The sequence below is a fragment of the Rhizobium sp. WYCCWR10014 genome (assembly GCF_001657485.1).
GTDB lineage: Bacteria > Pseudomonadota > Alphaproteobacteria > Rhizobiales > Rhizobiaceae > Rhizobium.
Genome location: NZ_LXFU01000034.1, coordinates 57,672 through 114,792, shown reverse-complemented (window position 1 = coordinate 114,792; position 57,121 = coordinate 57,672). Strand labels below are relative to the sequence as shown.

Annotated in this window: 53 protein-coding genes and 1 pseudogene (2 of these 54 only partly in view); 39 read left to right on the top strand and 15 right to left on the bottom strand. The window is 59.5% G+C overall.

Features of this window, described 5'->3' with window-relative positions:
* The 4 genes from A6U98_RS14330 to A6U98_RS14315 form a co-directional block, all read right to left on the bottom strand.
* Positions 1–440, bottom strand: partial view of an ABC transporter substrate-binding protein gene (locus tag A6U98_RS14330; protein ID WP_064650783.1) — the start only. The gene continues 835 nt to the left of window position 1, outside the view; 440 of the gene's 1,275 nt are visible here — the first part of the coding sequence; the start codon lies at positions 438–440; the stop codon falls past the left edge of the window.
* Positions 441–482: 42 nt separating this feature from the next.
* Positions 483–1,493 carry a substrate-binding domain-containing protein gene (locus A6U98_RS14325; RefSeq protein WP_064650781.1) on the bottom strand — a complete coding sequence of 337 codons (1,011 nt, stop codon included), beginning with the start codon at positions 1,491–1,493 and terminating at the stop codon, positions 483–485.
* Positions 1,494–1,637: 144 nt separating this feature from the next.
* Complete coding sequence (locus A6U98_RS14320; RefSeq protein ID WP_064650779.1) at positions 1,638–1,961, bottom strand: hypothetical protein; 324 nt, start codon at positions 1,959–1,961, stop codon at positions 1,638–1,640.
* A gap of 173 nt (positions 1,962–2,134) precedes the next feature.
* The gene (locus A6U98_RS14315; protein WP_064650776.1) at positions 2,135–3,670 is read right to left on the bottom strand and encodes a histidine kinase dimerization/phosphoacceptor domain -containing protein; all 1,536 of its coding nucleotides are present in this window, start codon (positions 3,668–3,670) and stop codon (positions 2,135–2,137) included.
* Positions 3,671–4,036: 366 nt separating this feature from the next.
* On the opposite strand from A6U98_RS14315, the gene A6U98_RS14310 reads away from it, so the two are divergent.
* The 3 genes from A6U98_RS14310 to A6U98_RS37435 all read left to right on the top strand — a co-directional run bounded on the left by A6U98_RS14310 (position 4,037) and on the right by A6U98_RS37435 (position 7,133).
* A complete protein-coding gene (locus A6U98_RS14310) occupies positions 4,037–5,851 on the top strand; it encodes an EAL domain-containing protein (protein ID WP_064650775.1) in 1,815 nt (604 codons plus the stop codon).
* Positions 5,852–5,935: 84 nt separating this feature from the next.
* Positions 5,936–6,895 (top strand): HD-GYP domain-containing protein, encoded by a 960-nt coding sequence (locus tag A6U98_RS14305; protein ID WP_184501630.1) that lies wholly within the window; start codon positions 5,936–5,938, stop codon positions 6,893–6,895.
* Positions 6,896–6,923: 28 nt separating this feature from the next.
* A complete protein-coding gene (locus A6U98_RS37435; protein WP_064650771.1) occupies positions 6,924–7,133 on the top strand; it encodes a hypothetical protein in 210 nt (69 codons plus the stop codon).
* Positions 7,134–7,165: 32 nt separating this feature from the next.
* On the opposite strand, the gene A6U98_RS14295 is transcribed toward A6U98_RS37435, so the two are convergent.
* Positions 7,166–8,032 (bottom strand): helix-turn-helix domain-containing protein, encoded by an 867-nt coding sequence (locus A6U98_RS14295; protein ID WP_064650769.1) that lies wholly within the window; start codon positions 8,030–8,032, stop codon positions 7,166–7,168.
* 99 nt (positions 8,033–8,131) lie between these two features.
* Between A6U98_RS14295 and A6U98_RS14290 the strand changes: the two genes are divergently transcribed.
* The 9 genes from A6U98_RS14290 to ugpC (A6U98_RS14250) all read left to right on the top strand — a co-directional run bounded on the left by A6U98_RS14290 (position 8,132) and on the right by ugpC (A6U98_RS14250) (position 17,855).
* Positions 8,132–9,448 carry an alpha-glucosidase/alpha-galactosidase gene (locus tag A6U98_RS14290; protein ID WP_064650767.1) on the top strand — a complete coding sequence of 439 codons (1,317 nt, stop codon included), beginning with the start codon at positions 8,132–8,134 and terminating at the stop codon, positions 9,446–9,448.
* 199 nt (positions 9,449–9,647) lie between these two features.
* Positions 9,648–10,442 (top strand): DeoR/GlpR family DNA-binding transcription regulator, encoded by a 795-nt coding sequence (locus tag A6U98_RS14285; protein ID WP_064650765.1) that lies wholly within the window; start codon positions 9,648–9,650, stop codon positions 10,440–10,442.
* Entirely contained in the window at positions 10,439–11,398 is a 960-nt protein-coding gene (locus A6U98_RS14280; protein WP_064650763.1) for a BadF/BadG/BcrA/BcrD ATPase family protein, read from the top strand. The genes A6U98_RS14285 and A6U98_RS14280 overlap by 4 nt, the downstream gene beginning before the upstream one ends.
* A gap of 31 nt (positions 11,399–11,429) precedes the next feature.
* Complete coding sequence (locus tag A6U98_RS14275; RefSeq protein WP_064650761.1) at positions 11,430–12,686, top strand: sugar ABC transporter substrate-binding protein; 1,257 nt, start codon at positions 11,430–11,432, stop codon at positions 12,684–12,686.
* Positions 12,683–13,600, top strand: a complete 918-nt coding sequence (locus tag A6U98_RS14270; protein ID WP_064650759.1) for a sugar ABC transporter permease — start codon at positions 12,683–12,685, stop codon at positions 13,598–13,600. The genes A6U98_RS14275 and A6U98_RS14270 overlap by 4 nt, the downstream gene beginning before the upstream one ends.
* A gap of 23 nt (positions 13,601–13,623) precedes the next feature.
* On the top strand, positions 13,624–14,457 hold the full coding sequence (locus A6U98_RS14265; protein ID WP_171816972.1) for a carbohydrate ABC transporter permease: 834 nt from the start codon (positions 13,624–13,626) through the stop codon (positions 14,455–14,457).
* Between the two features lie 11 nt (positions 14,458–14,468).
* Positions 14,469–15,422 carry an SIS domain-containing protein gene (locus A6U98_RS14260; RefSeq protein ID WP_064650757.1) on the top strand — a complete coding sequence of 318 codons (954 nt, stop codon included), beginning with the start codon at positions 14,469–14,471 and terminating at the stop codon, positions 15,420–15,422.
* Positions 15,419–16,717, top strand: a complete 1,299-nt coding sequence (locus A6U98_RS14255) for a D-tagatose-bisphosphate aldolase, class II, non-catalytic subunit (RefSeq protein WP_064650755.1) — start codon at positions 15,419–15,421, stop codon at positions 16,715–16,717. Before A6U98_RS14260 ends, A6U98_RS14255 begins: the two co-directional genes overlap by 4 nt.
* A 67-nt stretch (positions 16,718–16,784) precedes the next feature.
* Complete coding sequence (ugpC, locus tag A6U98_RS14250; RefSeq protein ID WP_064650752.1) at positions 16,785–17,855, top strand: sn-glycerol-3-phosphate ABC transporter ATP-binding protein UgpC; 1,071 nt, start codon at positions 16,785–16,787, stop codon at positions 17,853–17,855.
* 53 nt (positions 17,856–17,908) lie between these two features.
* Here ugpC (A6U98_RS14250) and A6U98_RS14245 read toward each other — a convergent pair whose 3' ends face one another.
* Positions 17,909–18,589 carry a redoxin domain-containing protein gene (locus A6U98_RS14245; protein ID WP_064650751.1) on the bottom strand — a complete coding sequence of 227 codons (681 nt, stop codon included), beginning with the start codon at positions 18,587–18,589 and terminating at the stop codon, positions 17,909–17,911.
* A gap of 428 nt (positions 18,590–19,017) precedes the next feature.
* Between A6U98_RS14245 and A6U98_RS14240 the strand changes: the two genes are divergently transcribed.
* The 7 genes from A6U98_RS14240 (at position 19,018) to A6U98_RS14210 (ending at position 25,644) form a co-directional block, all read left to right on the top strand.
* On the top strand, positions 19,018–19,488 hold the full coding sequence (locus tag A6U98_RS14240; RefSeq protein ID WP_064650749.1) for an NUDIX domain-containing protein: 471 nt from the start codon (positions 19,018–19,020) through the stop codon (positions 19,486–19,488).
* Positions 19,489–19,638: 150 nt separating this feature from the next.
* Positions 19,639–19,920, top strand: a complete 282-nt coding sequence (locus A6U98_RS14235) for a hypothetical protein (RefSeq protein WP_064650794.1) — start codon at positions 19,639–19,641, stop codon at positions 19,918–19,920.
* 274 nt (positions 19,921–20,194) lie between these two features.
* The gene (locus A6U98_RS14230) at positions 20,195–21,070 is read left to right on the top strand and encodes a DMT family transporter (RefSeq protein WP_064650748.1); all 876 of its coding nucleotides are present in this window, start codon (positions 20,195–20,197) and stop codon (positions 21,068–21,070) included.
* A gap of 158 nt (positions 21,071–21,228) precedes the next feature.
* The gene (locus A6U98_RS14225) at positions 21,229–22,143 is read left to right on the top strand and encodes an ABC transporter permease (protein ID WP_064650747.1); all 915 of its coding nucleotides are present in this window, start codon (positions 21,229–21,231) and stop codon (positions 22,141–22,143) included.
* Between the two features lie 3 nt (positions 22,144–22,146).
* Positions 22,147–23,094 (top strand): ABC transporter permease, encoded by a 948-nt coding sequence (locus A6U98_RS14220; RefSeq protein WP_197496393.1) that lies wholly within the window; start codon positions 22,147–22,149, stop codon positions 23,092–23,094.
* Positions 23,066–24,700, top strand: coding sequence for an ABC transporter ATP-binding protein (locus A6U98_RS14215; RefSeq protein WP_064650744.1), 1,635 nt, complete (start codon positions 23,066–23,068; stop codon positions 24,698–24,700). The genes A6U98_RS14220 and A6U98_RS14215 overlap by 29 nt, the downstream gene beginning before the upstream one ends.
* Positions 24,697–25,644, top strand: coding sequence for a 2-hydroxyacid dehydrogenase (locus A6U98_RS14210; RefSeq protein ID WP_064650743.1), 948 nt, complete (start codon positions 24,697–24,699; stop codon positions 25,642–25,644). Before A6U98_RS14215 ends, A6U98_RS14210 begins: the two co-directional genes overlap by 4 nt.
* Positions 25,645–25,671: 27 nt before the next feature.
* Here A6U98_RS14210 and A6U98_RS14205 read toward each other — a convergent pair whose 3' ends face one another.
* The gene (locus A6U98_RS14205) at positions 25,672–26,391 is read right to left on the bottom strand and encodes a GntR family transcriptional regulator (RefSeq protein ID WP_018245653.1); all 720 of its coding nucleotides are present in this window, start codon (positions 26,389–26,391) and stop codon (positions 25,672–25,674) included.
* Positions 26,392–26,533: 142 nt separating this feature from the next.
* Between A6U98_RS14205 and araD the strand changes: the two genes are divergently transcribed.
* The 7 genes from araD to A6U98_RS14170 all read left to right on the top strand — a co-directional run bounded on the left by araD (position 26,534) and on the right by A6U98_RS14170 (position 35,661).
* Entirely contained in the window at positions 26,534–28,270 is a 1,737-nt protein-coding gene (araD, locus tag A6U98_RS14200; RefSeq protein WP_064650742.1) for an L-arabinonate dehydratase, read from the top strand.
* Between the two features lie 9 nt (positions 28,271–28,279).
* A complete protein-coding gene (locus tag A6U98_RS14195; protein ID WP_064650740.1) occupies positions 28,280–29,470 on the top strand; it encodes a mandelate racemase/muconate lactonizing enzyme family protein in 1,191 nt (396 codons plus the stop codon).
* A 22-nt stretch (positions 29,471–29,492) separates the two neighbouring features.
* On the top strand, positions 29,493–30,203 hold the full coding sequence (locus A6U98_RS14190) for a ribonuclease activity regulator RraA (RefSeq protein ID WP_064650738.1): 711 nt from the start codon (positions 29,493–29,495) through the stop codon (positions 30,201–30,203).
* Between the two features lie 178 nt (positions 30,204–30,381).
* Complete coding sequence (locus A6U98_RS14185) at positions 30,382–31,899, top strand: aldehyde dehydrogenase (NADP(+)) (RefSeq protein ID WP_064650736.1); 1,518 nt, start codon at positions 30,382–30,384, stop codon at positions 31,897–31,899.
* A gap of 17 nt (positions 31,900–31,916) precedes the next feature.
* Positions 31,917–32,822, top strand: coding sequence for a 5-dehydro-4-deoxyglucarate dehydratase (locus A6U98_RS14180; RefSeq protein ID WP_024321445.1), 906 nt, complete (start codon positions 31,917–31,919; stop codon positions 32,820–32,822).
* A 186-nt stretch (positions 32,823–33,008) separates the two neighbouring features.
* Positions 33,009–34,529 carry an ABC transporter substrate-binding protein gene (locus A6U98_RS14175; protein WP_064650734.1) on the top strand — a complete coding sequence of 507 codons (1,521 nt, stop codon included), beginning with the start codon at positions 33,009–33,011 and terminating at the stop codon, positions 34,527–34,529.
* A gap of 70 nt (positions 34,530–34,599) precedes the next feature.
* Positions 34,600–35,661, top strand: coding sequence for an Ldh family oxidoreductase (locus A6U98_RS14170; protein ID WP_064650732.1), 1,062 nt, complete (start codon positions 34,600–34,602; stop codon positions 35,659–35,661).
* A gap of 61 nt (positions 35,662–35,722) precedes the next feature.
* On the opposite strand, the gene A6U98_RS14165 is transcribed toward A6U98_RS14170, so the two are convergent.
* Positions 35,723–37,489 (bottom strand): SLC13 family permease, encoded by a 1,767-nt coding sequence (locus A6U98_RS14165; RefSeq protein ID WP_064650730.1) that lies wholly within the window; start codon positions 37,487–37,489, stop codon positions 35,723–35,725.
* Between the two features lie 177 nt (positions 37,490–37,666).
* On the opposite strand from A6U98_RS14165, the gene ligD reads away from it, so the two are divergent.
* Entirely contained in the window at positions 37,667–40,312 is a 2,646-nt protein-coding gene (gene ligD, locus A6U98_RS14160) for a DNA ligase D (RefSeq protein WP_064650728.1), read from the top strand.
* A 341-nt stretch (positions 40,313–40,653) separates the two neighbouring features.
* Here the strand turns inward: ligD and A6U98_RS14155 are convergent, their stop codons facing one another.
* On the bottom strand, positions 40,654–41,208 hold the full coding sequence (locus A6U98_RS14155; RefSeq protein WP_064650726.1) for an isoprenylcysteine carboxylmethyltransferase family protein: 555 nt from the start codon (positions 41,206–41,208) through the stop codon (positions 40,654–40,656).
* 213 nt (positions 41,209–41,421) lie between these two features.
* On the opposite strand from A6U98_RS14155, the gene A6U98_RS14150 reads away from it, so the two are divergent.
* A complete protein-coding gene (locus A6U98_RS14150) occupies positions 41,422–42,300 on the top strand; it encodes an alpha/beta hydrolase (protein ID WP_064650724.1) in 879 nt (292 codons plus the stop codon).
* Positions 42,301–42,620: 320 nt separating this feature from the next.
* On the top strand, positions 42,621–43,100 hold the full coding sequence (locus A6U98_RS14145; RefSeq protein WP_064650722.1) for a hypothetical protein: 480 nt from the start codon (positions 42,621–42,623) through the stop codon (positions 43,098–43,100).
* Between the two features lie 333 nt (positions 43,101–43,433).
* On the opposite strand, the gene A6U98_RS14140 is transcribed toward A6U98_RS14145, so the two are convergent.
* Together A6U98_RS14140 and A6U98_RS37660 are read right to left on the bottom strand one after the other, a co-directional pair.
* The gene (locus A6U98_RS14140; RefSeq protein WP_064650720.1) at positions 43,434–44,069 is read right to left on the bottom strand and encodes a hypothetical protein; all 636 of its coding nucleotides are present in this window, start codon (positions 44,067–44,069) and stop codon (positions 43,434–43,436) included.
* A gap of 72 nt (positions 44,070–44,141) precedes the next feature.
* Positions 44,142–44,316: pseudogene (locus A6U98_RS37660) on the bottom strand (PRC-barrel domain containing protein); the annotation flags it as partial.
* Between the two features lie 310 nt (positions 44,317–44,626).
* Here A6U98_RS37660 and A6U98_RS14130 point away from each other — a divergent pair.
* From A6U98_RS14130 to A6U98_RS14105, 6 genes are all read left to right on the top strand, one after another.
* Entirely contained in the window at positions 44,627–45,355 is a 729-nt protein-coding gene (locus A6U98_RS14130; RefSeq protein ID WP_064650718.1) for an FCD domain-containing protein, read from the top strand.
* Positions 45,356–45,376: 21 nt separating this feature from the next.
* A complete protein-coding gene (gene denD / locus A6U98_RS14125) occupies positions 45,377–46,363 on the top strand; it encodes a D-erythronate dehydrogenase (protein ID WP_064650716.1) in 987 nt (328 codons plus the stop codon).
* 166 nt (positions 46,364–46,529) lie between these two features.
* Positions 46,530–47,597: a sn-glycerol-3-phosphate ABC transporter ATP-binding protein UgpC gene (gene ugpC / locus A6U98_RS14120; protein WP_003550787.1), complete on the top strand. Its 1,068-nt coding sequence runs from the start codon at positions 46,530–46,532 to the stop codon at positions 47,595–47,597.
* Between the two features lie 146 nt (positions 47,598–47,743).
* The gene (locus A6U98_RS14115) at positions 47,744–49,048 is read left to right on the top strand and encodes an ABC transporter substrate-binding protein (RefSeq protein WP_064650714.1); all 1,305 of its coding nucleotides are present in this window, start codon (positions 47,744–47,746) and stop codon (positions 49,046–49,048) included.
* 83 nt (positions 49,049–49,131) lie between these two features.
* Positions 49,132–50,064: a sugar ABC transporter permease gene (locus A6U98_RS14110; RefSeq protein WP_064650712.1), complete on the top strand. Its 933-nt coding sequence runs from the start codon at positions 49,132–49,134 to the stop codon at positions 50,062–50,064.
* Between the two features lie 39 nt (positions 50,065–50,103).
* Complete coding sequence (locus A6U98_RS14105; RefSeq protein WP_064650710.1) at positions 50,104–51,003, top strand: carbohydrate ABC transporter permease; 900 nt, start codon at positions 50,104–50,106, stop codon at positions 51,001–51,003.
* Between the two features lie 100 nt (positions 51,004–51,103).
* On the opposite strand, the gene A6U98_RS14100 is transcribed toward A6U98_RS14105, so the two are convergent.
* The 4 genes from A6U98_RS14100 to A6U98_RS14085 form a co-directional block, all read right to left on the bottom strand.
* Positions 51,104–51,499 carry a hypothetical protein gene (locus A6U98_RS14100; RefSeq protein ID WP_064650708.1) on the bottom strand — a complete coding sequence of 132 codons (396 nt, stop codon included), beginning with the start codon at positions 51,497–51,499 and terminating at the stop codon, positions 51,104–51,106.
* Between the two features lie 40 nt (positions 51,500–51,539).
* Positions 51,540–51,773: a BrnA antitoxin family protein gene (locus A6U98_RS14095; RefSeq protein WP_064650706.1), complete on the bottom strand. Its 234-nt coding sequence runs from the start codon at positions 51,771–51,773 to the stop codon at positions 51,540–51,542.
* Between the two features lie 270 nt (positions 51,774–52,043).
* On the bottom strand, positions 52,044–53,345 hold the full coding sequence (locus A6U98_RS14090) for an aromatic acid/H+ symport family MFS transporter (protein ID WP_197496392.1): 1,302 nt from the start codon (positions 53,343–53,345) through the stop codon (positions 52,044–52,046).
* A 182-nt stretch (positions 53,346–53,527) separates the two neighbouring features.
* Positions 53,528–53,980, bottom strand: coding sequence for a MarR family transcriptional regulator (locus tag A6U98_RS14085; protein ID WP_064650702.1), 453 nt, complete (start codon positions 53,978–53,980; stop codon positions 53,528–53,530).
* A gap of 198 nt (positions 53,981–54,178) precedes the next feature.
* Between A6U98_RS14085 and A6U98_RS14080 the strand changes: the two genes are divergently transcribed.
* The 4 genes in view from A6U98_RS14080 to A6U98_RS14065 are tightly spaced (at most 47 nt apart) and all read left to right on the top strand, a layout consistent with a single transcriptional unit that may run on beyond the window.
* On the top strand, positions 54,179–54,718 hold the full coding sequence (locus tag A6U98_RS14080; RefSeq protein ID WP_064650700.1) for a flavin reductase family protein: 540 nt from the start codon (positions 54,179–54,181) through the stop codon (positions 54,716–54,718).
* A 10-nt stretch (positions 54,719–54,728) separates the two neighbouring features.
* On the top strand, positions 54,729–55,961 hold the full coding sequence (locus A6U98_RS14075; RefSeq protein ID WP_064650698.1) for a flavin-dependent monooxygenase: 1,233 nt from the start codon (positions 54,729–54,731) through the stop codon (positions 55,959–55,961).
* A 47-nt stretch (positions 55,962–56,008) separates the two neighbouring features.
* Positions 56,009–56,989 (top strand): gamma-resorcylate decarboxylase, encoded by a 981-nt coding sequence (gene tsdA, locus A6U98_RS14070; protein ID WP_064650696.1) that lies wholly within the window; start codon positions 56,009–56,011, stop codon positions 56,987–56,989.
* A 1-nt stretch (position 56,990) separates the two neighbouring features.
* On the top strand, positions 56,991–57,121 hold the start of the coding sequence (locus A6U98_RS14065; RefSeq protein ID WP_064650694.1) for a maleylacetate reductase. 928 nt of this gene lie beyond the right edge of the window; only the first 131 of its 1,059 coding nucleotides appear in the window; the start codon lies at positions 56,991–56,993; the stop codon falls past the right edge of the window.

The window sequence follows — 57,121 nt, the reverse complement described above, 5'->3', positions numbered from 1 at the left end:
TATTGCAGCGCTTCCTTCTTGGCGGCCATCACATAGGTCGCCTGCATCCAGGGAATATACTGCTGGGTCGGTTTACCGAGCTTGCCGAGGTCGAGCAGCGACTGCGGCATGCCGCTCGCGGCCAGCTTCTTGGCGAGATCCTCGAGCGGCTCGAGCGTGTCCTTGTCGGCAAGCGGCGAGAGCTCACCATGCAGCGCACCGACGAGGCTGACAGTGCGCTTGCCGGCCTGACGTTCGGCCTCCATGCGCACCGCAAACTGCGGCGGCTCCTCGACCACGTAATCAACCGAGCCGACGTCCTTCAGGAGTTCCTCGCGGACGACGGTCGCCTCCTCGATCGGGCGAAGCTGGGTGGACACGAAAACCGTCTGGGCAAGCACCGGCGAGGCGAATGCCATCACCGCCGAAGCCAGAATTCCAAGTGATAGGGTATGTTTCATCTTCTCCTCCTTCATTGTTCTTTGTTTGAGATGCACTTCTGTCTATGCCGCTCTAAGCGGACGGCGGTGGCTGTCGCGATCGACGAATTCGATGGCGTGAAGCTCCTGGAGTTCTTCGGCGGGTTCGCCGGCAATGGCGCGCAGCAGCAGCGAGGCGAAGCTCGCACCGAGGTTTTCGCCGGTCATGCGCATGGTCGAGAGCGGCGGGCTGGTGAAGGCGCCCATCGGCAGATCGTCATGGCCGACAATGCTGATCTGATTGCCGCCATCGACCTCGCGCAGCGCTCTCAGTGCCCCGATCGCCATTTCGTCGGTGGCGCAGACGAGTGCGGTCGGACGCGACGGTTGGCGCAGAAGTTCGAGTGCTGCGAGATAACCGCCCTGTTCCAATGGCGCGCCTTCGGCATAGAGGTCGGTTGCAAGGCCGCATTCCTCCATCGCCGCCCGCCAGCCACGGCAGCGATCATGTGCGAAGTAATATTCCTGCGGGCCAGCGATATGGCCGATGCGGCGGTGGCCGGCGGCATGGAAGCGCAGTGTTGCGGCGCGAAAGCCGGCAAAGCCGTCGCCATCGATATAGGGATGGGGCATCAGGCTTTCGGTGCGGCCGTTGGTGACGAAGGGAATACCGCGCGACTGCAGGAATTCGACGCGCTCGTCCTTCCGCTTGGTGCGGACGAGAAGCATGGCGTCGACGCGGCGGCCATCGACGAAACGGCGGCAGATGTCGAGTTCGCTCTCGCCGCGCGGTACCGGCGCAATCACCAGATTGAGGCCGGCAGCAGCAAGATGTTCGGCACAGCCGGACAACATATCGAGGAAATGCGGAGGGCCGATATGGCCGGGATCGCTCGGCAGCGTGACGGCGACCAGTTCGGCGCGCTGCCTGCGGAGGCGGCGGGCCGAAGCATTCGGCCGGTAGCCGACCTTGTCGGCGGCCTCCCGAACCCGCTCGCGCGTGGAAGCCGACACATCGGCATAACCATCGAGCGCACGCGACACCGTGGTGATCGACAATCCCAGCGATTGCGCAAGCTGTTTGAGATTGGCCAAGCTCTTCCTCCCGAAGTGACAAAAAGATTCTCCAAAACGTTTTGGGAGTCAAGCCAAAACGTTTTGGATTTCACTCTGATGTCGCGCGGATGATCTCTCAAGACGAAGCAGAGACGTCACAGAGATATGCTAAGGGCGGGGTTCTCAGCGCAACCTAGGCGGGACCACTATTTTATGTATCTGGATACGCTCAGGAAGTTCGCAAAGTAGTTCTGCGTCCCGCTCAAGATGATGAACCTGATGTGGATCGCCTTTCGTAAACGCGGTCATCGATTCCACGTCGGCCCAGTACGAAATTGTCGTGAACCACGTCTCATCCTCACGGTCTTCGCGCAACAGTTGAACGTCGAGTGCTGTCTTTAGCAGTGGAGGAATTCCCTCCGCGCGGTTGTAGGCTTCATACTCATCAGCGAGTTCCGGCTTCGTGCGGCCACGCCAGATACGAGCTATGGTAGGAACTTTCGTCATGTTCTGCTCCAGTGACATCTGAATTGAGCAAGCCGACGGCGAGGAAATCCCGCACGACCGGCAGGGCATCTGGAAAATGTGTCGTCCCAAGCCCAATGAAAAGTGCCCCCGATGCGGCGGGGATAACCGAAGGCTTGCTTTGGACGGAGACGTGGCGTCGGATTAACTCTCGCTCAATCGCCAAGCTTGAGGGTTGCCGTAAATTGCGTCCCTTCCAGGCGATTATATCTCGCCTCGCCATGCAGTTGATTTACGAAGGCTTTGATCAGCCGCGTGCCCATCCCGGCGCTGTCCGATCGGCCATCGAATCCAATCCCGTCGTCAGCGACGGTAAGTTGGGATTCCTCTCCTTCGGTCACGTGCAGCATGACGCGAATATTTCCCGATGCCCGGCCGTCGAACGCGTATTTCATGCTGTTGGCAATCAACTCGTTGAGCAGGAGGGCAAACGGCGTTGCCTTGTCGGCTGCAATCACGATGTCGTCGATTTCAAAGTCGACGGAAACGGCGCGACCATGGACGTCGACCAGCGTCTTAACGAATGATGGAATGAATTCTCGAGCAGAGATTCCGCTAAACTGGTCGAAGCCGTACATCTGCTCGTGAACTGCGGACATCGCAGAGATCCGCTCATTTAATTTTTGAACAGCCTCCGGTTCAAAACCCTGCAAGCGCAGCAGGGCCATCACCGTCTGCAGGTTGTTCTTCACTCGATGATGTATCTCGCGCATGAGCGTTTCATTCGATCGCAACGCATCCGCAAGCTGCCTTGTGTGCAATGTGTCCACCTTGATGAGGTTCTGAATCCACAATGCAGCGGCTAAAGCGCCGACAAGGGCGAAAGCGACCAGCAAAGCCGCGATTTTGGCATCCTCCCAAAAGGGCTGCATGATCACATGGATATCTGCCGAAGCAATGGCCACAAAAGGCGTGCGTTCGAGGATTCGGTAGGCGACCAGGCGATCTTCATTGTCGACTGGCGACACGGAGCGATATGTGCCTGATGTCGCCTTCCTCATATAGTCGGTAAACAGCTTGTGGTTTCGCATATCGACTGGTCCGGCAGGTTCCGGGTATCGGGCGATAAGTTGCCCGTCGCGTCTTATGAAGCTGACAATCGAGTTCTCGCCTATCGCGACCGCGTCCCATATTGGCCTGAGGATGGTCGCGTCGAAGGCAATCACGGCGACGCCGGCGAACACGCCATTTCGTTCGAGCCTGCGGCTGAAGACGAATATCTGCCGCTGGGTAAGGCGGCTGACGATCAGCGGGGATGTATATTCGTCAGCACCGTTTCTCAGCCGAACGAAGTAGTCGCGGTCCGTAACGTTGATCGGCCGGATATTGCGATCATTTGAATAGAGCGTTTCTCCATCAGCCCCGATGACATAGGCAGTCGCCTGAGGAGGAAGGTCATAGACGGCAGCGTCGAGATCGCGCACGCGGGCCGGGCCGGGCAAAGATGTGCTCGGCCCCAGAGCATCATCAATTCGGTGCAGGGTCTCCCGAGCAAGGGAATTCAACCAATTCGCGTTTGCTGCAACGATTTTGGAAGCGGCGCTGACACGCTCATCGCCCCGGCGAACCGCTGTCTCGTAACTGGATATGAGCCAGAGCGACAAGAGGGTGGTCAATGACAGAAACATCAGCGCGATGATCGCGAGCGATGCTTTTCCTACGGAGCCAACGTATTTATCGCCACCGATCATCTTTTAGGCCAATTTCCATTGTGCGGCGACGGCCAGATGGGGACATTGCAACGCATTCCGAACCATATCCGATAAGCTGATTTCTGACTCTCGAAAATTATGCAGTGCTCGCTGACTCGGCGCCCTCAAGGGCACGACTGAGGATTGTATTTCATAATCGTCTTTAGAGAATGACCGTGACATCGGTCAATCTCCTCCGTTCGAGAAGGAGGTCGGAATGGTGGCGAAAACCTTTCGTACGTGACGCTCGCCACGACAGGTCCTGAACTGATCATTCGGCGTCTATTCGATCAAAATCTAATCAACGGCGTAACCTGATCTGAAAGTCGGTTTGGTAGGCAGGGTCTCCTTCCGGGAAGTGACGTCATGATCCTTGAGTTGCAGAATGCCATTCTGGAAATGATTGCCAAAGGGGAACCGCTGGCAACAACGATCGAGCAACTTTGCCTTAGGGTTGAGGCCGCCGTTCCTGGGATCATCGCTTCGGTGCTGACGTTCGACGGAAACCGTCTTCACACGCTTGCTGGCCCCTCCCTTCCGCCTGACTATTCAGCGGCTGTCGACAATCTTGAAGCCGGTCCTCTTGCGGGCTCCTGTGGCGCTGCTGCCCATTTCGGAGAAGCGGTCGTTGTCACCGATATCGAGACCGATCTTCGTTGGCAGGACTTCAAGTCCCTGGTCCTTCCGCTGGGGTTGCGGGCTTGCTGGTCCAGTCCGATCAAGAGCGGCGAGCGGGTGATCGGCACCTTTGCCTTCTACTATCGAGACCACCGCGGTCCGAAGGCCGTCGAACGGGACCTCGTCGAGGCTTGTGTCCATCTCTGCACAATCGCCATCGATCGCGAAGAACGGGTGATGGAACGTCAGCGGCTGACATACAGCGACGCTATGACGGGACTGTCGAATCGCGCTCGTTTCAACCAGTTTCTCGCCGAAGAGCTGCCTCGATCGCGGCGCGCCTGGGGCATCTTGCTTGTTGACATCGACAACTTGAAACTCGTGAACGACACGTTCGGGCACGCAGCCGGCGACGCATTGATTCAAGTGGTTGCAGAGCGGATCGCCGCAACAGCAGGCGCCAAAAACACGTTTAGGCTTGGTGGAGATGAGTTTGCTGTCATTGTATCGGACGACAAAGACCTTGATCTGAGTGCGAGAGCCTCCGATATCCTCAAAGCACTGTCCTCTCCTTCAACGTGCGACGGTCATGTCGTCTTTCCCGCCGCGACGATTGGCGGCGCATTGGCAGAGACGGAAACAAACTCTGACCAGATCCGCCAGAACGCCGATGTGGCGCTCTATCATGCGAAAGAACACAATCGCGGCCGGTACGTGCAACACTATCCCGGCCTGGGCACCGCCCTGACCAGACGCTTCAGGGCGGTTCGGGACGTGGGCGTCGCCCTGGAAGACGATCGGATCGACGCACATTACCAACCGATCCTGCGCCTCGATACGCGGGAAATCGTCGGTTTCGAAGCCTTATGTCGAATGACCACGCCTTCCGGCGAAATCATAGCCGCAGCGCATTTCCATGAGGCGACGAAAGACGCGCATATCGCTGCTGAGCTGACCCAACGGATGTTGCTGAGGGTTGCGAGAGACATCCGCAGCTGGCTCGCCCGAGGCCTTCCTCTCCAGCATGTCGGCATCAACCTGTCTGCCGCAGATTTTCGTGGCGGTAATCTGCTAGACAGGCTGTGCCGAATTTTCGGGGAAGCAGAGGTTCCTCTCAAGCACATCATCCTCGAAGTTACGGAATCGGTTTATCTCGGACAACGGGACTATGTTGTAGCGGACGAGATAAAGGCTCTTCGGTCCAAGGGTTTGCGGGTTGCCCTCGACGACTTCGGCACGGGCTACGCGTCTTTGACCCATCTGCTGACGGTGCCGGTCGACATCATCAAGATCGACAAGTCCTTCATCGACCGCATGGTGCCGGGCGACGCTGGGACCGTCATCGTTGAGGGCCTGATCGGAATAGCTGACAAGCTGGGAATCCGGGTCGTCGCAGAAGGGATTGAAACAGAACCCCAAGCTGTTCAATTGAGCCAGCTCGGCTGCAAGCTCGGACAGGGCTATCTGTTTTCGAAAGCAGTCGATCGAACGATTGCCGCGGCCATTTTAGAGCAGCATGGACAACGGCTCAACCAAGACAAGACCCGTGCCGGAGCCCTATAGTTTGAGCGAGGTTTTCGCGCTCGGGCCAGCCCCGGATACCTGAGACAACGCTTGAGTACCAAGATTATTTTGAACGGATCAGAGATGCGAAAACGGATACATGTCAGCCAATTGCGGGTAGGAATGTATGTCGAGGACGTCGAAATCGAGGGGGAAGACAGGACACGCCGGTTCAAGCCGTTCCTGATCTCGGCCGCCGGTCAGGTCGAGAGTTTGATGGCAAACCGCCTGATGACGGTCGTTATCGACGTCGGAAAAGGCGCGGATGTCGATCCGGGCGGGGCACAAGACATCGACCGGGCTGCGTTTGACGCCCAGCTTCGTGCGGTGTTTTCGGCAAAGGATATCAAGCAGGCGAGGGAATGCGTCGAGGATACGAGACCGCAGATCCGTCAAATGCTTGCCCACGCCAGGATCAAAGCCTCTTTTGCCAGTGATGCGGCAAGCGCAGCTGTGGAGCGGATCATGTCGGCAGCCTTCGACAACGCCGGCGCGCTGATCGCAGTCGCAAAGCTGAAGGAAAAAGATGAACTGACGTTCCTCCACTCGCTGGCGGTTAGCGCGTTGATGATCACCCTAGGGCGCAGCCTCGGTCATGGAGAAGAGGATGTGCGGGCATTGGGACTGGGTGGACTGGTTCATGATCTTGGAAAAATGGCGCTCCCGGACGAAATTTTGACAAAACCCGGTAAGCTGACGGCCGAGGAAATGGATCTTGTCCGCGGGCATCCTCAGCGGGGATATGAGCTGGTTTCTCGGGTCGCGCATGTCCCGAAGCCGGTGCTCGACATTTGTCGCTACCACCACGAAAAATTCGATGGCTCGGGCTATCCTGGTCGGCTCGCCGGAAAGAAGATCCCTTACGTCGCCCGGCTTGCGGCGATTTGTGACGTTTACGAAGCGCTGACCACGATCAGGCCGTATAAGCGCGCCTTCTCACAAGCAGAGGCGATCAACATGATGATGAATTCGCCGGGCCATTTCGATAGCCAGCTTCTTTCCGCATTCGTGTCAAAAATGGTAATCAGCGGCACGCTCCACTAGAGCCGTACGGCGGTCGCGCTGGGGGAACATGGTCAGAAGTGATATTTTGCTGGCAGGGGCGATCTTGCTTTCCGCGATCATCGTTGGTGGCGCGATCCTCATCCGTCCCTCCGATTTTGATCGATGCCTCGCGGTGATTTCCGCCGAGACCTATCGTCGGGACCAAACGGCGACACTGGATCCGCGTGAGGTCGAAGCGCAAGCCGCACGCATCTGCTCAGGTAGTGAGCCGAAATAGGTGAGCACCCAGAGCCATCACGACCTCGTCTGTTAGGACGCTGGAGTGTTCTTGGAGTTCACAGCTTCCCGGAAATGACGGGGGGTCGTACCCGTTCGCTCCTTGAAAATCTCGTAGAAGCGACTGCTGGAACCAAACCCGCAGTCAAAGCCGATCTGGAGGACCGGATCGTCCGTGTCCGTCAGCAGTTGCATCGCCCGCGCAATCCGATGTCGAGTCAGGTATTCGTTGACTGATATTCCCAAAACCTTTCGGAAAGCGCTGTTGGCGGTGCTTGGATGCATGCCCGCGAGTTTTGCGAGGTCGGCTACGCTTACCGGATCTGCGTAGCGGGAATTGATGAGGTCGATCAGCAGCTCGACGTGTCGCACCGCCTGGCCGGCCAACGATGTCGGAGAGACATGGGTTGGCGAATTGTCGCTTTCAGCATTGTCCAGGATCAGACGTCGTATTCGCAGTCGTGCTTCTTCCACGACCAATTTTCGTCTTGCCGCACTGCCGCACTGCCATTCCTTTTCCCATCGTGGGAGGGTCAATGCATCCATCGTTTCCTGATTTGCCTGCGCCAGAAATCTCCCCTGCATGATCGACTGCCTTGCTTTCCTGTCCACCGGCAGACCCAGGAAATCGACAAGAGGAAGATAGAGGCACACCAGCGGCGCGTTTTCGCTAACAGCGATCGTCTGATGCGGAATTGCGGCCCAGAATAAAACCAGGCGGCCGGCCTCCACCTGTTCCTGCCTTCCATTAAAAAGGTAGGTCATCTGGCCGGCCATGAGCAGGTTTATTTCAACGTGGTCGTGCCAATGCGGTGCGGCCATCGCATCAGCGATGTGGCGCTCGATCAGGAACTCGCCTCGGGATCCAATCCATTCGCCACGGCTTTGGGGATGTTTCATGTGTCTCAGACTCGAATTCCGGAATTAATAGGCCGATGCCAGGAAGAAATTCTGATCTAGAAGGAGCAGTAAGCAATCACAACCGATAGGGAGATTGCAATGCCGAAGATTTGCCTGGTAGGCGCTGGTAGCACCGTTTTTGCACAGAACATTCTGGGAGACGTCCTGTCTTCGCAGAGAGGCGGCGACTACGTCATCAGCCTCTTCGATATCGATCCAGAGCGACTGAAGACGTCAGAGATCGTCGCTCGCCGGATCTGCGAGTCGCTTAAGCTTTCAAACGTCAGGATCGACGCCACGCTTGAGCGACGGGAAGCGCTGCGCGGTTCCGATTTCGTGATCCTCATGATGCAGGTCGGTGGCTACAAACCGGCTACCGTCACGGACTTCGACATTCCAAAAAAATACGGCTTGCGTCAGACGATCGCCGACACCCTTGGCATCGGCGGCATTTTCCGCGGTTTGCGGACGATACCAGTCCTTGAGGCGATCTGCCGAGACATGCAGGAGGTTTGCCCGCAGGCTCTTCTGATGCAGTACGTCAACCCGATGGCCATCAACTGCTGGGCGATCAAGGATCTGGCCCCGGAAATCCGCACCGTCGGCTTGTGTCACAGTGTGCAGCACACAGCCGCGCATCTCGCGCAATGCCTCGGCGAGGACATTGCCGACGTGAACTATGTTTCGGCTGGGATCAACCACGTCGCCTTCTTCCTGAAATATGAGAAAGTTCATAGCGACGGGCGGCGGGAAGACCTTTATCCGAGACTGAACGCGCTCGCCGCCGATGGCCGCGTTCCATCGGACGATCGCGTGCGGTTCGATGTGCTCAAACGGCTCGGCCACTTCGTCACCGAATCCAGCGAGCATTTCTCCGAGTATACCTCCTGGTACATCAAGGAGGGACGAGGGGATCTGATCGATCAGCTCAATATTCCGTTGGACGAATACATCCGGCGCTGCGAAGTGCAGATCAAAGAGTGGCATGCCCTGCGCAAGGAACTGGAAGGCGACAAGCCGATCGAGGTGTGCCGCAGCAACGAATACGCGGCCGGCATCATTCATGCCGCGGTCACCGGCAACCCGGCGCTGATATACGGCAATGTCCCAAACAACGGCCTGATCGAGAATCTGCCCGATGAATGCATCGTGGAAGTACCTTGCCATGTCGACAGAAACGGAATTCAGCCGGTCCGGATTGGTCGGATCCCCTCGCAGCTTTCCGCCGTCATGAACTTGAGCGTCTCCGTTCAGCAGTTGACGGTCGAGGCGGCTCTCACAAGAAACCGCGAGCGCATCTACCAGGCCGCTCTGCTCGATCCGCACACATCTGCGGAATTGTCTCCAGACCAAATCTGGAACCTTGTCGACGACCTGATCGACGCGCACGGCGATTTGTTGCCGAGATATCAGTGAGATCCCACGGATAAACCAGCCACAAGCACCGGTGCGGATGGCAGTTCATTCGTTTTAGACGCGCCGTGAATTCACGGCGCGTCTTTTTCATTTCCAGATTTCATCCAATAAATCAAAAAACGTCAGAAAATTGATTGACACTGATCATTTGAAATGAAAATGTGACCGAACTTGAGATCGATCGTGAGGGAGGTTTTCGTTGAGCCAGGCAGTCGGAGTGAAGGTCGATCGGCTGGACGCCATTCGCAGCCACCTCTACGCGAACGGCTTTTCGACCATCCAGGCCCTTGCCGATGCGATCGGAGCATCGCTTGCCACGGTTCGTAGAGACCTGCAGATCCTCGAGCAGGAGGGGGCCATTGATCGCGTGCATGGTGGAGCGCGCATTGCCGAAGGATCATCGGTTGAGGTTGCATTTCAGGAGCGGGAAAAGCGCCATCTATCGGCCAAACGGGCGATTGCCACCGCAGCCTACGATCTGCTTCATCCGCGTACGGCAATCTTTCTCGACGCGGGAACGACCGTCCTGCAGCTTGCGCGCCTCGTTCGCATCAACCCCATGCCGCTCAGGATATTCACCAATGGCCTGACGGTAGCGCAGGAATTCCTGAATATTCCGAATTTGGAAGTTGTGCTTCTCGGCGGTCAGCTGCGTAGCGAGAATGCGTCGCTCGTCGGACCTCAGGCGGAGGCAATGCTAGAAACACTATGGTTCGACCAGCTCTTTCTTGGCGCCAGCGCCATTAGTTCCGACGGTGCGATTTATAGCGTGGACAGTGCGGAAGCGAGCCTCAACCGGCGCATGCTGGCTCGGTCGGCCAATCGCTTCGTCCTGGCCGATTCCTCGAAATTCGGAACCACGGCGACCTACAAGGTCGCGCCGCTGGATACCGCGAAAGTCATTACCGATTCCGGGCTTTCGCGGCATTGGCGCGAGGAGCTTGTCAACTTCGGTGTTGACGCAACGATCGCCGATCTGAGGGTAAAAGAGTGAGCGACGCGCTGATCCTCGGCATCGACGGTGGTGGAAGCAAGGTGCTGGTTGCCCTCGCGGACAAGCGCGGCCGGATATTGCGGCGTTCGCTAGGCCATGGCGTCAATCCCATGGACAATCCGAATTGGCTCCAGGAGCTGGAGCAGCATCTCCTTCCCTTTCGCGATGAAGGAAATCTAGCCGCCGTCGCCGCAGCGCTGCCAGCCTACGGGGAGGTCGAACGCCTGTCGGCTCTACAGCGCGATGCGATCGAGCGCCTGTTCCCAAACGTCCACCGGCGCGTCCTCAACGACGTCGACGCGGCGCACCTCGGTGCTTTTGCGGGCGAGCCGGGTATCCTCATTCTTTCCGGCACGGGTTCAATGGCATGGGCGCGTAATTCCAAAGGCCAGTCGGCGCGCACCGGCGGCTGGGGGGATCTCATCGGTGATGAGGGTAGCAGCCATTGGATCGGGCAGAGGGCGCTCAACCTCGTCAGCCAAAGCCTGGACGGGCGTGCTCCGGCAACGGCTCTCGCAAAGGCCCTGTTTGACCACCTTGGCATTGACCCGCGCAATCCCATGAATGGGCTCGGTGATTGGGCCAGTTCCCTGGCGAATGAACGGGCGGACATTGCAGCGATTTCGGCCCTCGTCGATAAGGTCGCACTTGGCGGCGATAAAGGGGCCGTCGGGTTGATCGAGCAGGCGGCCGATGAACTCGCGAAGCATCATGCGGCAATTGCCGGCCACTGTAATCCGGATGCCAACTGGACCTATGCCGGCGGTACTTTTTCGAGCCAGCTACTTCTGGAGGCGCTTGAACGCCGTATTGGCAGGCCTGCGGCTTTGCCGAGACTTCCCCCGATTGGCGGCGCGCTCCTGGCTGCCGCCCAACTTCTCGACTGGCCATCAGACGACGGCTGGTTCGGGCAAATCGTGGCCACGGCCGAAGGCGGTGACTGCGCATCCCAGTGAATTGAGCTCAAGAATAATGAAGGATGGGAACATGCATAAATTGATCTTGCCTCTACTTGCATCAGCAGCCCTGGCAATCGCCGTACCTGCTCTTGGCCAGGACGCCAAGCCGCTTGCCGGCCAGTCGATCACGGTGCTCATGCCATCGCCGCAGGGACCGAACATCGCCTCTGACTTCGAGGCCGAAACCGGCATTCACGTCGACCTGCAGACCCTGTCGTGGGACGACATCCGCCCGAAGCTGGTGACAGCCTTGGTTGCCGGGACAGCGCCAGCGGATGTGACCGAATTCGATTGGTCCTGGACCGGTCAGTTCAGCGCAGCCGGTTGGTATATGCCGCTCAACGACGTGATCGACGCCGACACCGTGAAAGATATCGGCGTTGCCAAGATCTTCACGGTTGATGGAAAATTATTGGGAATTCCCTACACCAACGACTTCCGGGTGATGCTCGTCAACAAGAAGCATTTCGCGGATGCAGGCATCACCGAGATGCCGAAAACATTGGACGCCCTGGTCGCTGCAGCCAAGAAAATCAAGGAAAAGGGCATTGTCGAGTATCCGATCGGCCTGCCGGTTTCAGCAACCGAAGGCGCGTCAACGAGCTGGTACTTGCTGACCAAGGCCTTCGGTGGCGAACTCTTCGACAAGGACTTCAATCCGCTGTTCACCTCACCGGATTCGGCTGGTTACAAGGCGCTTGCTTTCGAATTGATGCTCCTCAAGGAAGGGCTGGTCGATCCGGCATCTACCGGCCTGAAGGACAGCCAGATCAATGAGAGCATGTTCGCGCAGGGCATCACCAGCATCATGATCTCCGGTGAGCCTGGTCGTCTTGGCCAGATGAACGACCCCAAGCAGTCGAAAGTCGCCGGCCAGGTAGAAGCGATCCTCGTGCCGACGGCAAGCGGTGAAACGCGCAGTTTCGGCCTTCCGGAAGCGTTGGCTATTCCAAACGTCTCTCCCAACAAGGAGGCGGCGATCGCCTTCGTCAAATGGTTTACCAGCAAGGACTTCCAGAAGAAGAATGCCGTGAACGGCTTCCTGCCGACACGCACGTCGGCGCTTTCCGAACTCAACGAGTCCGGAAAGCTGAACAGCGGCGACGCTCTGGTGGCGCAGTCGAAGACGGTTGAGCCGCTGTTCCCGCAAGGCACGCCGCCTTGGTACCCGCAATTTTCCAGCGGTGTAAACACGGCGATCAATAGCGCTGCCAAGGGACAGATGAGTGTCGACCAGGCGATGGAGGCTATCGCTTCCGCCGCCAAGCAGGCAATGGCGCAATGACAGCTTTGGCGTCCGAAGGGGCCACGAGCAAACGTGGGGTCGGCTTCAACGCCGACGCCACACTCGGCTTGCTGTTGGTGTCGCCCATCATTATCACGATGGCAGCTTTGGTTTTCTACCCGATGGGAAGAACCGTCTGGGACAGCCTGCACAGGGTCAACCCCATGCAGGCCGGCACGCCATTCGTCGGTCTTGAGAACTACAGCCGAATGCTGTCGGATGGCCAGCTCGCGACGACCTGGAGCAACACGCTCATGTACGTTGTTCTGGCTGTTGCCGCCGAAACCGTGTTCGGCGTTCTTGCCGCCGCTCTCATCAATCAGATCAAGGTCGGGCGGCAGTGGGTTCTCGCAGCGGTGATCTTGCCCTGGGCGCTGCCCGGCGTTGTGAATTCGGTCATTTGGCTTTGGATTTATCAACCGGGCGCGGGTCTGTTGAACGGTATTCTTTCCGCACTCGGGCTCCCGTTCGAAAATCATGTCTGGTTCAACGATCGCACCAGCGCCATCGTCGCCGTAACGGTCGTCCATGTCTGGCGCATGATGCCTTTGACTATCGTCATCGTCCTTGCCGCGATGCAGAGCATCCCTGCGCACCTCTATGAGGCTGCGCGGATCGATGGGGCCACGCGCATTCAGATGTTCGGATGGGTAACCCTTCCGCTGGTTCGCAGTGCGATCGCTGTCGCCATGACGAACGCAACCGTGAACGCTTTCAATCTCTTCGACGAGGCCTGGGTTCTGGCGGGTGCCAGCCTCGAGACCCGACCGGTGCTCGTCCAGATCTACCTCGAAACCTTCCAGAATCTCCGCTTCTCGTATGGCATGGCGCTATCGGTCGTGATCACTCTCGTGTCTCTGCTGATTTCGCTCGTCTACGTCCTTCGTGTCTATCGCAACACACGGTTCGACTGATGAGATCTACTATTGCCTATCGAATGATGATTTGGACCGGTGTCGTCGTCCTGTTGATCTGGTCTCTAGGGCCGATCTACTGGACCATCGCGAGTTCGGTTACGCCCAGCGAAGACTTTTCGACCCGACCGATCAACTTCTTTCCGCAGCACTTTACGCTCGATCACTACTCCCGGCTGCTCGGCATCAATATTGCGCGGATTGGGGGTGTGGAGGTGTTCAAACAGTTCCGTGCCGCGTTGCTCAATAGCGTGGTGACATCCATCGCTGCCACGCTGCTTTGCGTCGCTATATCCTCTCTTGGAGCGTACGCGTTCACCAGGCTTCAGTTTCCTGGCCGGAAAGTGCTTTTTATCGCTGTCGTCGCGACTTTGGCCATTCCCGCCTACGCTGTCTTGATCCCGCTCTATCAGATCATGATCAAGCTGCATCTCGTCGATACCTATGTGGGTGTTTCGCTGATCTATGTATCGGCCTTCCTGCCCCTGTCGCTCTGGCTGTTGCGCAGCGTGTTTGAAGCTCTTCCGATCGCACTGGAAGAGGCGGCGCAACTCGACGGAGCAGGCCGGCTCTACATCTTCTTCAACATCGTCCTGCCGCTGGCCGGACCGGGTCTGACGGCAGCGGCAATCCTTACGTTTCTGGGTGCCTGGGGGCAGTATCTCGTACCGCTCATCTTTTCGCCGCAGGCAACGAAACCCCTAACGGTTCTGATTCCGGAATTCGTAACGAAGAACTTCATCGACTACGGCCTCATCACCGCGAGCGGATCGATCGCCATCGTCATCCCCGCCCTCGTCGTCATTTTCCTCAACCGTTACCTCGTCAGCGGCCTGTTGGCTGGTTCAGTCAAATAATCGGAGACTTCATGAACACGACCGAAAAGGTTATTTTCGAGCAATTTCCTTACTGGGAGAAGGCCATTGAATTGAATTCAGCCGACGACCGCGCGGAGCTGCTCGTCTTCGTCGGCTGCGGCACATCCTTCAATCTTGCGCTCTCGCTGGCAGCCTATGCCAATATGGCCGGACGCAAGGCAATCGCGGTCCCCGGCGCCGAATGGCAAAACCGGCCATCGGCCTTCTGGCCGGAGTGGCGCAACACGCACGTCGTTGCGCTTTCCCGCAGCGGCGAGACGACGGAAACAGTCGCCGCAGCAAAGGCAAGTCGGGCCGCCGGCGCCTTCGTGACGGCGATAACCGTCGAACCGGAAAGCTCTCTGGCGAGAAATTGCGATCGGATGGTCTCGGCCGAAACGCATCCGGACGAAGGGATCGTCATGACGGTATCGGCGAGCCTCATGGTCCTTCTCGGTTTGCAGATGATCGGGCAGAAGGTTCCGGCCTCTGTCGTGAATTCCGCCCGCCAGCTCGCGAGCGCTCTCGATGCGGCACTTCCTGGAATTATTGCCGACCGGTCGCACTTCGTCTTTCTCGGTGGGGGGCCCCTCTTCGGCGTCGCCCTGGAAGGAGCGCTCAAGCTCATGGAAATGAGCCAGATCATGACTCAGGCCTTCCATCCGCTGGAATACCGTCATGGGCCGATCAGCCTCGTTGACGGGAAGACGGTTGCGGTCATGCTGTACAGCTCCGACCAGAGGGAGGCGGAGACGAAACTGGTGGGAGAACTGAGAGAAAAAGGCGCGGTCGTCATCGGTGTGGGTGGTCCAGGCGATCTGGAACTCGCCGTTGATGTCGATCTGTCGCTTGCGGGTCTCGTTGTCCTTCCGGCGCTGCAGGTCCTCGGCGAACGCGCCGCGCAGGCTCGGCAAATCGACACGGTCTCCCCTCGTCACCTGACGAAGGTTGTAACGCTCGCATGACGAGGATCGACGAGAACCGCCAGGTCGCGCTGCGTAAGCTTTTCGGTGCCCGAAACCTGCCCTTTCCCCATGGCGTCACTTCGGTCTGCTCGGCGCATCCGCTGATCATCGAGGCAGCGCTTCGACGTGCCGGCATGGAGCAACGGGCGGTCCTCATCGAAGCCACCTGCAATCAGGTCAATCAGGAGGGCGGCTATACCGCGATGACGCCGGCGGACTTTCGCCGGTTCATCGAGGATATCGCCGCAGCGACTGATTTTCCGGCCGAACGCGTTATCCTCGGAGGCGATCACCTCGGTCCCAACCCATGGAGAAAATTGGCGGCCGAGGAGGCAATGCTGCGCGCCGCGGCTATGGTGACGGCCTATGTCGAGGCAGGGTTCGAAAAGATCCACCTGGACACGTCGATGGGCTGTGCGGGTGAACCAACGGCGCTCGATGACGAATTGACCGCGGCGCGCGCCGCCCGATTGGCAAAGACCGCTGAGGAGGCCGCTCTTCGTGCAGGCCGCCGTCCGCCGGTCTATATCATCGGAACCGAGGTGCCGCCTCCGGGTGGTGCGACGCACGCACTCGAAGAAATCGAAATTACCCGGGCCGATGCGGCGATGAAAACCCTGGCGGTTCACCGGGCGTCGTTTGCCGAAGCAGGTTTGACGTCGGCGATGGAGCGGGTCATTGGGATCGTGGTTCAGCCGGGCGTGGAATTTGGCAACACGGACGTGGCGCTCTACAAGCCCGAACGGGCCAAGAGCCTCATTCGTTCGCTGGACGACATGCCGGGCTTGGTTTTCGAAGCACATTCCACCGACTACCAACCGGCCGAAGCCTTGTCTGCTCTCGTTGACGGCGGATTTGCAATCCTCAAGGTCGGACCGGGCCTGACTTTCGCGCTGCGCGAAGCACTCTACGGTCTCGATGCGATCGCTGACGTGCTTGCAGGGAGGGCGCCGCGAACCGGACTGGTGACGACCATGGAAAAAATCATGGTCGAGCAACCGGCAAGCTGGGCGGGCCACTATGGCGGCAGTCCCGATGAGGAGCGACTGCAACGGCATTTCAGCTATAGTGATCGAATTCGCTATTACTGGCCGGATCCTCGCGCATCCGCCGCGGTCAGTGAATTGTTCAGCCGGCTCCCCGATGAAATTCCCGAAACTCTGATCAGCCAATATCTCGGCCGACTCTATTCTGACGTGGTGTCAAAGCGGGTCGCTCCGAAGGCCCGCGAGCTCTGCCTTGCTGCGATCGACTCGGTATTGACGCCTTATTCAGCCGCCACGGCAAGCCGATGAGCAATAAACAGCCGTGTCAGACGAGCGGCTGCGTCCCGAAGAAACCAATATTCAGCCGGAGAAAGTTATGGCGTCAGTAAGTGTGGCGAATGCCCGCAAGAGCTACGGTCACTTCGAGGTTCTGCATGGGGTGGATATCGATATCCAAGACGGCGAATTCGTAATCCTGGTTGGTCCGTCCGGGTGCGGGAAGTCGACACTGTTGCGGATGATCGCCGGCCTTGAAGAGATTTCAGCTGGCCGGATATCGATCGGCAGCAAGGTCGTGAACAATGTCGCGCCAAAAGAACGCGATATCGCGATGGTTTTCCAGTCCTACGCGCTCTACCCGCATCTGACAGTCGAGGCGAATATGGGTTTTTCGCTGAAGCTGGCGAAAGCACCCAAGGAGCAGACCCGGCAGCGTGTTCGAGCGGCCGCTGAAATTCTGGGGCTCGAGCATCTGCTCGACAGATATCCGAAAAATCTGTCGGGTGGCCAACGCCAACGTGTGGCGATGGGCCGTGCCATCGTTAGAAATCCGCAGGTCTTCCTGTTTGACGAACCCTTGTCGAACCTGGACGCGAAGCTGCGGGTGCAGATGCGTTCGGAAATCAAGCAACTGCATCAGCGACTGAAGACAACGACCATCTACGTCACCCACGACCAGATCGAGGCGATGACGATGGCCGATCGAATTGTTGTGATGCGGGACGGCTTCGTCGAGCAGATAGGCTCGCCGCTCGATCTCTACGACCGGCCGGCAAACCTTTTCGTGGCGGGCTTCATCGGTTCGCCGGCGATGAACCTTATTCGAGGCCAGGTCAGCACGTCGGGGCCGCCGGAGTTGATCGTGGACGGCGGAGGCAGGTTGCCGCTGCCGGAAGCAGCGTCATTGGAACGCGGCGCGCAGCTTATCTACGGCATTCGCCCCGAACATCTCACAATCGGACACGGTCCTGTTGCCGCTGAGGTCGTTCTCGTTGAGCCTACCGGTGCGGAGATCCAGATAACCACGAAGTTTGGCGCCGATCACCTCGTTGCGACCGTAAGAGAGCGCCTTGATCTGCGCGCCGGCGATCAGATCGCCATTCTCCCAGACCTTAGCAAACTACATCTGTTCGACGCAAAAACCGAGAAGCGGTTGAGGTCCGTCTAACGTGATGATTTTCCGGACCGGCGGAACGTAACATGCCGACGGTTCGCTGCAGTTCAGCGTCCAAGGCTGCCAGCGGCGGCGATGATCTCCGCTGCGGTCGGGAAGATCGAGAGGCTGTTGGGACCGTCGAGCGCCTCGATTTGTGCCCAGCCGATGGTGCCGTTCGCATTGACCAGGAAGTGACCGACGAGCTGGGTAGCGTGGTTCGCGAAGATCACATTATCGGCTTCGTCAAGCTCAAACCGGTCCTTGGCGTTGAGTACGACGTTGGCTTCCATCGGGTGCAGCGGTTCCGGCAGCTCGCCCGTGGGGTTGATGCGTGCCGCCTGGAATTGCGCCATCGTTGCACCATAGGGCCATTCGGGCTGCTCGCAGCTCCCTTCCGGCAGGAACTCGCCATGCGGCACACCGTAGGCCCGGTGCGTGCGGCAATCCGGGTCACACAGAAGCGTTATCGGCGTCGGCCGGTGGCGGAAATAAAGGCGGGCACGTTCCACCGGCGTGTTGATAACGGCAACAGTTTCCACGCCGGCGGCGCGCAGGGTCGGCTGTACGCCGGCAAGCTGCTCTAACTGGCGCCGGCAGAACGGGCAGTGCAGCCCGCGAAAAAACCCGATCACGAAGGGGCGACCGCTCAAGTCGGCGAAAGAGATCGTTCCTTCGAAGTTGGCCGTGGCCAGTGCGAAGGCGGGGGCGGTTTCTCCTGGTTGCAGCGGGCGCTTCTGGTCTCCCATGGAATAATTCCTTTGTCGCATCGTCCAGCTGGACGACCGAAATTTAACTATATCACTTGTCGCAAGAAGGCCCAGCGTTCGACGCAGAGATCGCCGAATGTGGTTCGACAAGCGATTTGCCGCTTCGACCGGCGTCGAAGTTGACCCTTTCCTTGAAACCGCCTGACGTCGTCGAGAGCTTGCCGGTATCGATCGCCGTTCCTATCTTATTTAGAACAGACTAATGGAGCAACGAGATGGCGGAGCTTGTGGCTGACACTCTATTCGACACGACGATCGAGATCATTCCTCCGGAAGACTTGAAGGAACAACCCGACAGCGCTGCTTGTCTTTGCTGCAAGCGCCGGCGTCGGTGGATGGACGATGACGGCTGCGGCATCTGTGAGGAATGCCTGGCCTCGTGATCGACGCAAGAAGGGCGCAAGACGATGGTAATCCGTAGCGCCGGACTTCTGATATACCGGCGCGTTTCCGGGGAGATCGAAGTTCTTCTCGTCCATCCGGGTGGTCCTTTCTGGGTCAGGAAAGACGAGGCTGCGTGGTCGATCCCGAAGGGGCTGGTCGAGCCTGGAGAAGATGAGCTCGCGGCGGCAATAAGGGAGACTGCCGAAGAGCTGGGTGTGGCAGTCGATGGCAGGTTCACACCGTTGGGCGAATACCGACAACCTGGCGGAAAGATAGTTGTCGCGTGGTCGATCGAAGCCGATCCGGTACTGGACGTGAATGCGATACAGAGTTGCGAATTTCAAATGGAATGGCCGCCACGGTCAGGCCGGGTACAGTGCTTTCCGGAGGTTGATCGTGCGGGTTGGTTTTCTCTCACCGACGCAGCCATAAAGCTCTTGAAAGGGCAGCGACCAATGCTTACCGGCCTTATTCGGCCCGAAGTTGGTGACTAAGCCGTCCTATCTGGCTGCACTATGCGTCAGGTGCGCGGCAGCCATGAGTTGCTTCTGAAGATAACGATCCTATCTGACAGTCACCGCCATGTGACTGAAATCGAGAAATTGGAGCTGCGATCCGCCTTGGGCACGCGCGAGGAGACAATCATGAACGGCATTTCCAAAACCCTGAACGACATGACGCTTGTCGAACGCTCGAGCCTGCTCGACACCGTCGCCGACGCCTTGGAAGCGACGGCCGAAGAGGCGGAAGGTGAGGGCGACACCCGCTTCGTCGCCAACTCCATCTGCGTCGCCAATACGATCCGCGGACTATCCGGCGATCTCACGCCGCGCGATCTCCAGGCAGCCGAGTTGCTCCTTGAGCAGGGCATCATGCTCGTCCACCAATTCTCGAACCGGGCAAAAACGAACGGAGTGCTTCACTAGCGGGAGGTGAGAGCGGCCCTCTAAGCATTGTGCTCTGTCAGTGTGGACGGCGGCTGATGGATTGAGATAAAGCCGTTAATCCGCGCCGGAGATAACGGATGCTGCCGGCCTCTGGTGAGAACGAGCGGTCTCGGCCGCGGCAAACCGTCGGGAGCCCGGAGATCAGCATACACGCCCGGAAGGCTTTATTTCCAATGGATTGCCGGTTCAACGCACAGCTGTATCGAATGGCCGATATAGCGGGGTTCACCTTTGTTCGATCAGGAGAAGCGTGATGCAGCCTGGTCGCACAGGCCTTGCCGTATGCATGATGGTCGCCGCCGCTTTTTTAAATAGTCTCGACGCAGTCATCGTGCGTTTGCTGGCCGGCGAGGTGCATCCATTGATGATCGGCTTTTTCCGGTCGTTTTTCGGACTTCTTGTCGTCACGCCCTGGATCGTGTCACGGGTCGACCTGAAAGCCTCTCCCTATCGTGTTCTGCATGTCGTGCGCGCGGGCCTGAAGCTTGCCTCGCTGGTCGCATTGTTTGTCGCCTTTGCGCACGCGCCACTCGCCGATGCCACGGCAATCAATTTCACCATGCCTATGTTTCTCGTTCTCGGTGCGTGGCTTGTGCTCAAGGAACATGTCGGCCTCTCCAGCGTGGCCGGCATTGTCGCAGGTTTTGTCGGCGTCATGATCATCATTCGCCCTGGAGCGTCCGGTTTCGACCAATGGCTGCTTTTTGCGCTGGCAGGAGCGGTTTTGACGGCGGCCAGCCAATTGATGCTGCGGCGGATGGCGTTGAGGGATAGTGCCGACCGGCTGGTTGCATGGAATCTGACAACGACGGTGCCGCTTGGCCTGATCGTCATGCTGCCGGTCTGGTCAATGCCGACCTGGAGCCAACTCGGGCTGCTTGCCATGCAAGGGGCACTCGGCGCACTCAACATGACGCTGATCACACGCGCCTTCGGTATGGCGACCGCAAGCGTTCTGGCACCGCTCGACTTTCTCCGACTGCCCGTCGTGGCCATCATGGCCTTCTCATTTTTCGCGGAAGTTCCCGCCGCACAGACGTGGATCGGAGCGGCGGTGATTATCGGCGCGGCCATTATCGGAACGCGCGGCCTGACATGGCGACGCAAGCCGCCGGTTGATAAGCCCTGATCATTTTTGGGGTTCACAAAAATTTTAGATGCACTAATATTTCAGTTATAGCGACTGGTCTTGGAACCGTGCCTGTTGCCGGAGGGGTATGACAGTCAGCACAGACGAAGACGAAACCGGACATCACGACCCCATGGGGTTCACTCGGGAGGAGTGGCATGAAGAGTTTCATCGGCAAGCGCGCGATCGCCAGTGGCGTATCGCTCGTGGTGCTTATCGTCATCGTGTTCTTCCTGTCCCGGCTGACGGGCGATCCGACCGACCTCTATCTGCCGATCGATGCGACCACGGAAATGCGCCAGCAATTCCGTGAGATGAACGGTTTCAACGATCCGTTGATCATCCAGTTCGGCCGTTATGTCTCGGATCTCGTCCAGGGCAATTTCGGTCAATCACTGCGACAGGCCCGTCCGGCCATGGATGTCGTGCTGGAGGCCTTCGTCTGGACCTTCTGGCTGGCTGTCATCACCATGGCGCTGGTCACGGTCGCCGCGATCGTCATCGGTTCGCTCGCGGCGTTTCGCGTCGGCGGCGTCTTCGACCGTCTCGCCACTTTCTTCTCGTTGATCGGCGCTGCGGCGCCGGATTTCTGGCTGGCCATCGTGGCGATCGTCATTTTCGCCGTCAAACTGCATGTCCTGCCGACATCGGGAACGGGAACTTTCTGGCACTGGGTCCTGCCGGTCAGCGTGCTGTTCATCCGGCCTTTCGGCCTCATCCTTCAGGTGGTCCGCGGCTCGATGATCAGTGTTCTGTCTTCCGCCTATGTGAAGACGGCCCGCGCCAAGGGGGTCCGTTCGAACTCAATCATCTTCATTCACGGACTGCGCAACGCAATGCTGCCGGTGATCACAGTCATCGGCGACCAGGCGGCCGCCATCTTGAACGGTGCCGTTGTCGTCGAAACGGTGTTTGGCTTTCCGGGAATCGGCAAGCTGATGATCGATTCTATTTTGCTTCGCGATTTCGCCGTCGTGCTGGCCGTCATCATGGTCTCGGCACTGGCGATCTTCATCATGAACCTGTTGATCGACATTGCCTATGCGCTGCTCGATCCGCGCATCCGGTATTGAGCGATGACGATGGCCGACACACAAATCCTCGCCGAGAAAAAACCAAGCGGCCCGATCGGACGCTGGCTGACGATGCTGTGGGCGGACAAGCTCGCTTTCTTCGCGGCGCTGTTCCTGTTGATCGTTCTGCTCTGTGCGCTGTTTGGCCCGTTCCTGCTGGAGGCCATCGCCACCAAGCAGAACCTGCGGGGCCGGAACGCGCCGCCGTTCGATATCACCCGCGGAATGCTTTATGTCCTCGGCGCCGATGCGCTGGGCAGGCCGCTTCTTGCCCGCGTCATCGTGGCGGCGCAAAATACCATCCTGGTTGCCGCGGCAGCCGTGCTCGCATCATCCGTCGTCGGCACGGGGCTCGGTCTGGTGGCGGGTTACAGCCGCTCTTCTGCTGCTCAATGGATCATGCGCCTCGGCGACGTCATCATGTCCTTTCCGTCGCTGCTTCTGGCGGTGATCGTGCTCTACATGCTCGAGCCCTCGGTCACCAATATCGTCCTCGTCTTGGCAATCACCCGCATTCCCATCTATCTGCGCACCACGCGCGCCGAAGTGCTGGAAGTGCGCGAGCGGATGTTCGTGCAGGCGGCGAAGGTCATGGGAGCATCGTACTGGCGCATTGTCTTCCATCACATCCTGCCAGTGATCTTCCCCACGCTCGTGACCATCGCGACGCTGGATTTCGCCTTCGTCATGTTGGCGGAATCCTCCCTGTCATTCCTCGGGATCGGCATTCAGGCGCCGGAGATCACCTGGGGTCTCATGGTTGCTCAAGGACGACCCTATCTCACCAATGCCTGGTGGCTTTCCTTCTGGCCGGGCCTTGCAATCATTCTGACGACACTGTCGCTGAACCTACTGTCCAATTGGCTGCGTATCGCACTCGATCCGACGCAACGCTGGCGCCTTGAAATGAGGGGCAGGAAAAATGGCCGAACATCTTTTGGAAGTGCGTGACCTTTCGGTCGAGTTCCACACCGCGAGCGGGACCGTCAAGGCGGTGCAGGATGTCAGCTGGCATCTCGATCGCGGCGAGACCCTGGCGATCCTTGGGGAAAGCGGTTCGGGCAAATCCGTGTCAGCCTCGGCGATCATGAACCTGATCGACATGCCACCCGGCAAGATCACCAGCGGCACCATTCTCCTCAACGGCCGCGACATGCTGAAAATGACGACCGAGGAGCGGCGCTCGATCAACGGCGCCAAGATCGCCATGATCTTTCAAGACCCGCTCGCCCACCTCAATCCGGTCTACCCGGTCGGCTGGCAAATCACCGAGATGATGACGACGCATGGCCAGCCGGCCGAACGCGCCGGCGCAAGGGCGCTCGAATTGATCAGGCGCGTCGGCATAAGCGATCCGCAGGCTGCGATGCGAAAATATCCATTCCAGTTCTCCGGCGGACAGCGGCAGCGCTTGATGATCGCCATGGCAATCGCCTGCAAGCCCGATATCCTGATCGCGGATGAACCCACCACCGCGCTTGATGTTACGGTGCAGGCGCAGGTGCTCGAACTTCTGCAGGAGTTGCAGCAGGAAACCGGAATGGGCCTGTTGCTGATCACTCACGATTTGGGCGTCGTTGCCGAGATAGCCGACCGCGTCGTGGTGATGAATTCCGGCTGCGTCGTCGAAACCGGCAATGCGGCCGAAGTCTATCGCAACCCGCAGAACGCCTATACGAAGAAGCTGATTGCTGCCGCACCCGGGAAGGGTGCGATGGCGCAAGAGCGTGACCGGCAGGGCGAACCGCTGCTGCGCGCCATCGGCTTGAAGAAGAGTTTCGGCGCATTTCAGGCGCTGAAGGGCGTGGACTTCGTCATCATGCCCGGCGAGACGGTTGCCGTTGTCGGTGAGAGCGGTTCCGGCAAATCTACCCTTGCCCGGGCGATCGTTCGCCTCGACGATCCGCAGGAGGGAAAGGTCCTCTACCGCGGCAACGATCTGCTTGCGATGACCCCGAGGGAAATATTCGGGCTGCGTCGCGATTTGCAGATGGTCTTTCAGGACCCGACGCAGTCACTCAACCCACGCATGAGCGTGTTCCGGTTGATTTCGGAGGCCTGGGTCATTCACCCGGATATCCTGCCGAAAGCAAGATGGAAGGAGAGGGTGGCCGAGTTGCTGGTCAAGGTTGGCCTGAAACCGGATATGGCCGACCGGTATCCACATCAGTTTTCCGGCGGCCAGCGCCAGCGCATCGCGATTGCCCGGGCGCTTGCGATGGAGCCGAAACTGATCATCTGCGACGAGGCGGTTTCGGCGCTCGACGTGTCGATCCAGGCACAGGTGATTGCCTTGCTTGAGGGCCTGCGTCGCGAATTCGGACTGTCCTACCTTTTCATTGCACACGACCTGCCGGTGGTTCGCGATTTCGCCGATCGCGTCATCGTCATGAAGGCCGGCGAGATTGTCGAGGAGGGGCCGGTGGAACAGATCTTCAACGCGCCCTCCCACCCTTACACGCAGGCGCTTCTTGCCGCGAGCCTCGATCCCGATCCGGAAATCCAGGCCGCCCGACGCGCTGCCCGCCAACTACAGGAAGGACTCGTTTCCGCATGAAGCCCGATGTCATCGTCGCCTATCCGCTCCGGCCCCATCAGATGGCAATGCTGGAGGAGACCTACACGCTGCATCGGCTGGATCTTGTCAAAGGCGAAGAGCGGGATGCTCTCCTGCGGAAAGCCGGCCCGATCTCTTCCGCACTGGTCTGCAACGGCCATGTGACGATCGACGAAGCCCTGCTTTCGAAATTGCCGGCATTAAAGCTCGCCGCCTGTTCCTCGGCTGGCTACGACCAGATGGACGTCGAGGCGATGACACGGCGCGGCATCAAGCTCACCAACACATCCGAGGTGCTTTGCGACGACGTTGCCGACATGGCACTGCTTCTGATGCTGGCGGCACGCCGGCGCCTGCCGGAAGGCGATCGCTATGTGCGCTCCGGCGATTGGGGGAAGAAGGGCATGATGCCGCTGACGACATCGACGTCGGGCAAGAAGGCCGGGATCGTCGGCCTCGGCCGCATCGGGATGGCCATTGCCAAGCGATGCGAAGCTGTCGGGCTGACGGTCGGCTATTATGGGAGGACGAAGAAGGCCGGCAACGATTTTGCCTATTTCGACGCACCGGTAAAACTGGCGGACTGGGCCGATATCCTGATCGTCGCGACCCCTGGCGGACCCTCGACCGAAGGACTGATATCGGCGGACGTGCTGAATGCGCTCGGGCCGACGGGCAGCTTCATCAACATTGCCCGCGGCACCGTGGTCGACGAGCCGGCCTTGATCAAGGCCTTGCAGGAAAGGCGGATCGCCTCGGCCGGCATCGATGTCTACCTCAACGAACCCAATCCCGATCCGCGCTTTGCAGCGCTCGACAACGTTGTGCTCTATCCCCACCATGCCAGCGGTACCGAGGAAACGCGCGACAGGATGGCGCAATTGACGGTCGACAACGTTGCCGCCTTCTTTGCAGGCAGGCCGCTGCTGACGCCGGTCAATTGACTTCGGCAAAACCCGCGGCGCGGCAGATCAGACGAAATAGTCCGGGAACTCTTTCCGCATGTCTTCCACTTTTGCGACGGTGCGGCTGAGATGCTCGCGGATCGCATCGACCGCGCCCTGTTCGTCGCGAGCGGCGATCGCATCGATGATGGCGTGGTGCCCATCGAGAATGCTCGCGATCTTGCCCTTTTCGGGCAGATGCAGACGACGAATGCGCTCGAGATGGCCGGACCGCTCGCGTATCAATTGGTGGAGGCTGCTGCGCTTGGCGCCTGCAAACAATGTCTGGTGAAAGAGTTCGTCGAGCTCCTGGAAGATCGCGATCTGATCGGCGTCGTCAGCGACTGCCGACTGCATCTTGATGATCGACCGGGCGCGCGTGATGACGCTCGGATCTGGATCCGGATCGGTTGCGAGGCGGCGGCAAACCTCCGTTTCCAGCGCCACGCGAAGGAAATGTGCCTCGTAAATCTGCAGGACGTCGATCCTGGTCACCACTGTGCGGGACTGCGGATAAATGCGAACCAGACCCTCCTGTTTAAGAAGCTGCAATGCGTCTCGGATCGGAGTCTGGCTGACTTCATAAGTCTCCGTAAGCTCGGTGCGCGACAGCGTGGTGTCCGGCGGCAGCTGAATGGTGATGATGCGCTTTCGCAGATCATCATAGACCCGCTGGACCGTGCTGCCGGCAACAACCGGAAAGCCGGGCGCGGTCAGGCCGAATGTGGAGGCGAACTGGGAATTCATGTGAGGCGTCCTTTTCAGTCCATTCATAGCTTTGCACGACCTAATGCACAAGAACGCAAACTTTCCATTGATATATATGTCAAACTAAAATATCAGTTGGTGCAAACGCTGAAATAAGCAAGCGAAAAGGTGGGAGAGAGCCGTGACCGCGAGGAAAACCTACGAGCAATTGCGGTCGGCCCGATGGATGCTGCCGGATGATCAGCGCTCGTTCGGCCACCGGTCACGGACCATGCAGATGGGTTACGCGCCGGAGGATTGGCAAGGAAAGCCGATCATTGCCGTGATCAACACCTGGTCCGATGCCCAGCCGTGCCACATGCATTTCCGTGAACGCGCCGAATGGGTGAAGCGCGGAATTCTTCAGTCGGGCGGTTTCCCCATGGAACTGCCTGCTCTTTCCCTCTCCGAAAACTTCGTCAAGCCGACCACGATGCTCTATCGCAATATGCTGGCGATGGAGACCGAGGAACTGCTTCGCAGCCATCCTGTCGATGGCGCCGTTCTGATGGGTGGCTGCGACAAGACGACACCCGGCCTTGTCATGGGCGCAGTCAGCATGGGCATTCCCTTCATTTATCTCCCCGCCGGCCCGATGCTTCGCGGCAACTATGCCGGCAAGACGCTGGGCTCCGGCACCGACGGTTTCAAATACTGGGACGAGCGCCGCGCCGGCACGATCACCCAGGAGGAGTGGCAGGGCATCGAAGGCGGAATCGCCCGCAGTTACGGCCATTGCATGACAATGGGCACGGCGTCGACGATGACGGCGATCGCCGAGGCTATGGGATTGACGCTGCCGGGCGCGTCCTCGATACCGGCAGCCGACGCCAACCATCAGCGCATGTCGGCGGCCTGCGGCCGCCGCATCGTCGATATGGTGTGGGAGGATCTGACGCCGGACCAGATCATTACTCCCGCGGCCGTCGACAACGCAGTCACGGTCGCCATGGCGACCGGCTGCTCCACCAATGCCATCATTCACCTGATCGCCATGGCGCGGCGCGCCGGCGTTCCGCTGGAGCTCGATGATCTCGATCGCATCGGTCGCACGACGCCGGTTCTCGCCAATATCCGGCCTTCCGGTTCGACCTACCTGATGGAGGATTTCTTTTATGCGGGTGGCTTGCGTGCGCTGATGAAGCAGCTCGGCGACAAGCTGGATCCCATCGCGATCACCGTGACGGGAAAACCCTTGGTGGATGGTCTCGACCAGGTGAAGATCTACGATGACGACGTTATCCGTCCACTGTCGAACCCGGTCTATCACGAAGGTTCGCTGGCCGTGCTCAAGGGGAACCTGTGTCCCGACGGCGCGGTCATCAAACCGGCGGCCTGCGACCCGAAATTCCATCGCCATTGCGGCCCGGCGCTGGTCGCCGACACCTATGCGGAGATGAAGAAGATCATCGACGATCCCGACTATCCGCTGACGCCGGACACGGTTCTCGTGCTCCGCAATGCCGGCCCCCAGGGCGGACCGGGCATGCCGGAATGGGGCATGATCCCGATGCCGAAGGCGCTGTTGAAGCTCGGCCTGCGCGACATGGTGCGCATCTCGGACGCCCGCATGTCCGGAACCAGTTTCGGCGCCTGCGTGCTGCATGTCGCACCGGAATCTTATGTTGGCGGGCCTCTGGCGCTGCTGAAGACGGGGGACATGGTCGAGCTTGATATTCCGGCACGCAGCCTCAATATGCTGGTTTCCGAAGAAGAGATCACAGCGCGGCGTGCCGCTTGGGTGGCGCCGACGCGGCATTACGAGCGCGGTTACGGCTTTATGTTCTCCGGCCATATCGAACAGGCCGACAAAGGCTGCGACTTTGATTTCCTGACGACGGAATTCGGGGGCAAGACGCCGGAACCGGCAATCAACTGAGGCACCAAGATGTTTGATCCCGATCGACGTACCATTCCCGCACAGCCTCCCAAGGCTGGCTTCGCTGCCGGTCCGTCCAAGCTGGACGCCATCCGATCGGTCACCCTGTCGCTCGCTTATCTGCCTTTGGCGCGGCCGATCAGCGATGCCAAGGTTTTGACGGGCCGGCAGAAGCCGCTGACCCAGGTGGCCTTTCTATTTTGCGAGATCGTCTCCGAGGCCGGCCATAGCGGTCTCGGTTTCAGTTACTCGAAGCGGGCAGGCGGACCTGCGCTTTATGCACATGCCTGCGAGCTTGCCGACAACCTGATCGGCGAAGATCCCAACGATACCGCGCGCATCTGGGACAAGCTCTGCTGGGCCGGGGCCTCGGTCGGCCGCTCCGGCATTGCAACGCAGGCAATCGCCGCCATCGACATCTGCCTCTGGGACCTAAAGGCGAAACGCGCCGGCCTGCCGCTCGCAAAACTGCTAGGCGCCCATCGCGACAGTGTCGCCTGCTACAACACCTCCGGCGGCTTCCTGTCATCGAGCGTCGAGGAAATCCGCGATGCCATCGACCATTCGATCGCTTCCGGTATCGGCGGCATTAAGATCAAGGTAGGACAGCCGGACCCGATGATCGACCTTCGCCGGCTTGATGCGGTGACTAGCCATATCGATGGCCGTGTTCCGCTGATGGTGGATGCAAACCAGCAATGGGATCGCACGACGGCCTTGCGTTTCGGCCGGCTGGTCGAGCCGCTCAACCTCGAATGGATCGAAGAGCCGCTCGATGCCTATGACGCCGAGGGCCATGCGGCACTGGCACGCGAACTCGCCACGCCGATCGCCACCGGCGAAATGCTGGCAAGCGCCGACGAGCACATGGCGCTGATCCGGGCCGATGCGGTCGACTTCATTCAGCCGGATGCGCCGCGTGTCGGCGGCATCACGCCCTTTCTGCGTATCTGCACGCACGCCGAGGCGAAGCGTATGCGCCTGGCCCCGCACTTCGCCATGGAAATCCATCTGCACCTGGCCGCCGCCTATGCGCATGAGCCGTGGGTAGAGCATTTCGATTGGCTGGCGCCACTGTTTAACGAAGAACTCGAGATCAAGGACGGCCGGATGATCGTGCCGGCCCGTCCGGGGCTTGGTTGCAGCCTGACCGGCAAAGCCCGCGACTGGACCGTGGAAACGCGCAGTTTCGGCGTCTGAATGAGAACGAGGAGAAGGATATATGAACCCCGCAACCCGTGAAAAACTGATGGGTGTCTCCGTCGCGACGCTTTGTTCGGCGCTGTTCAAGCGTGGCCTGAGAAACCAGACGGTCCAGGATGTCCGGCCGGTGCAGCCGAAGGGCCGCAATATGGTCGGACCGGCCTTCACGCTGCGTTACATGCCGGCGCGTGAGGACCGGAACGCGATGAACGTCTTTCGGAACCCGAAACATCCGCAACGGCTTGCCATCGAGACTTGCCCGGAAGGCTCTGTTCTGGTGATGGACAGCCGCAAGGATCCGCGCGCAGCCTCTGCCGGCGACATCCTAATTACTCGTCTGATGATGCGCGGCGGCGCCGGCGTGGTCACCGATGGCGGCTTCCGGGACGCCATGACGATCGGTGGCCTTGATATCCCCGCCTATCACAACCGTCCCTCCAGCCCGACGAACCTGACGCTGCACGAGGCAATCGACATCAATGTGCCGATAGGCTGTGGCGATGTGGCGGTCTTCCCGGGCGACATCATGGTTGGCGACGACGATAGCGTGATCGTCATCCCTGCCGACATCGCCGACGAGATCGCTGATGAAGCGGTAGAGATGACCGCTTACGAGGATTTCGTGACGGAACGCGTCAAGCAAGGTCATACGATCATCGGCCTCTACCCGGCCACCGACGAAAGCAATCTGACCCTCTTTGCCGAATGGCGGAAGGTGAATGGCCGCTAGAGCATGATGCCGAAAAGTGAGCAGTTTTCGGACGACATCATGCTCTAGCTATTTAATGGAGAACAGGATTCAGATTTTAGGCGAATAAAGCCTAAAATCATTCTGTTCTAGGGCGGCGCATCTTGAACAACGGATCACCGAATCAGGACGGAGCGAGGCTCCGCCGAGGAGAATAACAATGAGCTGGACCCCTTCAGGCAAACATTTCATCGCCGGCGAGTGGATTGCCGGAACGACGACATTTCAGTCCGAGCCGGCGCATGGGCAGGCACACGACTTTGCTGTCGGCACAACGGAACTGGTCGACCGCGCCTGCCGCGCCGCCGAAGCTGCTTTTGCAGCGTTTTCGGCAACGACACGCGAGGAGCGCGCCATTTTCCTCGAGGCAATAGCCGAGGAGATCGACAAGCGCGGCGAGGCCGTCACCCTCATCGGAACGCAGGAAACCGGGCTTCCGGAAGGCCGGCTCAACGGCGAACGCGCTCGCACCACCGGCCAACTCAGACTGTTTGCCGACCATATCCGCAAGGGCGCGCATCTCGACGCTCGCATCGATGCGGCCCAACCCGACCGGCAACCGGCGCCGCGGCCCGAGATCCGTCTGGTGCAACGGCCGATCGGCCCCGTCGCCGTCTTCGGCGCTTCGAATTTTCCGCTGGCATTCTCGACGGCCGGCGGCGATACGGCAGCAGCGCTTGCGGCGGGCTGCCCGGTCGTGGTGAAGGGGCATTCGGCCCATCCCGGCACAGGTGAAATCATCGCCGAGGCGATTGCAGCCGCTATCGAGCGCACTGGAATGCCGGCCGGCGTCTTCAGCCTGATCCAGGGCGGCCGCCGTGATGTCGGAACGGCTCTGGTGACGCATCCGGCCATCAAAGCCGTTGGCTTCACCGGCTCGCTTGCCGGCGGACGGGCCCTCTTTGACCTTTGCGCCCAGCGCCCTGAGCCAATTCCCTTTTTCGGGGAACTGGGCAGCGTTAATCCGATGTTCCTGCTTCCGGCTGCTACCGCTGCCCGGGCGGAGGCAATCGGTTCCGGCTGGGCCGGTTCACTGACGCTTGGTGCCGGCCAGTTCTGCACCAATCCCGGTATCGCCGTCGTCGTCGACGGGCCGGAGGCGGACAAGTTCACCAGTGCTGCCAAGTCGGCTCTTGAAAAAACGGCACCGCAGACGATGCTGACCAAAGGCATCGCCACGGCCTATCACGAAGGTGTCGACCGGATGCGGGCAAGCAATGCGGTCGCGCCGGTTCTCACGGCAGAGAATGCTGGCCGCGACGCAGCGCCGAACCTGTTTGAGACCAACGGCTCGGCCTGGCTTGCCGATCACTCGCTCAGCGAAGAGGTGTTCGGCCCTCTCGGCCTCGTCGTGCGCGTCGGCTCGCCTAAAGAGATGGTGGCCCTTGCCGAAAGCTTTCAAGGACAGCTGACCGCGACGATCCATATGGACGACGCTGATCTTGGCCTTGCCCGCGACCTGCTGCCGATCCTGGAAAGAAAGGCGGGCAGATTGCTGGTCAATGGCTTCCCAACCGGCGTGGAGGTTGTCGATTCCATGGTGCATGGCGGACCCTACCCGGCCTCGACCAATTTCGGTGCGACCAGCGTCGGGACCATGTCGATCCGCAGGTTCTTGCGCCCCGTCGCCTATCAGAATTTCCCCGCCGACCTGTTGCCGCAAGACCTGCGCAACTGAAACCGAGGAGTACCAAATTGATCGCCCCGACGGAACTTCGCGAGATCATTCGCAACGGCCTGCTGTCTTTTCCCGTCACTCCTTTCGATGCCGAGGACCGGTTTGCCGCCAAGCCGTTTTCAGCACATCTGGAATGGCTGTCATCCTACCCCGTTGCCGGCCTGATCGTTGCAGGCGGCACCGGTGAGCTGTTCTCGCTGACGCCGGGCGAGGTGGTTGAGGTGGTAAAGGCCGCCCGCGCCGTATCCGGCGATGCGCCGGTTATTGCCGGATGCGGCTACGGCACGCGCATTGCCTGCGACATGGCGCGCGAGATCGAGGCGGCTGGTGGCGACGGCATTCTTCTGCTGCCGCATTACCTGACCGAGGCGCCGGCAGATGGCATTGCCGCGCGTGTACGGGCCGTTTGCAAGGCCACCAATATGGGCGTTATCGTTTATAATCGTGGCCAGGCGCGGGTTTCGGCCGAGCAGCTTGCTCAGCTTGCCGACGAATGCCCAAATCTGATCGGCTTCAAGGACGGTACCGGCGATATCGATACGGTGCGCCGTGTCACGATCGCGCTCGGCGACCGGCTTTCCTATATTGGCGGCATGCCGACACATGAACTGTTTGCCCAGGCCTATCGCGGAGCCGGCATGCCGACCTATTCCTCGGCGGTCTTCAATTTCGTGCCTGAAACGGCATTGAAATTCCACAAGGCATTCCTTGCCGGCGACGATGCGGCCTGTGAACAGATGCTGCGCGATTTCTACTATCCCTTTGCCCGTATCCGCGATCGCAAAGCCGGTTATGCGGTTTCCGCCGTCAAGGCAGGCGTGCGGTTGCGCGGCTTTGAGGCGGGACCAGTGCGGGCGCCGCTGACGGATCTCACCGACGAGGAAGTCGAGATGATGCGCGAACTGATTGCTTCGGCCAGATAAAAATGAAGCGGTTCAGACACGGTTGAGGGCTCCGCGCCTCGGAGCGCCAGGGTTGAAGGCTGTCGTGAACTGGTATATTAGTGCACTTGTGCTTTGCGGAACTATGAGGAGATAGATGTCGGAACACCGGAAACGGGACGCAGATTCGCTGTGAGGAGCGCCAATGGCGCATGGGAGGAGAACGAAATGAAACTGCATTTGTTAGCTGCCTGCTTTTCAACAACCGTGCTCGCGCTGAGCGGCGGTACGGCGCACGCTCAGGATGCCAAGAGCAACGTCACTGTTGTGCTCGCCGAAACCGTTGATGTCGTCGAACCCTGTATGGCAGCGCGCCAGGACGTCGGCCGGGTCATTTCTGAAAACGTCAACGAGATGCTGGTGGAATTCGACTACGTCAATGGCGGCCTCAAACCTCGCCTGGCCACGGAATGGTCGAAGATCGATGACGACACCTGGGAGTTCAAGCTGCGCCCGAATGTCAAATGGCACGATGGCAAGCCGTTCACCGCCAAGGATGTCCAATTCACCATCGAGCGCAACAAGAACAAGAAGCTCAGCTGTGAGACCGGCGGCAAATATTTCGGCGGCACCGAGTTCAGCTTCGAAACCCCGGATGCCAACACGATCCGCATTACGACAAAACCGGCGCAACCGATTCTTCCGCTTCTGATGACGGTGATGGCCGTGGAATCGGCCGAGGCGACGCCAGCAGACGAATTCACCCGCAAGCCGATTGGCACCGGCCCCTATACGTTCGACAAGTGGGAAATCGGCCAGTCGATCGTGCTGAAGCGCAATCCGGAGTATTGGGGGGAGAAGCCCCAGGTGGAACAGGCGACCTATCTGTTCCGCTCCGACAGCGCCGTTGCCGCCGCGATGGTCGATGCCGGCGAAGCCGATATCGTTCCGGCCGTATCCGTACAGGATGCCACCAACAAGGAAACCGATTTCGCCTATCCGAATTCGGAGACGACATCGCTGCGCATCGATACGCGCGCAGCACCCCTTAACGACCGGCGCATCCGTGAAGCGATGAACCTCGCCATCGATCGTCAGGCGATGCTCGGAACGCTGTTCCCCGAACAGGCAAAGATCGCGACACAGCTCGTCGTGCCGACCACGATCGGCTACAATGCCGATATCCCCGCCTGGCCCTATGATGCCGAAAAAGCAAAGCAACTGGTCGCAGCAGCGAAAGCGGACGGCGTGCCGGTCGATCAGGAGATCCGCATCATCGGTCGCAATGGGCAATATCCCAATGCCACCGAAGCGATGGAAGCGATGATGGCAATGCTTCAGGAAGTCGGCTTGAACGTAAAGCTCGACATGTATGACGTTTCCGTGTGGAACGGCTACTTCGTTGCACCCTTTGTCGCCGATTCCGGTCCGACGCTGACCCAGTCGCAGCACGACAATGCGACCGGCGATCCCGTCTTCACCGCATTCGTGAAATACGCGACCGACGGCTCGCACTCCATGGTTCGCGATCCCGCCGTCGACGCGCTGATCGCCAAGGCGACGTCTGCCACCGGCGACGAGCGCACCAAACTCTGGAAGGAGTTGTTCGCCAAGGTGAATACCGAAATCATCGCGGACATCCCGATGTTTCACATGGTCGGTTTCACCCGCGTCTCGCCGCGTCTCGACTTCAAGCCGACGATCGCGACGAATTCCGAGCTGCAACTGTCGCAGATCCGCTTCAAGTAGGCCGGTATGCCGCACTTGAGCACGGGCCGCCGCAAATAGCGGCCCGTGCTTTCCATGACGTAAGGGAGAAATGCCTTTGCCCCTGATTGACCGCATTGCCCTGACCCAATTCGCCGAGCAGATATTGACCCGCGCCGGCATGGAGCCCGACAAGGCAGAAAAGACCGCCGCCGTGCTGGTGGAAGGCGACATGATTGGCCATGAAACCCATGGCGTCAGCCTTTTGAACTGGTATGTCGAGGCGTTGGAAGACGGTTCTCTGGCGAAGTCCGGCAGCTATGAGGTCGTCAATGACCGCGGCGCAGCTTTTGTTTGGGACGGCAAATCCTTGCCCGGTGCATGGCTACTGACGAAGGCGATCGAGCAGGCCTGTGAACGCGTAAGCGATCATGGCGTCGTCACCGCCGCGATCCGCAACTGCCACCATACTTGCGCACTTTCAGCCTTCATGCGGCAGGTAACCGACCGGGGCCTGATCGTGCAGCTGTCGGTCTCGCATCCCGCTGCAAGCCGCGTTGCGCCCTACGGCGGCACGAAGCCGCTCCTGACGCCCAATCCGATGGCGGCCGGCTTCCCGACGTCTAAGGATCCGATCCTGATCGATGTCTCGGCCTCGATCACCACCACGACCATGACGCAAAACCTGGCGAAGGCCGGCAAGACATTTCCGGAGGCCTGGGCTTTCACCGCCGCAGGCGAGCCGACCGATGATCCGCGCGAGGTGACCGAACGGGGCGGGACAATGATGCCTCTTGGCGGCCAGTTGAAGGGGCACAAGGGTTTTGGGCTCGGGCTGATCGTCGAGTTGCTAGGGCAGGGGCTTTCCGGCAAGGGACGGGCCAACACGCCGTCCGGTGTGTTTTCGCAAAGCGCTTTCCTTCAGATCATCGATCCCGCCTTTTTTGCCGGGCTGGATGCCTTTACGGCGCAGTCTGACTTTCTCGCCTCTGCCTGCCGCAGCAATCCTCCGGCGCCCTGGAACAATGGCCCCGTTCGCATGCCGGGCGACAGCGCAGCACGAAAGCGCCGCTCGGCGTTGGAAGAGGGCGTGCCGGTCGGCGATGCAGCTTGGCAGAAGCTTTGCAAACATGCCGAGATCCGAGGCTTGCCTATTCCCCACGTCGCCGAGTGAGGAACCCATCTCTGCTTCGAAACTTCTTATCGGTCGCCGCAATGCCCGGTGTCGGTTGCAATCAAATCGGCCAAACCAACAACAGGATCGGCACACTGACGACCACCACAATGAGCGAGAGCGGCAGACCCAGTCGGGCGTAGTCACCAAATCGATATCCACCCGGTCCCATCACGAGCGTGTTGCATTGGTGTCCGATGGGCGTGAGGAAGTCACAGCCGGCTCCAATTGCCACCGCCATCAGAAAAGCATCGGGCTTGAAGCCCAGCTTCTCGGCAAAGGTCGCAGCAATCGGCGCCATGACCAGAACCGTCGCTGCGTTGTTCAAAAACGGGGTTACAGCCATGGCCGCAACCAGGATGAGAGCCAAAGCACCAAAGGGCGGGAGCATTTCGGCGGTTCGCGAGAGGAGGTCCGCGATGATGTCGGTGGTTCCTGTGGTCCTGAGCGAGTCGCTGATCGGAATGAGAGCGGCCAGCATGATCAGGATGGGCGCATCGAGATGCTGATAGACTTCCCGCAAAGGAACGGATCCGGTGACCACCATCAGAAAAGCGGCGGCGAAAAACGCTGTCGCGACGGGAATGCCCCCGAAGGCTGTCGCCCCCATCGTTGCCATCAGGATAATGACGGGGATCATGCCATTGCGGGCGTTGCCGAGCTTCATATCTCGTTCGACCAGCGGCAAACAACCCCATTCGCGTAGAAGATCCGGTAGTTTCTGCAAGTCGCCCTGCAGGACCACGACGTCACCATTGCGAATCTTGATCTCGCCCAGACGCTCGGTGAAGCGCCTGTCGCGGCGGCTGACGGCAAGAAGGTTAAGCCCGGTATTGTGGAAGAGAGAAACGTCTTTTGCGCTGACGCCGATCAATCGGGAATGTTCGCCAACGATAGCTTCAACAGAACTGATGTCTTGGCGTGTCTCGGGCTGGTGTTTACGGTCGGACAGTTGAAGCTTGGCTTCACTGACGATCTTGTCGAGGGCGCTCTGCTCCCCCTCGATAATAAGTAGGTCGCCATCCTTGAGCACCGTGTCGGGAAGGGGCGTTCGTCTTTGGCCGTTGCCACCGATAATCGCAGTCACCATCGCATCGCCGCCCGCCGGCTTCTGCAGCCAGCTGACGGAGCGTCCGATCGCCCCTGATGGTGTGGTGACCTTGGCCTCGGTCGTGTAGTTTTTGATCGCCACCGCCTCATCCATCGACGTTTCGACCCGTGATCTTTCAGGCAGCAGCTTGTAGAACAGCGCCAGAAAGATAACGCCGGCGACCGAGAGCGCCAGGCCGACAGGCGTATAGTCAAACATCATGAACGGCTGCCCGGTGATCTCCTCGCGCACCCGGGAAACGATGATGTTTGGTGAGGTGCCGATCTGCGTCATAAGCCCTCCGAGCAGAGAGGCGAAAGACATCGGCATCAGGAACATCGACGGTGATACGCGTGATTTCCGGGCCATTTGCACAGCGACCGGGATCATGATCGCCAGCGCACCAATGTTTTTGATGAACGCCGACAGGGCTGCGACAATGGCAACCAGAATGATCAGCTGCATCCGTGGCCCGCGTCGTTCGGGAGAAAATCTGCGCAAGGCGACGTCCATGATCCCCGATCTGGAGATCGCCGCACTGACGATGAGTGCGCTGCCAACGATGATAACAATGTCATCGGAAAAGCCGGAGAAAGCATTTTTGGCAGGGACGATGCCGACAATGATTGCAGCGAGAAGGGAACTCACGGCGACTATATCGTATCGAAAACGACCCCACAGGAACGCGCCCATCATCAGCGCGATGATGAGAAGAGATAGCCATTGATCAGCGCGCATATTTGCATCCCGGTGGTAGCAATTAACGTTTCAAGCAAGAGAACGATGCGGCGAGGTGGAGAAATTTTTTCTCATCTATCCCAGCCGTTCTATCCGCTGACGGCTGGAGGAGCACCCAGATGGAACTTCCAGCCTCCAGGCGGCATTTCGCTGTCGGGGTTGCTTTCGGGAACGACCATGGCCAGTGACAAACTATCGACCTATCGGTCGAAGCGCGACTTTCAAAAGACGGCGGAGCCGAGCGGCGAAACGCAGCTCGCCCGCAGCAATCGCCGTCGCTTCGTGATCCAGAAACATGATGCCACCCGGCTGCACTACGACCTGCGGCTCGAGCTGGATGGCGTCTTCAAATCCTGGGCGGTCACCAAAGGCCCCTCTCTCGACCCGCATGACAAGCGGCTGGCAGTTGAGGTCGAGGATCATCCGCTCGACTATGGCGACTTCGAAGGCACCATTCCGAAAGGTCAGTATGGCGGCGGGACGGTCATGCTCTGGGATCGGGGCTATTGGGAACCGGAAGGAAATAAGAGCCCCGAGCAGGCACTCGCCAAGGGTGACTTCAAGTTCACCTTGGAAGGCAAACGCCTGCGCGGCAGCTTCGTGCTGGTGCGCATGCGCAATGATCGCAACGGCGGCAACCGGACAAATTGGCTGCTCATCAAACACCATGATCAGTTCTCCGTCGAAAATAATGGCGAAGCGATCCTCGAGGAGAACAACACCTCTGTCGCCTCCGGCCGAACCATGGAGATGATTGCCGCCGGCAAGGGACGAAAGCCCAAGCCTTTCATGGTCGAGGGTGGCGACGTTCAGGCTGATGCCGTCTGGGACAGCAACCACGGACTGGCTGCCGAAGAGCGAAAAGAGGACCCCGTAGGCGGTCGGAAATCGAAACCGGTCACAAAGGTCGATCTACCGGATTTCATTGCGCCGCAGCTCTGCCAGACCCTGGAACGCCCTCCGGCCGGCACCGGCTGGATTCACGAGATCAAGTTCGACGGCTACCGGATCCAGATGCGAGTGCTGGATGGTGAGGCGACGCTGAAGACCAGGAAAGGGCTCGACTGGACGGCCAAATATCCCGAGATCGCCGAGGCGGCATCGACACTGCCCGATGCGATCATCGACGGCGAGATCTGCGCCCTCGACGATCATGGCGTTCCTGATTTCGCGGCCCTGCAGGCGGCCCTTTCGGAAGGCAAGACCGGCGAGCTCGTCTATTTCGCCTTCGATCTTCTCCATGAGGGTGACGAGGACTTGCGAACTCTGCCGCTCGTCGAGCGCAAGACGCGGCTTCAAAGCCTTCTGTCCGACGCCGGCAATGATCCGCGCATCCGTTTCGTCGAGCATTTCGACACCGGCGGTGATGCAGTTCTCCGGTCTGCCTGCAAGCTCTCGCTGGAAGGCATCGTCTCGAAAGAGGCGGATGCCCCCTATCAATCCGGCCGTACCGAAAGCTGGGCGAAGTCGAAATGCCGCGCCGGCCACGAGGTGGTGATCGGCGCCTATGCCAAGACCAACGGGAAATTCCGATCCCTGCTGGTCGGCGTCTACCGCGGCGGCCACTTCGTCTATGTCGGCCGCGTCGGCACAGGATATGGCGCGAAGAAGGTTGAAACGCTGCTTCCGAAGTTGAAAGCGCTCGAGACGGCAAAATCACCTTTCACCGGCATCGGCGCGCCGAAGAAGGAGGCCGAGGTCACCTGGCTGAAGCCCAAGCTCGTGGCGGAAATCGAATTCGCAGGCTGGACCGCCGACGGTATTGTCCGGCAGGCGGCCTTCAAGGGACTGCGGGACGACAAGCCGGCCAAAGAGGTCAAGGCCGAACGGCCGGCAAAGCCCGCGCAAACTGACGTGCCGCAGCCGGCCGTGGAGGCGAAGGCCAGACCTACCCGCAAAAAGGGCGCCAAGGCCGAGGTCATGGGGGTGCTGATCTCCAACCCGGACAAGCCGCTGTGGCCGGATGCCAATGACGGCAGACCCGTTATCAAGGAAGAGCTGGCCCGTTACTACGAAGCCGTCGGCTCCTGGCTGATCGAGCACATCAAGGGACGGCCATGTTCCATCATCCGCGCGCCCGACGGGATCGGCGGCGAGCAGTTTTTCCAACGCCACGCGATGCCCGGCACCTCGAACCTTGTCGAACTGGTCAAGGTCTTCGGCGATAAAAGGCCTTATCTGCAAATCGACCGGGTCGAAGGCTTGGCTGCCGTCGCCCAGATCGGCGCCGTCGAGCTGCATCCCTGGAATTGCGAACCGCATCAGCCTGAGGTGCCCGGCCGGCTCGTCTTCGACCTTGATCCAGGTCCGGACGTGCCATTCTCCGCGGTCGTTTCGGCAGCCCGCGAAATGCGGGACCGTCTCGATGCGTTAGGCCTGATCAGCTTTTGCAAGACGACTGGCGGCAAGGGTCTGCACGTTGTCACTCCACTCGCAATCAACAAGCGCAAGCCGCTTTCTTGGGCCGAAGCGAAGGGTTTTGCGCACGATGTCTGCCAGCAAATGGCGCGCGACAATCCCGATCTCTATCTGATCAAAATGACAAAGAGCCTGAGGAACGGCCGGATCTTCCTCGACTATCTGCGCAACGACCGGATGGCGACGGCCGTGGCGCCTTTGTCACCGCGCGCCCGGCCGGGTGCCACCGTCTCGATGCCACTGACCTGGACCCAGGTCAAATCGGATCTGGACCCCAAGCGCTTCACCATCCGCACCGTTCCGGCCATGTTGTCGAAATCCTCTGCCTGGGAAGAGTACGGTGATGGCAAGCGTCCGCTCGAACAGGCGATCAAGCGGCTCGCCAAGGCGCGGGTGGCGGCTTGATTGAGGGCTTATCCGCGGACCGGGTTCGAGGTGATAGTTAGCCCGAACCGGAATTGCTTTGGGAGTTCCCGCCCGGCGATCCACCGTGGCGACAGCCGAGCCAGGCGTCGGATTAATGCCGTGGTGTTCAAGTTGGATTTGTTGCAGGCAACGACACTCACCTGGCCACGATCGACAGTTTCCGTGGAGCAGTCCGAAAAGTCCATCGGTCGGAGGCTTTCGACGCTGACTGCTTCATCGCATCGTCGAGAGGTCAGTCGCCTATCGAGCCGATGCCTCGTGGTACAGCTTCATCGCGTCCGACGCGGTTCCGCCATGCGTACCTTCCCTCGGAGGCAGGTTTACCGCCAATCGAACCACGGTGTCAGCAAGCCCGTCTTGCGCCGATAGGCTTCATATTCGGATGCCAGCGGTGATAGGGAGAACTTCCTCTCCTCATTGCGGGCTGCAATCACGTAGACAACCGTAAAAAATAAGACCGGCAGGATCGACCATATCGACCAAGATGCCAGCGCCCACCCCGACCAGAAGAGCAGGTAGGACGTGTAAAAGGGGTGCCGCAGGTAGCGATAGGGACCGTCGGTGACAAGACTATCTGGGTGATCGAGGGTGAACACAAAGCGCAACCTGGCCTGTCGCGACGCCGACACCGCCCACCAGAACAAGCCCGCCGACGCGATTTCAAATCCCAGTCCTACTACCTGTACCCATAGCATCTGCGTCCCGGACCAAACCAGGTAGAGGAAAAACGCCGTCGTCGCGATGACGCCGACGGTGATCAACTTTGCTCCGGCTTCCATCTTCGGTGAGTTGAAGTGGCCTCGCAACGACCACGCGTAGGACCCGACGATAATCAGGCTGGTGATCGAAATAATAAAGTCCAGAAGAAATTGCATCGTGATGCCCACGTTGAAAGGTTGGTTGCAATTGCTGCTGCGACAGACCTAACCCGTATACAACGCCTATGCAAATGATTGATGGATGATACGCAACCGCACTGAAACGTGTCGTGATTGCACGACCTGGTTTAGATCCGGTTTACGATGATCATGCACCTGCCGTAGATATTTTCGTGCCAGACTTTGGCTGCGCTTTAGGGGTCGCAGCTTATGGATGTATTTCACTGTACAATCGACACCAGCCACGGCGCTGTGCGCATCAGTGACACCATTGATGGCGCTGCACCACTGGTTATGATACACGGTTCCGGCAGCTCACGGACGGTCTTTTCACGGCAACTACACAGTCACTTGTCCCGGAATTGGCGTCTGATTGCGCTCGATCTTCCGGGACATGGCGAATCGAGCGACGCTCGAGATCCGCAGTCAACTTACACCGTCACCGGTCTTGCCGACTGCGTAGGAGAGGTGGCAGCCCGCCTGGGGCTTCATCGCTTTCCCGTGCTGGGATGGTCGCTTGGCGGTCACGTCGCGATTGAGATGGCGGGCAGCGGCAACGGCATTTCGGGCCTGATGTTGTGCGGCACGCCACCGGTCCCCAGCGGTCTCCTCGGAATGCTGCGGGGATTCCATCCATCATTTGACATTCTTCTGGCTTCAAAAGAGAACTTTACATCGCGTGACGTGGAGCGGTTTCAGTCTCTTTGCTTTGGAGACACGAGCAACCCCTCCTTTCGCGACGCCATAGCGCGCGCAGACGGGAGACTAAGAAGCGTTTTTTCTCGCGCAATGTTGCGGGGGCAGGGGGTGGATCAGCGCCGCACCGTCGAACAGGCCGATATACCCATTGCTTTTGTGAATGGATTTCATGATCCCTTTGTCAAACTCAGCTATTTTTCGGGCCTGAACATCCAGTTGCTCTTCGAAGGCAAAGCGCATGTAATGGAAGGTGCTGGACACGCGCCCTTCTGGGAAAAGCCGGAGAGTTTCAACTCGATGCTCGACCGGTTCCTGAACACAGTCGCCGCTCATGAAACCAATACCGGTCTGAAAAATCATCGCTTTCTTTCGAACAGATCAGTGTTCTAAGAGCAATACGCGGAGCTGCGGTCTCCTGTGCTTACAGTTTCCGAAAACTTGTCGCGGGAAGATCGACGAGCGGCTCGAAAGACGACACAGGATCTTTCCGGCCCGGAATCGGATCGGAATGCGAGGGATGTGGCTCGCCATTGCCGCGGCCACGAGCTCGTACTGCAAACGACGAGTTTCCATCGGTCGTAAAGCACTATTTGACGTCTAAGTTCGTTATGCGACGGTCACGTCGGGCAACCGTCATTGCCTTTCCCGCAGACCGATCCCGCCCTATCATTCGGAGGCGCCTGCATGAAATCCAGGGAGATGGGAGAGCGATGCGGAATTGTTTAGGCCTGCTAGCTGCAGGAGTCTCTCTCCTCCAGCTATGCTCCTTCGCCAACGCACAGTCACCGAATGCCCTGGAGAGGGCCATCGGAGATGCGCAGCCATGCAGGTCGTTGAAGACCAAGGTATCGAGCTTCGGCATCAGTGTGGAGGTAGGCGTCGACAAGCTCGATTCCGTGAAGATCGAAAACCTGCAATTGTCGGTGAATGGCAACACCGCGCAGGCGAGCGCCCGCGGCACGCTTGCTTGCAAGACCTCGAACGAAGCGCTGGTAGAAGGAGGGTTTTCAGCGACCGCTGAGGTTCGGCTGAAGGTCGACCTGACGACCTGCAAGATGACCGAGACCTCCATCGAGATCGTCAAGACCGGCGGCCGGTTCGGCGACATCGTCAAAGGGCTTGAGACTGAAATCTCTGGCGCCCTCCGGCGAAGTCTGGAGAAGAACGTGGCCAAGCTTTGCGAGAAGTGATCAGCGGATCGACACGGTTACAGAGTTGCAGAATTGACGCCGCCAAAAAGTGTCTCCAGCGTTGGGACCCTGACGACGCGAATTCCGCTGAGAGCTGTCGCCGGATACGAAGATTTTCATCCAGGGACTGTAGATCCCTCATCGGTCCGCAAGTCGCCGATGACACGGAAGTCCCTCGGTGACAGTCTTAACTGTCTCGTCCTCCTCGCGAAGGAGAAATTCCAGAGAGCTGTATTGCAGCATGCCGGTGGAGGGGTGGAGGCGTCCACGTCTGTGTGCCTTCGGCGACTATTGGGAAGGGATCGAAGACTGCGTTGCAGAGGTTCCGCCGCCTTAGCGGAGCAACCCATCGCGACTGAACTCTTCCCAGCCGAGAGGTTTCGATCGCGACGCATCGTCGGGGTCGGCATCAGGTTTCAAAGGGGTCTTGGCCTTGGTCTTCAGCGAACGCGTCAACTTCGCTTTCAAGGCTGCCCGCCGTCGTTTCTCGGCCGTAGCTTCAGCATCCTCTTCGCGCCAGACTGTCACCAGATCTCGGTCGAGGATGTCCTCCACCACGCGCGGGTCGAATACGTGGAAGGTAATTTTCCTCGCCCGCCCACGCAGCTTCACCGTGCGGGTTCCTGCACTGGGCAAGCGCCCGTCGCCGAGCCAGCGATGTCTCTCGGTAGTAGAGATCGTCAGGATGTCCTGGATTTCACGGGGGATCACAGGCAGGCTTTCGATGTCTTCTAGCGCGTTGGAAACGACTGACGAAGCAGCACGGAACGCACTCTTAGCCGTTTCAGCCATCGCCAATGTCAAAGCACCCGCCTCGATTTCGAGCGACTTTCTCACCGCCAACGGCAGACGTGCGCGAATTTCCAGCAGAATCCCCTTCGCGCGAACGGATGATCCGAGCGTGGCTGCGGTCGATAGGGGCCACTCCTTGATCAGCTCCGCATCGTCGGTGGTCTTGGGTTTTGTCATGTACCAGTAGATGGGCCTTCCGCTCAGCAGCGTCAACGACTACGCCAGGACGGAGGCATCATGTGATTACGCTCAGTCCCGGTGCTCGGGCATCTGCTTGAGCTCGTCCTTGGTCCAGCTCGTAACGGCATGAACGTCGCCGTCTTCATCGCGCATGAACTCAAGATCCGAAATCGGAACTGCAACAGGCTTCGCGCCAATAGCCCAGAAAGCCTCCGACGTCGATGACCGCGGAGCCGCCGGCGCCCGCGCACCGTTGCGACCCTGCAGTCAAAATCTTCCGCCTGGGAGATTACAGTGACGGCCAGCGGCCACTAGAACAGGCGATCAAGCGCCTCGGGAAAGTCTCCAAAGTGGCTTGAGCGTTATCGGACTACAGTCCGTCCGGCACTGTGATTAGCTGGTTTTCTCTGCGTGCTGATATTGCCATTCACAAAACTGCTCCAAATAGCGGTTGGGTAGATCGCGTGCCGTCACGCGTTGACAATCCTCCTTAGCTCAGGTCTACTGGTCCACTTACCGGACCAGTAGACCTGAGCGCGGGGAGGGGAAAAGCAATGGACGTTCGAGCGATGCTCGAAGACGACGTTGCGGCGCTCGGTGGAGCGCCGAAGAAGTCGATGAAAGACTTCGTCGTCCAGAAGATTGCGACCTTCATTGCCACCGGCATTCTCAAGGTGGGCGATCCGCTGCCAAGCGAACGTGAACTCGCCTCCGCACTCTCGGTCAGCCGCGAGACCGTCCGTGGGGCGATCCTTATCCTTTCCACGCATCGGATTCTCTCGGTTGTGCACGGAACGCGCACGGTGGTGGCATCAGAGGATGTCGGCGAATTGGCCGTCCAGGCTGCGCGGTATCGCGACATCGCGGACTACAGTCTCGACAATGTTCATGAGGCCCGGCTGCTGATCGAAGCACAGGTCGTCAGGGCTGCCGCGCTCAAGATGGAGCCTTCAACTCTTGATTACCTCCGCAAGTCGATCGCAGCACAGGAAGCCGCCTGTGACGATCCTGTTCGCTTTTTAATATGTGACCGGGAATTTCACACCGCCATCTACCGTTCCAGCGGCAACGCGGTGCTGGCTGATATGGCCGCCGACCTCTATTCCTATCTTCTGAGCCACCGAAGGCGCGTCGTATCGCAGCCCGGGAGTATCGCCACGAGCATCGCCGATCACCGGATGATTCTCGCCGGCTTGGAGAGGCGGGACCCGGACGCCGCATGCGCGGCCTTCGCGATCCACGAAACCCGTATTTACACAACCACCAAACTACTCTTCTCGTAGTTCGCAGGGAGGCGAAACACGATGCATATTCTCATTATCGGAGCGGGAGGAATGATCGGCCAGAAGCTTGCTGCCACCTTGGCGCGCAGCGGTTCCCTCGACGGCCGAGCGGTTACGCGCATGACGCTCGTGGATATCGCGCCGCCGCCGGTACCCGCCGGCTTCTCCGGCCCGGTGGAAGCGCTGGCTGCCGATATTTCCGAAAGCGGCGCAGCGGAAGCCCTGGCGGCTCGCCGGGCCGACGTGATCTTCCATCTCGCCGCGATCGTTTCCGGCGAAGCCGAGCGTAATTTCGAACTCGGCTACCGGGTCAATCTAGACGGCACGCGATCGCTGTTGGAAGCGATCCGCCGGGAAGGAAGCCGCCAAGCCTATGTTCCCAGGTTCGTATTCTCCTCGTCGATCGCGGTCTATGGCTCGCCGTTTCCCGATCCTATTCCCGACGATTACGTGCTGGCGCCTCTCACCAGCTACGGAGTCCAGAAGGCGATATCCGAGCTTCTGCTTGCCGACTATTCGCGGCGCGGCTTTATCGACGGCGTCGGAATTCGGTTGCCGACCATCGTGATCCGGCCGGGTGCGCCGAATGCCGCCGCATCGGGATTCTTTTCCGGAATCCTGCGTGAACCGCTCGCAGGCCAGCGGGCTGTTCTTCCGGTCGAGGAAACGGTCAAGCACTGGCTGGCAAGCCCGCGTTCCGCCATCAAGTTCCTGATCCATGCTGCGACGCTCGACACGGCGGCGCTGGGTGTCCGGCGCACGCTCACCATGCCGGGCGTCGCCGCCACCGTTGCCGACCAGATTGCCGCCTTGCGCCGTGCTGCCGGTCCCGAGGCGGCGGACTTGATCGATCGTCGCCGGGACGAGGTCATTGAAGGGATCGTCGCCGGATGGCCGAAGTCCTTTACGCCCGAACGCGCCACGCAACTGGGTTTCGTCGCCGAAACCACGGTGGACGAGCTGATCGAGGTCTACCTCGCGGAAGATGCTCCGGGTGCGTCCGGATGAGATTGGGCTGGGCTAAAACCGCCCCATAGGAGGAGAGTACCGCCTGGGTACGCCCGCATATGCGGGATTGCAGCGGCAGAAGGACTTGAGGAGATAAGGCCGCCGGCAAGATATACGAAAATACGAATACATAGCATGTAGCGCTCGATTTCTGGGAGGAGTGGGTATGGCAGGCGTTCAATTCGCGGATGTGCGGAAATCATTCGGGGCATTTCCGGTCATCAAAGGCGTCGATATCGACATTGCAGACGGGGAATTCGTGATCCTGGTCGGCCCGTCGGGTTGTGGAAAATCCACTCTTCTGCGGATGCTGGCGGGACTTGAGAATATTTCCGGCGGCGAGATCAAGATCGGCGGGCGCGTGGTCAACACGCTGCCGCCCAAGGACCGCGACATCGCCATGGTGTTCCAGAACTATGCGCTCTATCCGCATATGACGGTACAGGAGAACATGGGCTTCTCGCTGATGCTGAACAAGGCGCCGAAAGCGGAAGCCGAGAAGCGGGTGAAATATGCCGCCGGCATCCTCGGTCTCGACAAATTGCTCGACCGTTATCCGCGCCAGCTTTCCGGCGGCCAACGCCAGCGTGTCGCCATGGGGCGGGCGATCGTCCGCGATCCGGAAGTCTTCCTGTTCGACGAACCGCTGTCCAACCTCGATGCGAAGCTGCGCGTCGCCATGCGTGCCGAAATCAAGGAACTGCACCAGCGGCTGAAAACGACGACGGTCTACGTCACCCATGACCAGATCGAGGCCATGACCATGGCCGACAAGATCGTCGTCATGCATGACGGCGTCGTCGAGCAGATCGGCACGCCGCTCGAGCTTTACGACAAGCCCGCCAATCTCTTCGTTGGCGGCTTCATCGGCTCGCCGGCGATGAACATGATCAAGGGCAGGCTCGATCCTGAAAACCCCACAAGTTTCAAGGCGCCCGACGGCACGGCGCTCCCGGTTTCCAATCCGCCTGCCGACGCCCTGGGCCGCGACCTCGTCTACGGGCTTCGCCCGGAATACATCCTGCTCGATGCCAATGGCCTGCCCGGTGAAATCGTGGTGATCGAGCCGACCGGCTATGAGACGCATCTCATCCTCAGGCTCGGCGGCAGCGACCTCAGCTGCGTCTTCCGCGAACGCGTCAGCGCGCGGCCGGGCGAGACCCTGCGCGTTGCGATCGACGCCGCGCATGTTCATCTCTTCGATGCCGAGAGCGGCCGGAGATTGACCGACTGACGCCGTCCGGCGGCTGCGCGGGGCGGAGGAGCCCCGTCGCCCGCAGGCCGGCAGCACCCCGTTTCAGGGATGCAAGGACCGTCGTTCACCAAGCGGGAGGTGAATGGCGGGGAGTTCGCACCCGCTTTTTGATGAGGAGGAATATCATGAGGTTTAAGAGACGTGACTTTCTTGCCGCCTCGGCTGCCGTAGCCGGCGCCGCCGGCCTCGGCATCCGGCCGACCTTCGCGCAGACCGAACCGACCTACACGCCGGAAAGCGGCGCCAGCCTTCGGCTGCTGCGCTGGACACCCTTTGTCAAGGGCGACGAGGAGGCATGGCTTGCCAACACCAAGAAATTCACCGAAGCGACCGGCGTCGAGGTGCGTATCGACAAGGAAAGCTGGGAAGATATCCGCCCGAAGGCGGCCGTCGCGGCCAATGTCGGCTCCGGCCCGGACCTCATCATGTGCTGGTTCGATGACGCCCACCAGTATCCCGACAAGCTGGTCGACCTGACCGAACTCGCCAACTATCTCGGCAACAAGTATGGCGGCTGGTATGACGGTGTGAAGGGCTATGCCGCGCGCGGCGACACCTTCATCGCCATGCCGCTGGCGGCAATCGGCAATGCGGTGGTCTATCGCGACACTCACGTGAAGGCAGCCGGCTTCAGCGAGTTCCCGAAAGACACGGCAGGCTTCCTCGAGCTTTGCAAGGCGATGAAAGCCAAAGGCACGCCGGCCGGCTTCCCGCACGGCAAGGCCGTCGGCGACGGCAACAACTACGCCCATTGGCTGCTTTGGAGCCACGGCGGCAAGATGGTCGACGAAGGCGGCAAGGTGACGATCAACAGCCCGGAAACACTTGATTCGATCAACTATGCCAAGCAGCTCTATGCGACCTTCATTCCGGGCACGGAAAGCTGGCAGGACGTCAACAACAACCGAGCCTTCCTCGCGGGCCAGGTGTCGCTGATCGCCAACGGCGTCTCGGTCTATTACACGGCCAAGAACGACCCGAAGCTCGCCGAGATCGCCAAGGACATCCGCACGACGAATTTCCCCGTCGGCCCGGTTGGCCAGAGCGTCGAGCTTTTCCAGACGAGCTCACTGCTTCTCTTCAAGCATACGAAGTATCCGGAAGCGGCGAAGGCCTACATCAAGTTCATGATGGAAGCCGACCAGATGAATGCCTGGATCCAGGGCTCCAGCGCCTATTGCTGCCAGCCGCTCAAGGCTTTCGCCCAGAACCCGATCTGGACCTCCGACCCGATCCACGCGCCTTATGCACGTGCCTCGGAAAAGCTGCGTCCGAACGGCTATGCCGGCCCACTCGGTTATGCCTCGGCAGCGACCATGGCCGATTACGTTCTGGTCGACATGTATGCGGCCGCCGTCACCGGCCAGATGTCGCCCGAAGATGCGATGAAGGAAGCTGAACGCCGGGCAAACCGCTACTATCGCGTCTGAGCCGCGCTTCAAAGCAAGCGGCATGCCGACTTCGGCATGCCGCAAGCACTCTGCGAGTTCAAAACGCAATCTGGAGATAAGCAATGTCGATGGTGAATCCGGAGGATAGACGCGGGCCGATCTCTTCGCTCCTGCAGAATAACAATGTGCTCGGCTTCCTGTTCATGTTGCCGGCGGCAGTGTTCCTCGTCTGCTTTCTCACCTATCCGCTGGGGCTCGGCGTATGGCTCGGCTTCACCGATACGAGGATCGGCCGCGACGGCATCTTCATCGGGCTGGAGAACTACCAGTTCCTGATGGACGACAGCGTCTTCTGGCTGTCGGTCTTCAACACCATTCTCTATACCTCCGTCGCCTCGGTGCTGAAATTCGCGCTCGGCCTCTGGCTGGCGATGCTGCTCAACCAGCATCTGCCGTTCAAATCCTTCTTCCGGGCAATCGTGCTGCTTCCCTGGGTGGTGCCGACGGTGCTTTCGGCGCTGGCCTTCTGGTGGATCTACGATTCCCAATTTTCGATCATCTCCTGGTCGCTGATGCAGCTCGGGCTGATCAGCGGGCCGATCAACTTCCTCGGCGACCCCATCAATGCGCGCATATCCGTCATCATCGCCAATGTCTGGCGCGGCATTCCCTTCGTGGCGATCTCGCTGCTTGCGGGGCTGCAAACCATTCCAGCGTCGCTGCAGGAGGCCGCCTCGCTCGATGGCGCCACGAGCTGGCAGCGTTTCCGCTATGTGACGCTGCCGATGTTGACGCCGATCATCGCCGTTGTGATGACCTTCTCGGTGCTCTTCACCTTTACGGATTTCCAGCTCATCTACGTGCTGACCAAGGGGGGACCCGTCAACGCGACGCATCTGATGGCGACGCTATCCTTCCAGCGCGGCATTCCAGGCGGTCAACTCGGCGAGGGTGCGGCCATCGCGGTCGCCATGGTGCCCTTCCTGCTCGGCGCCATCATGTTCAGCTTCTTCGGCCTGCAACGGCGCAAATGGCAACAGGGCGGCCAGGATTAGGGCCAAGTTATAGCCAAATTGGGGTTAGGGAGAGTGACGATGTCGATAAATTCAAACGCCGCCGATCAGGTCGTGACCGACAATGCCGAAGGCATGAGCTATCTGAACCGCCTGCCGAGGCGGATCGTGATGCTCTACCTGCCGATGGCCGTCTTCGTCGTCGTGCTGCTCTTCCCGTTCTACTGGATGGCGATCACCGCGGTGAAGCCGAACGATCAGCTGACCGACTATAACAACTACAGCCCCTTCTGGGTCGTGGGAGCGACGCTCGATCACATCAAATACCTGTTCTTTGAGACATCCTATCCGGGCTGGCTGTGGAACACGATGCTGGTCTCGGTCTGCTCCACCTTCCTCTCGTTGGTGGCGTCAGTCTTCGGCGCCTATGCCATCGAGCGCGTCCGCTTCACAGGCTCGCGTTCGGTCGGCCTCGTCATCTTCCTCGCCTATCTCGTGCCGCCGTCGATCCTCTTCATCCCGCTTGCCTTCATCGTCTTCAAGCTCGGGATCTACGACTCGCGGCTGGCGCTGATCTTCACCTATCCGACCTTCCTCATTCCCTTCTGCACCTGGCTGCTGATGGGCTATTTCCGGTCGATCCCATTCGAGCTGGAGGAAAGCGCGCTGGTGGACGGCGCCAACAGATGGCAGATTCTCACCAAGATTATCCTGCCGCTCGCCGTGCCGGGGTTGATTTCAGCTGGCATCTTCGCCTTCACGCTGTCCTGGAACGAATTCATCTATGCGCTCACCTTCATCCAGTCGTCGGAAAACAAAACCATCCCGGTCGGCGTGCTGACCGAACTGGTGCGCGGCGACGTCTTCGAATGGGGAGCGCTGATGGCAGGCGCACTGTTCGGCTCGCTCCCGGTGGTCATCCTCTACTCGTTCTTCGTGGACTACTACGTCTCATCGATGACCGGGGCGGTGAAGGAGTGACAGTCTACCGCGGACACGCTGCTGCTTCCTGCAGCAGTTGCGACTGCTTGTTACCGTGCGCAGGAGGAGTGTCCGCAAAATGGGATCAGGCGCCTTCCCATCATGTATCGAAACCTCGTCTTGCCGAGATCGAATAATTGTAAATTGCCGCGTAGATGGTCGATACGAGCAGCGGAAATGCGATGGTCTTGAGTATTTCCGGTGTGCCGGTTGCTGTATGGATTGCCACGAGAATGCTGGCTGAGCCGAGACAAGCTATGAGAGGCGGTGCCCAAAATCGTGCGGATCCGACGAAGCGTTTCGAAAGCCAGTCGATCACAGATTTCAGGAAAAGCGTCAGGCAGGCGGATATCGTACCCTGCACAAGGCCGGCATAGAGCGGCAATGGCATGGCGTGCGCGCGATTGGCGAAAACCGCCCAGCTGCCCATTGCCAAAAAGGCGAAGAGAACATGGACAACGCCGCTGCGGAGAAGCCGGTGCAGGATATTCGGCATCACACCACCCACCCGTGGCGTACAAGATGGCGCAACAGGGTCAGAGCCTGTTCTTCATCGCGGCGCGCAATATATCGTTGATCCGATCCTGCCAGCCGGGGCCATCTTCCTGGAAAAAGGCAAGGACATCACTGTCGATCTTGAGCGAAACAAGCTCCTTGGTATTCGGCAGCGCCGGCCGCTCAACAGCTTGTTCCGGCTTCTTCTTCGCGGGTTTGAACAACGCTTCGGCAGCATCCATTGGATTGACAGATCTGCGGGGCGGGTTTGCCATAGTTGCCACTTTCTATTGCCTGTCGGAACGACATATGAGCGGCATACGGGATGTCGGCCGCTTCGTCGACTATATATCTTGTTTTACGACACGGGGATTTAGCCGACCTGCTCGATCGCCAGCGTGCCGGCGGCGGAAACCACTGTCCTTGCGCTTCCGGTCTTTCGCCTCGGTGAGCGCGTAAAGCCATCGACCATGATCGGGAATCGGCTTCACAAGGTTTGCATTGCCGGCAGGTTCTGGATGCCAGACCTGCCGACAATCTGACCGTCAATCAGCCTTTTTGCGATACAGCAACGTCATGAGCGCGAGGACGCATCCCAAAACTCCGACCGATGCGAAGATGTAGAAGTTCCACTGCGGAGCCAGGCCTGCACCCAGAACCGCACCGCCGATGGCCGGTCCTATCATGCCGCCAATACGGCCGATGCCGAGCGAGAAGCCAAGGCCGGTTCCACGGATCTCGACCGGATAGAGGTTTCCAACGAGAACGTTGGCGAGGATCTGCGTACCGATCGTTCCCGTACCGGCAAGTGCGACGAGACCATAGACCTGGAGGCCCTGATCCACCTGCGTCAGCAACCAGATCGAGCAGGCTCCGAGAAGAAACATCCCTGCCACGACAATTTTGACGTTTCCGCGGTCGGCAATCCTTGCGCCGATCAGAAGGCCGACGGCGGCGCCGAGATTGAGCGTTACGGAGAAGAGGAGGGCAGAACCGAGGTCATAGCCCATCTTGTTCATGATGGTCGGAAGCCAGTTGACCATGCCGAATGTGAGCAGAAGCGAACAGAAGTGAATGCCCCATGCGTTCAATGTCGGCAGCAGGCGACCTTCGGAAAACAGTGAGCGGATGCCCACCTGGCGTGACGCAACGGGCCTGGCTACAGGGTCGGGCAGCCCGTATTGGTTTGCGATCTGGTTGGCTTCGGTCTGGCGGTTCTTCGTTGCCAGCCATTCGGGGGACTCGGGGATCAGGCGGATGAAGAAGGGCAGAAGCAGGATCGGTGCGCCGCCGATGATCATCAGTGGACGCCATCCGTATTTCTGTATCAGCAGCATTCCGAGGACACCCGAGATGATGCCGCCGGCCAGATAACCCAGAAGAGCAATCGAATAGGCCATTGCCTTCCGTTTCGGCGGAGAAAACTCGATGATTAGAGCGGTTACCGTGGGAAAAAGAGCTCCAAGGCCCAGGCCGGCGAGAAAGCGTGTTCCCTCGAAAACGAGAAAGTTCGGCGCAAGACCGCTGCCGATCATCATAACGGAAAAGCTCAGCAGACTGCCGATGATGACCTTGCGACGACCTATCCTGTCAGCAAGTGTTCCGGCAACGAGAGCGCCCAGCAGCATACCGAACAGGGTGATGGAGGCGGCGCGTCCGACCATGCCCGGCGTCAGGCCCCAGCTGGCTTCACCGAGCAACGCCGGTGCGACTGCGCCGTAAACGATCAGGTCATAGCCGTCGAACAGGATCAGCAGACCGCAAAGGGCGATGATGATATTCGGGCTGCGGACGCGTTCGTTGATAATAGCGAGATCTTGTATGGCCAATTTTCCCTCCCCATACATTTGCGTACAGGAAGTACGTTCCTGCCAGCGGCAGGTCCGCGTCGATCCGTGTACAAATCCTCCTGGATCGTTGCCGGCGTGGTTCCTCCCAGCGCCAGACTCACCCGCAAACGGGCTATGTCAAGACAACGATGACACGCTATTAAATACTTGCGAATAAAATATTTGCAACTGCAAACTTTTCAGCTTGTAACTTTTCCCTTTCCGGACATTGCCGGCAGGTTGCTGTGCATGCGGCGCAGCGCCTTCTTCAGTGCTGCGACCTCCTCGTCCGACATGTCCTGAACCGCGGTGCGTTCAAGCTCGACGGCAAGCGGCATGAGCCTTTCCGTCAGCGCCTCGCCCTGCGGGGTCAGCCTTACGATGACGATGCGGCCATTATCTTCCGGACGTGTTCGCGACACCAGCTTGCGCTTGGCCAGTGTGCCGACGAGGCGCGAAAGCGTCGAAATCTCGACAGAGACGACGTCGGCGAGATCTCCCAGGGTGCTCTCCCGGCGCTCCTTGAGCATGGCCAGAACCCGGTACATCGCCACGCTGAGATTGTCTTCGGCGATTCTCTGCGCGAATACCTCGGCTATCCGCACGCCGGCGCGATTGAGAAGATACGGAACGGAATCGGTAAGTTTGTACATGTCTCTGTCTGCTGGCGGGATTCGGCTTGCTGGAGGCTCTCTCCGACATGCACCTAAATGACCGGGATGACAACACGATTGGCTTCAGCCGCAGAGAACGGCTGGGCAGATCAAGCATTTCTGCCTAATTTTTAAATTTGCATTGACAACAATTGCAAATGCAATAATTTGGATAGCAAGGAGACACGGGAGGAAATCATGTCTGCCACTGCTGCCCTCGGCATAGCGCCGCCCCCCGCACCGATCAGCGATGCGTTTCGATCGACCATGCGCCGTTTCCCGGCGACGGTGACGGTCATTTCTGCTTGTCGCAACGGTGCGGATCATGGAATGACGGCAACGGCCGTCACATCACTTTCGATGGATCCGCCATCTCTCATCATCTGCCTGAACAATCGCACCTACCTGCATGACATGCTGCTCGAGGTGCCGGAATTCGCAGTCAGCATTCTGACCGACAGGCAGGCAGCAGTATCGGAAGGTTTCAGCGGCAAGATTGCGCCTGAGCGTCGGTTCGACGCTGCCGATTGGGTTCGCCATGAGCGCGGCATGATGGTGCTGGAGACCGCTCATGCCTCGGTTGTCTGCCGCCGCATGGGCGCAGTTCCCTATGGAACGCACACGATCTTCATCGGGCAGGTCGTGGATACCCGCCATGCCGAAAACACGATCGCGCTGATGTACGAGAATTCGAAATATTGCGCGCCACTGCACGCGCTCCCTGCATCCCAGAACTGAAGGTAGTTTCATGAACAATACAGCCGCCCTGTTTCCCGCCTCGGCGCGGGTCAAGACCGCATGTCTTGCAGATCGCATCGCCCCGGTGCTGGACGAAATCCGTGCCGGCGCGCGCGATACCGAAAAATCCGGCCGTGTGCCGGCGCGCTCTATCGAGCTGCTGCGCTCCGCCGGCTATTTCGATATCGTCAAGCCTGCCCGTTTCGGTGGCGAGGAAGGATCGTTTGCCGAACTTGTCGATGCAAATATCCAACTGTCGTCGGCCTGTGCCTCCACCGGCTGGGTTGCCGGCCTCCTTTCCGCGCATCAATGGCTGCTTGCCATGTTCGATGAAAGGGTTCAGCAGGACGTGTGGGGCAGCAATCCGGATGCGTTGCTCTGCGGCTCCTATGCGCCGGTCCGCATGGCGGAACGCGTCGACGGTGGTTTTCGGCTATCCGGCGATTGGGCCTTTGCGAGCGGATGCGAAAATGCCCAGTGGGCGCTCTGTGCGGCAATCATTCCGCCAAGCGGCGAGGGGGAGCGTCCTGTACCGGCGTTCCTTCTGGTTCCTGCCAGCGACTATGCAATTGCCGAGACCTGGGACGTGGTCGGCCTTGCGGGCACCGGCTCAAAAAGCCTGATCCTCAAGGATGTCTTCGTTCCGGAATACCGCATGCTGAGCTTTCCGGATGCGACTTCCGGCAGAACGCCGGGCGGACGTGGCTACAAAGGTATCGGCCTTTTCAACATTCCGCTGCTCATGGGGGTTCCGTTCTGCCTCGGCAGCGCAGCCGTCGGTGCGGCGAAGGGCGCACTGGAGAGCTATATCGACCACATGGGAGCTCGTGTGACACGTGGTGCAGTGGCCGGCGGCAACAACAAGATCGCCGAATTTCCGACGATCCAGCTTCGCGTGGCGGAAGCCTCCGCATCCGTGGATGCCGCCCGCGAAATCATTCTGCGCGATATTGCCCGGGCGCAGCAACTGGCCCAGGCCCGCGAGGATGGCGCGGGCGAGATCACCGAAGAAGATCGGATTCTCGCCCGTCGTAGCCAATCCTTTGCGGTCAGCCTCGCCCTTCGGGCCGCGGAAGCACTCAATGCATCGACAGGCGGCCTCGGCCTCCAGATGTCCAACCCCGTCCAGCGGGCATGGCGCGATGCAAATGCAGTCGGGCGCCACATTTCCATGAACTGGGATGCCGTGGGCACCATGGTCGGCCAGCAGCTGCTCGGTCTTCCGCCCAAGGGACAATTCTGATCCGCCATCCCTATTATTTCGATTCAAGACAGGAAAGAGAGCATATCGTGCAAGGCAAGATCGCGCTTGAAGAACATTTCGCCATTCCCGAGACGCTGCAGGATTCGGCTGGGTTCGTGCCGGGCGATTACTGGACGGAACTGTCCGCCCGTCTTCTGGATATCCAGGACAAGCGTCTGCGGCTAATGGATGCCCACGGCATCGAGAAAATGATCCTGTCGCTGAACGCTCCGGCCGTGCAGGCAATTCCGGATAAGGCAAAGGCCCTGGATATTTCCCGACGCGCCAACGACTTTCTGGCGGAGCAATGCGTCAAGAACCCGAACCGTTTCCTGGGATTTGCAGCTTTGCCCCTGCAGGATCCGGATGCGGCTGCGCAGGAATTGCAGCGCTGCGTGACGACGCTCGGTTTCGTCGGCGCACTGGTCAATGGCTTCTCGCAAGAAGGTGACGGAACGACGCCGCTTTACTACGACCTGCCGCAATATCGTCCGTTCTGGGCGGAAGTCGAAAAACTCAACGTTCCCTTCTATCTGCATCCGCGCAACCCGTTGCCGCAAGATAGCCGGATCTATGCTGGCCATTCCTGGCTGATGGGTCCGACATGGGCGTTCGCGCAGGAGACCGCTGTTCATGCGCTGCGCTTGATGGGGTCCGGCCTGTTTGACGAACATCCGGCTTTGCGGATCATCGTTGGTCACATGGGCGAGGGCCTGCCATACATGATGTGGCGCATCGACAACCGGAATGCGTGGGTCAAGGTGGAAAAGAACCATCCGGCCAAACGCCCGATTGCCGATTATTTCAACGAGAATTTCTACATCACGACGTCGGGGAACTTCCGCACGCAATCGCTTATCGATGCTATGCTGGAAATTGGCGCGGACCGAATTCTGTTCTCGACGGACTGGCCATTCGAGAACATCGACCATGCTGCAAACTGGTTCGACAGCACGACCATCTCCGAAGCCGACCGTCTGAAGATCGGTCGCACCAACGCGGTTTCACTTTTCAAACTCGATCGATAGCATGGTTGCACCTTTCAGATACACGGCCAGCGCGGCCCAGGTCTTCTTCGGGAGCGGCTCGTTGAACCGTCTCGCCGAGGCGATTGCAGGACAGGGCGGCAAGCACGCCCTGATTCTTTCAACCCCGCACCA

Bases quoted from the DNA above. Each gene is read 5' to 3' on its own strand.
- A6U98_RS14165 (WP_064650730.1), bottom strand. From the start codon at position 37,489: ATGCGCGCTGATCAATGGCTATCTCTTCTCATCATCGCGCTGATGATG.
- A6U98_RS14105 (WP_064650710.1), top strand. From the start codon at position 50,104: ATGTCGATAAATTCAAACGCCGCCGATCAGGTCGTGACCGACAATGCC.
- A6U98_RS14270 (WP_064650759.1), top strand. From the start codon at position 12,683: ATGACAGCTTTGGCGTCCGAAGGGGCCACGAGCAAACGTGGGGTCGGC.
- A6U98_RS14255 (WP_064650755.1), top strand. From the start codon at position 15,419: ATGACGAGGATCGACGAGAACCGCCAGGTCGCGCTGCGTAAGCTTTTC.
- A6U98_RS14305 (WP_184501630.1), top strand. From the start codon at position 5,936: ATGCGAAAACGGATACATGTCAGCCAATTGCGGGTAGGAATGTATGTC.
- A6U98_RS14185 (WP_064650736.1), top strand. From the start codon at position 30,382: ATGAGCTGGACCCCTTCAGGCAAACATTTCATCGCCGGCGAGTGGATT.
- A6U98_RS14240 (WP_064650749.1), top strand. From the start codon at position 19,018: ATGGTAATCCGTAGCGCCGGACTTCTGATATACCGGCGCGTTTCCGGG.
- A6U98_RS14230 (WP_064650748.1), top strand. From the start codon at position 20,195: ATGCAGCCTGGTCGCACAGGCCTTGCCGTATGCATGATGGTCGCCGCC.
- A6U98_RS14195 (WP_064650740.1), top strand. From the start codon at position 28,280: ATGTTTGATCCCGATCGACGTACCATTCCCGCACAGCCTCCCAAGGCT.
- A6U98_RS14145 (WP_064650722.1), top strand. From the start codon at position 42,621: ATGCGGAATTGTTTAGGCCTGCTAGCTGCAGGAGTCTCTCTCCTCCAG.
- A6U98_RS14110 (WP_064650712.1), top strand. From the start codon at position 49,132: ATGTCGATGGTGAATCCGGAGGATAGACGCGGGCCGATCTCTTCGCTC.
- A6U98_RS14235 (WP_064650794.1), top strand. From the start codon at position 19,639: ATGAACGGCATTTCCAAAACCCTGAACGACATGACGCTTGTCGAACGC.
- A6U98_RS14075 (WP_064650698.1), top strand. From the start codon at position 54,729: ATGAACAATACAGCCGCCCTGTTTCCCGCCTCGGCGCGGGTCAAGACC.
- A6U98_RS14275 (WP_064650761.1), top strand. From the start codon at position 11,430: ATGCATAAATTGATCTTGCCTCTACTTGCATCAGCAGCCCTGGCAATC.
- A6U98_RS14130 (WP_064650718.1), top strand. From the start codon at position 44,627: ATGGACGTTCGAGCGATGCTCGAAGACGACGTTGCGGCGCTCGGTGGA.
- A6U98_RS14245 (WP_064650751.1), bottom strand. From the start codon at position 18,589: ATGGGAGACCAGAAGCGCCCGCTGCAACCAGGAGAAACCGCCCCCGCC.
- denD (WP_064650716.1), top strand. From the start codon at position 45,377: ATGCATATTCTCATTATCGGAGCGGGAGGAATGATCGGCCAGAAGCTT.
- A6U98_RS14225 (WP_064650747.1), top strand. From the start codon at position 21,229: ATGAAGAGTTTCATCGGCAAGCGCGCGATCGCCAGTGGCGTATCGCTC.
- A6U98_RS14170 (WP_064650732.1), top strand. From the start codon at position 34,600: ATGCCTTTGCCCCTGATTGACCGCATTGCCCTGACCCAATTCGCCGAG.
- ugpC (WP_003550787.1), top strand. From the start codon at position 46,530: ATGGCAGGCGTTCAATTCGCGGATGTGCGGAAATCATTCGGGGCATTT.
- A6U98_RS14320 (WP_064650779.1), bottom strand. From the start codon at position 1,961: ATGACGAAAGTTCCTACCATAGCTCGTATCTGGCGTGGCCGCACGAAG.
- A6U98_RS14315 (WP_064650776.1), bottom strand. From the start codon at position 3,670: ATGATCGGTGGCGATAAATACGTTGGCTCCGTAGGAAAAGCATCGCTC.
- A6U98_RS14140 (WP_064650720.1), bottom strand. From the start codon at position 44,069: ATGACAAAACCCAAGACCACCGACGATGCGGAGCTGATCAAGGAGTGG.
- A6U98_RS14260 (WP_064650757.1), top strand. From the start codon at position 14,469: ATGAACACGACCGAAAAGGTTATTTTCGAGCAATTTCCTTACTGGGAG.
- A6U98_RS14080 (WP_064650700.1), top strand. From the start codon at position 54,179: ATGTCTGCCACTGCTGCCCTCGGCATAGCGCCGCCCCCCGCACCGATC.
- A6U98_RS14175 (WP_064650734.1), top strand. From the start codon at position 33,009: ATGAAACTGCATTTGTTAGCTGCCTGCTTTTCAACAACCGTGCTCGCG.
- A6U98_RS14295 (WP_064650769.1), bottom strand. From the start codon at position 8,032: ATGAAACATCCCCAAAGCCGTGGCGAATGGATTGGATCCCGAGGCGAG.
- A6U98_RS14090 (WP_197496392.1), bottom strand. From the start codon at position 53,345: ATGTATGGGGAGGGAAAATTGGCCATACAAGATCTCGCTATTATCAAC.
- A6U98_RS14190 (WP_064650738.1), top strand. From the start codon at position 29,493: ATGAACCCCGCAACCCGTGAAAAACTGATGGGTGTCTCCGTCGCGACG.
- A6U98_RS14155 (WP_064650726.1), bottom strand. From the start codon at position 41,208: ATGCAATTTCTTCTGGACTTTATTATTTCGATCACCAGCCTGATTATC.
- A6U98_RS14115 (WP_064650714.1), top strand. From the start codon at position 47,744: ATGAGGTTTAAGAGACGTGACTTTCTTGCCGCCTCGGCTGCCGTAGCC.
- A6U98_RS14265 (WP_171816972.1), top strand. From the start codon at position 13,624: ATGATGATTTGGACCGGTGTCGTCGTCCTGTTGATCTGGTCTCTAGGG.
- A6U98_RS14220 (WP_197496393.1), top strand. From the start codon at position 22,147: ATGACGATGGCCGACACACAAATCCTCGCCGAGAAAAAACCAAGCGGC.
- A6U98_RS14100 (WP_064650708.1), bottom strand. From the start codon at position 51,499: ATGCCGAATATCCTGCACCGGCTTCTCCGCAGCGGCGTTGTCCATGTT.
- A6U98_RS14210 (WP_064650743.1), top strand. From the start codon at position 24,697: ATGAAGCCCGATGTCATCGTCGCCTATCCGCTCCGGCCCCATCAGATG.
- A6U98_RS37435 (WP_064650771.1), top strand. From the start codon at position 6,924: ATGGTCAGAAGTGATATTTTGCTGGCAGGGGCGATCTTGCTTTCCGCG.
- A6U98_RS14215 (WP_064650744.1), top strand. From the start codon at position 23,066: ATGGCCGAACATCTTTTGGAAGTGCGTGACCTTTCGGTCGAGTTCCAC.
- A6U98_RS14205 (WP_018245653.1), bottom strand. From the start codon at position 26,391: ATGAATTCCCAGTTCGCCTCCACATTCGGCCTGACCGCGCCCGGCTTT.
- A6U98_RS14095 (WP_064650706.1), bottom strand. From the start codon at position 51,773: ATGGCAAACCCGCCCCGCAGATCTGTCAATCCAATGGATGCTGCCGAA.
- ligD (WP_064650728.1), top strand. From the start codon at position 37,667: ATGGCCAGTGACAAACTATCGACCTATCGGTCGAAGCGCGACTTTCAA.
- A6U98_RS14150 (WP_064650724.1), top strand. From the start codon at position 41,422: ATGGATGTATTTCACTGTACAATCGACACCAGCCACGGCGCTGTGCGC.
- A6U98_RS14310 (WP_064650775.1), top strand. From the start codon at position 4,037: ATGATCCTTGAGTTGCAGAATGCCATTCTGGAAATGATTGCCAAAGGG.
- ugpC (WP_064650752.1), top strand. From the start codon at position 16,785: ATGGCGTCAGTAAGTGTGGCGAATGCCCGCAAGAGCTACGGTCACTTC.
- A6U98_RS14290 (WP_064650767.1), top strand. From the start codon at position 8,132: ATGCCGAAGATTTGCCTGGTAGGCGCTGGTAGCACCGTTTTTGCACAG.
- A6U98_RS14085 (WP_064650702.1), bottom strand. From the start codon at position 53,980: ATGTACAAACTTACCGATTCCGTTCCGTATCTTCTCAATCGCGCCGGC.